This is a genomic window from Streptomyces sp. RK62, from assembly GCF_018070255.1.
Taxonomy (GTDB): Bacteria; Actinomycetota; Actinomycetes; order Streptomycetales; family Streptomycetaceae; genus Streptomyces; species Streptomyces nigra.
This window is the reverse complement of record NZ_JAGPYD010000006.1, coordinates 229,452-286,110: the sequence shown is the minus strand read 5'-3', so window position 1 is coordinate 286,110 and position 56,659 is coordinate 229,452. Positions and strand designations below refer to the sequence as shown.

The 56,659-nt window shown below is 70.8% G+C and carries 54 protein-coding genes (2 of these 54 only partly in view); 31 read left to right on the top strand and 23 right to left on the bottom strand.

What is annotated here, in order from left to right; genetic code table 11:
- The 5 genes from KBY32_RS13975 to KBY32_RS13955 form a co-directional block, all read left to right on the top strand.
- Positions 1–75, top strand: the 3' portion of a protein-coding gene (locus KBY32_RS13975) for a cysteine hydrolase (RefSeq protein ID WP_115506939.1). 555 nt of this gene lie to the left of the window's left edge; only the last 75 of its 630 coding nucleotides appear in the window; its start codon lies off the left edge, out of view; its stop codon occupies positions 73–75.
- Positions 76–89: 14 nt separating this feature from the next.
- Positions 90–1,664, top strand: a complete 1,575-nt coding sequence (locus KBY32_RS13970; RefSeq protein ID WP_210980238.1) for an aldehyde dehydrogenase (NADP(+)) — start codon at positions 90–92, stop codon at positions 1,662–1,664.
- Between the two features lie 68 nt (positions 1,665–1,732).
- Entirely contained in the window at positions 1,733–2,218 is a 486-nt protein-coding gene (locus KBY32_RS13965) for a lipocalin-like domain-containing protein (protein WP_210980237.1), read from the top strand.
- Between the two features lie 260 nt (positions 2,219–2,478).
- Positions 2,479–3,756, top strand: coding sequence for an MFS transporter (locus tag KBY32_RS13960; protein WP_210980236.1), 1,278 nt, complete (start codon positions 2,479–2,481; stop codon positions 3,754–3,756).
- A gap of 378 nt (positions 3,757–4,134) precedes the next feature.
- Positions 4,135–7,851, top strand: coding sequence for a S8 family serine peptidase (locus KBY32_RS13955; protein ID WP_247689428.1), 3,717 nt, complete (start codon positions 4,135–4,137; stop codon positions 7,849–7,851).
- A gap of 149 nt (positions 7,852–8,000) precedes the next feature.
- Here KBY32_RS13955 and KBY32_RS13950 read toward each other — a convergent pair whose 3' ends face one another.
- Positions 8,001–8,486, bottom strand: coding sequence for a helix-turn-helix domain-containing protein (locus tag KBY32_RS13950; protein WP_210980235.1), 486 nt, complete (start codon positions 8,484–8,486; stop codon positions 8,001–8,003).
- A 270-nt stretch (positions 8,487–8,756) separates the two neighbouring features.
- On the opposite strand from KBY32_RS13950, the gene KBY32_RS13945 reads away from it, so the two are divergent.
- Together KBY32_RS13945 and KBY32_RS13940 are read left to right on the top strand one after the other, a co-directional pair.
- A complete protein-coding gene (locus KBY32_RS13945) occupies positions 8,757–9,575 on the top strand; it encodes an enoyl-CoA hydratase/isomerase family protein (protein ID WP_210980234.1) in 819 nt (272 codons plus the stop codon).
- Between the two features lie 800 nt (positions 9,576–10,375).
- Positions 10,376–11,020: a DsbA family oxidoreductase gene (locus KBY32_RS13940; protein WP_210980352.1), complete on the top strand. Its 645-nt coding sequence runs from the start codon at positions 10,376–10,378 to the stop codon at positions 11,018–11,020.
- Positions 11,021–11,130: 110 nt separating this feature from the next.
- Here the strand turns inward: KBY32_RS13940 and KBY32_RS13935 are convergent, their stop codons facing one another.
- A complete protein-coding gene (locus KBY32_RS13935) occupies positions 11,131–11,979 on the bottom strand; it encodes an alpha/beta fold hydrolase (RefSeq protein ID WP_210980233.1) in 849 nt (282 codons plus the stop codon).
- 210 nt (positions 11,980–12,189) lie between these two features.
- Between KBY32_RS13935 and KBY32_RS13930 the strand changes: the two genes are divergently transcribed.
- Complete coding sequence (locus tag KBY32_RS13930; RefSeq protein ID WP_210980232.1) at positions 12,190–12,681, top strand: MarR family winged helix-turn-helix transcriptional regulator; 492 nt, start codon at positions 12,190–12,192, stop codon at positions 12,679–12,681.
- 89 nt (positions 12,682–12,770) lie between these two features.
- Here KBY32_RS13930 and KBY32_RS13925 read toward each other — a convergent pair whose 3' ends face one another.
- The gene (locus tag KBY32_RS13925) at positions 12,771–13,619 is read right to left on the bottom strand and encodes a prephenate dehydratase (RefSeq protein WP_210980231.1); all 849 of its coding nucleotides are present in this window, start codon (positions 13,617–13,619) and stop codon (positions 12,771–12,773) included.
- 214 nt (positions 13,620–13,833) lie between these two features.
- Positions 13,834–14,409: an SDR family NAD(P)-dependent oxidoreductase gene (locus KBY32_RS13920; protein ID WP_210980230.1), complete on the bottom strand. Its 576-nt coding sequence runs from the start codon at positions 14,407–14,409 to the stop codon at positions 13,834–13,836.
- 77 nt (positions 14,410–14,486) lie between these two features.
- Here KBY32_RS13920 and KBY32_RS13915 point away from each other — a divergent pair, with 77 nt between their 5' ends.
- The 4 genes from KBY32_RS13915 (at position 14,487) to KBY32_RS13900 (ending at position 19,593) form a co-directional block, all read left to right on the top strand.
- Positions 14,487–15,281: a hypothetical protein gene (locus KBY32_RS13915; protein ID WP_210980229.1), complete on the top strand. Its 795-nt coding sequence runs from the start codon at positions 14,487–14,489 to the stop codon at positions 15,279–15,281.
- 5 nt (positions 15,282–15,286) lie between these two features.
- A complete protein-coding gene (locus KBY32_RS13910; protein ID WP_210980228.1) occupies positions 15,287–15,934 on the top strand; it encodes a DedA family protein in 648 nt (215 codons plus the stop codon).
- A 47-nt stretch (positions 15,935–15,981) separates the two neighbouring features.
- Positions 15,982–17,136: a PEP/pyruvate-binding domain-containing protein gene (locus tag KBY32_RS13905; protein WP_210980227.1), complete on the top strand. Its 1,155-nt coding sequence runs from the start codon at positions 15,982–15,984 to the stop codon at positions 17,134–17,136.
- A 210-nt stretch (positions 17,137–17,346) separates the two neighbouring features.
- A complete protein-coding gene (locus KBY32_RS13900; RefSeq protein ID WP_210980226.1) occupies positions 17,347–19,593 on the top strand; it encodes a SpoIIE family protein phosphatase in 2,247 nt (748 codons plus the stop codon).
- Positions 19,594–19,727: 134 nt separating this feature from the next.
- Here the strand turns inward: KBY32_RS13900 and KBY32_RS13895 are convergent, their stop codons facing one another.
- The 5 genes from KBY32_RS13895 to KBY32_RS13875 form a co-directional block, all read right to left on the bottom strand.
- Complete coding sequence (locus KBY32_RS13895; protein WP_210980225.1) at positions 19,728–20,240, bottom strand: cupin domain-containing protein; 513 nt, start codon at positions 20,238–20,240, stop codon at positions 19,728–19,730.
- Positions 20,241–20,406: 166 nt separating this feature from the next.
- Entirely contained in the window at positions 20,407–21,207 is an 801-nt protein-coding gene (locus KBY32_RS13890) for an enoyl-CoA hydratase/isomerase family protein (RefSeq protein ID WP_210980224.1), read from the bottom strand.
- 116 nt (positions 21,208–21,323) lie between these two features.
- Entirely contained in the window at positions 21,324–22,679 is a 1,356-nt protein-coding gene (locus KBY32_RS13885) for an MFS transporter (protein ID WP_247689427.1), read from the bottom strand.
- A 544-nt stretch (positions 22,680–23,223) separates the two neighbouring features.
- On the bottom strand, positions 23,224–23,460 hold the full coding sequence (locus tag KBY32_RS13880) for a hypothetical protein (RefSeq protein ID WP_210980223.1): 237 nt from the start codon (positions 23,458–23,460) through the stop codon (positions 23,224–23,226).
- Positions 23,461–23,812: 352 nt separating this feature from the next.
- The gene (locus KBY32_RS13875; RefSeq protein ID WP_210980222.1) at positions 23,813–24,367 is read right to left on the bottom strand and encodes an ester cyclase; all 555 of its coding nucleotides are present in this window, start codon (positions 24,365–24,367) and stop codon (positions 23,813–23,815) included.
- Between the two features lie 141 nt (positions 24,368–24,508).
- Here KBY32_RS13875 and KBY32_RS13870 point away from each other — a divergent pair, with 141 nt between their 5' ends.
- A complete protein-coding gene (locus KBY32_RS13870) occupies positions 24,509–25,123 on the top strand; it encodes a TetR/AcrR family transcriptional regulator (protein ID WP_210980221.1) in 615 nt (204 codons plus the stop codon).
- Positions 25,124–25,295: 172 nt separating this feature from the next.
- On the opposite strand, the gene KBY32_RS13865 is transcribed toward KBY32_RS13870, so the two are convergent.
- Entirely contained in the window at positions 25,296–25,664 is a 369-nt protein-coding gene (locus KBY32_RS13865; RefSeq protein WP_210980220.1) for a hypothetical protein, read from the bottom strand.
- Between the two features lie 75 nt (positions 25,665–25,739).
- On the opposite strand from KBY32_RS13865, the gene KBY32_RS13860 reads away from it, so the two are divergent.
- The 5 genes from KBY32_RS13860 (at position 25,740) to KBY32_RS13840 (ending at position 29,236) form a co-directional block, all read left to right on the top strand.
- Positions 25,740–26,051 carry a dihydroxy-acid dehydratase gene (locus KBY32_RS13860; RefSeq protein ID WP_210980219.1) on the top strand — a complete coding sequence of 104 codons (312 nt, stop codon included), beginning with the start codon at positions 25,740–25,742 and terminating at the stop codon, positions 26,049–26,051.
- Between the two features lie 284 nt (positions 26,052–26,335).
- The gene (locus tag KBY32_RS13855; protein ID WP_210980218.1) at positions 26,336–27,049 is read left to right on the top strand and encodes an SDR family NAD(P)-dependent oxidoreductase; all 714 of its coding nucleotides are present in this window, start codon (positions 26,336–26,338) and stop codon (positions 27,047–27,049) included.
- A gap of 325 nt (positions 27,050–27,374) precedes the next feature.
- Positions 27,375–28,217, top strand: coding sequence for a PhzF family phenazine biosynthesis protein (locus tag KBY32_RS13850; RefSeq protein WP_210980217.1), 843 nt, complete (start codon positions 27,375–27,377; stop codon positions 28,215–28,217).
- Positions 28,218–28,360: 143 nt separating this feature from the next.
- On the top strand, positions 28,361–28,684 hold the full coding sequence (locus KBY32_RS13845; protein ID WP_210980216.1) for a DUF2795 domain-containing protein: 324 nt from the start codon (positions 28,361–28,363) through the stop codon (positions 28,682–28,684).
- 42 nt (positions 28,685–28,726) lie between these two features.
- A complete protein-coding gene (locus tag KBY32_RS13840) occupies positions 28,727–29,236 on the top strand; it encodes a hypothetical protein (RefSeq protein ID WP_210980215.1) in 510 nt (169 codons plus the stop codon).
- Between the two features lie 17 nt (positions 29,237–29,253).
- Here KBY32_RS13840 and KBY32_RS13835 read toward each other — a convergent pair whose 3' ends face one another.
- Positions 29,254–29,664: a RidA family protein gene (locus KBY32_RS13835; RefSeq protein ID WP_210980214.1), complete on the bottom strand. Its 411-nt coding sequence runs from the start codon at positions 29,662–29,664 to the stop codon at positions 29,254–29,256.
- Positions 29,665–29,740: 76 nt separating this feature from the next.
- On the opposite strand from KBY32_RS13835, the gene KBY32_RS13830 reads away from it, so the two are divergent.
- Complete coding sequence (locus tag KBY32_RS13830; protein ID WP_210980213.1) at positions 29,741–30,124, top strand: helix-turn-helix domain-containing protein; 384 nt, start codon at positions 29,741–29,743, stop codon at positions 30,122–30,124.
- Positions 30,125–30,130: 6 nt separating this feature from the next.
- Here KBY32_RS13830 and KBY32_RS13825 read toward each other — a convergent pair whose 3' ends face one another.
- The 10 genes from KBY32_RS13825 to KBY32_RS13780 form a co-directional block, all read right to left on the bottom strand.
- Positions 30,131–31,741, bottom strand: coding sequence for an ATP-binding cassette domain-containing protein (locus KBY32_RS13825; protein WP_308293726.1), 1,611 nt, complete (start codon positions 31,739–31,741; stop codon positions 30,131–30,133).
- Positions 31,738–32,547, bottom strand: coding sequence for an ABC transporter permease (locus KBY32_RS13820; protein WP_210980350.1), 810 nt, complete (start codon positions 32,545–32,547; stop codon positions 31,738–31,740). The genes KBY32_RS13825 and KBY32_RS13820 overlap by 4 nt, the downstream gene beginning before the upstream one ends.
- 5 nt (positions 32,548–32,552) lie before the next feature.
- Positions 32,553–33,506 (bottom strand): ABC transporter permease, encoded by a 954-nt coding sequence (locus KBY32_RS13815; RefSeq protein WP_210980211.1) that lies wholly within the window; start codon positions 33,504–33,506, stop codon positions 32,553–32,555.
- Positions 33,503–35,086 carry an ABC transporter substrate-binding protein gene (locus KBY32_RS13810; RefSeq protein ID WP_210980210.1) on the bottom strand — a complete coding sequence of 528 codons (1,584 nt, stop codon included), beginning with the start codon at positions 35,084–35,086 and terminating at the stop codon, positions 33,503–33,505. The genes KBY32_RS13815 and KBY32_RS13810 overlap by 4 nt, the downstream gene beginning before the upstream one ends.
- Before the next feature lie 8 nt (positions 35,087–35,094).
- Positions 35,095–35,910: a bifunctional 2-polyprenyl-6-hydroxyphenol methylase/3-demethylubiquinol 3-O-methyltransferase UbiG gene (locus KBY32_RS13805; RefSeq protein WP_210980209.1), complete on the bottom strand. Its 816-nt coding sequence runs from the start codon at positions 35,908–35,910 to the stop codon at positions 35,095–35,097.
- Positions 35,907–37,181 carry an MFS transporter gene (locus KBY32_RS13800; RefSeq protein ID WP_210980208.1) on the bottom strand — a complete coding sequence of 425 codons (1,275 nt, stop codon included), beginning with the start codon at positions 37,179–37,181 and terminating at the stop codon, positions 35,907–35,909. The genes KBY32_RS13805 and KBY32_RS13800 overlap by 4 nt, the downstream gene beginning before the upstream one ends.
- On the bottom strand, positions 37,178–38,257 hold the full coding sequence (locus KBY32_RS13795) for a dipeptide epimerase (protein ID WP_210980207.1): 1,080 nt from the start codon (positions 38,255–38,257) through the stop codon (positions 37,178–37,180). Before KBY32_RS13795 ends, KBY32_RS13800 begins: the two co-directional genes overlap by 4 nt.
- Before the next feature lie 78 nt (positions 38,258–38,335).
- On the bottom strand, positions 38,336–39,454 hold the full coding sequence (locus KBY32_RS13790; RefSeq protein WP_210980206.1) for a PLP-dependent cysteine synthase family protein: 1,119 nt from the start codon (positions 39,452–39,454) through the stop codon (positions 38,336–38,338).
- Complete coding sequence (locus KBY32_RS13785; protein ID WP_210980205.1) at positions 39,451–40,347, bottom strand: Rossmann-like domain-containing protein; 897 nt, start codon at positions 40,345–40,347, stop codon at positions 39,451–39,453. The genes KBY32_RS13790 and KBY32_RS13785 overlap by 4 nt, the downstream gene beginning before the upstream one ends.
- On the bottom strand, positions 40,344–41,600 hold the full coding sequence (locus KBY32_RS13780) for an ATP-grasp domain-containing protein (protein WP_210980204.1): 1,257 nt from the start codon (positions 41,598–41,600) through the stop codon (positions 40,344–40,346). Before KBY32_RS13780 ends, KBY32_RS13785 begins: the two co-directional genes overlap by 4 nt.
- A gap of 215 nt (positions 41,601–41,815) precedes the next feature.
- Between KBY32_RS13780 and KBY32_RS13775 the strand changes: the two genes are divergently transcribed.
- The 8 genes from KBY32_RS13775 to KBY32_RS13740 all read left to right on the top strand — a co-directional run bounded on the left by KBY32_RS13775 (position 41,816) and on the right by KBY32_RS13740 (position 52,784).
- On the top strand, positions 41,816–42,361 hold the full coding sequence (locus tag KBY32_RS13775) for a GNAT family N-acetyltransferase (RefSeq protein ID WP_115506772.1): 546 nt from the start codon (positions 41,816–41,818) through the stop codon (positions 42,359–42,361).
- A 149-nt stretch (positions 42,362–42,510) separates the two neighbouring features.
- Positions 42,511–44,661, top strand: coding sequence for a LamG domain-containing protein (locus tag KBY32_RS13770; RefSeq protein WP_247689425.1), 2,151 nt, complete (start codon positions 42,511–42,513; stop codon positions 44,659–44,661).
- 227 nt (positions 44,662–44,888) lie between these two features.
- Positions 44,889–46,184, top strand: a complete 1,296-nt coding sequence (locus KBY32_RS13765) for an extracellular solute-binding protein (RefSeq protein WP_210980203.1) — start codon at positions 44,889–44,891, stop codon at positions 46,182–46,184.
- Complete coding sequence (locus tag KBY32_RS13760; protein ID WP_055620038.1) at positions 46,181–47,083, top strand: carbohydrate ABC transporter permease; 903 nt, start codon at positions 46,181–46,183, stop codon at positions 47,081–47,083. Before KBY32_RS13765 ends, KBY32_RS13760 begins: the two co-directional genes overlap by 4 nt.
- Positions 47,084–47,115: 32 nt before the next feature.
- Positions 47,116–47,901: a carbohydrate ABC transporter permease gene (locus KBY32_RS13755; protein WP_210980348.1), complete on the top strand. Its 786-nt coding sequence runs from the start codon at positions 47,116–47,118 to the stop codon at positions 47,899–47,901.
- Between the two features lie 61 nt (positions 47,902–47,962).
- Positions 47,963–50,245 carry an alpha-xylosidase gene (gene yicI / locus KBY32_RS13750; RefSeq protein ID WP_210980202.1) on the top strand — a complete coding sequence of 761 codons (2,283 nt, stop codon included), beginning with the start codon at positions 47,963–47,965 and terminating at the stop codon, positions 50,243–50,245.
- A 32-nt stretch (positions 50,246–50,277) separates the two neighbouring features.
- Positions 50,278–51,372, top strand: coding sequence for a LacI family DNA-binding transcriptional regulator (locus tag KBY32_RS13745; RefSeq protein ID WP_210980201.1), 1,095 nt, complete (start codon positions 50,278–50,280; stop codon positions 51,370–51,372).
- 425 nt (positions 51,373–51,797) lie between these two features.
- Complete coding sequence (locus KBY32_RS13740) at positions 51,798–52,784, top strand: ABC transporter permease (protein WP_308293725.1); 987 nt, start codon at positions 51,798–51,800, stop codon at positions 52,782–52,784.
- Positions 52,785–52,936: 152 nt separating this feature from the next.
- On the opposite strand, the gene KBY32_RS13735 is transcribed toward KBY32_RS13740, so the two are convergent.
- Entirely contained in the window at positions 52,937–53,665 is a 729-nt protein-coding gene (locus KBY32_RS13735; protein ID WP_210980199.1) for an SDR family oxidoreductase, read from the bottom strand.
- Between the two features lie 76 nt (positions 53,666–53,741).
- On the opposite strand from KBY32_RS13735, the gene KBY32_RS13730 reads away from it, so the two are divergent.
- The 3 genes from KBY32_RS13730 (at position 53,742) to KBY32_RS13720 (ending at position 55,239) form a co-directional block, all read left to right on the top strand.
- Positions 53,742–54,119, top strand: coding sequence for a MerR family transcriptional regulator (locus KBY32_RS13730; RefSeq protein WP_210980198.1), 378 nt, complete (start codon positions 53,742–53,744; stop codon positions 54,117–54,119).
- A 372-nt stretch (positions 54,120–54,491) separates the two neighbouring features.
- On the top strand, positions 54,492–54,971 hold the full coding sequence (locus tag KBY32_RS13725; protein WP_247689424.1) for an FAD-dependent oxidoreductase: 480 nt from the start codon (positions 54,492–54,494) through the stop codon (positions 54,969–54,971).
- A 4-nt stretch (positions 54,972–54,975) separates the two neighbouring features.
- Complete coding sequence (locus tag KBY32_RS13720) at positions 54,976–55,239, top strand: DUF2630 family protein (RefSeq protein WP_210980197.1); 264 nt, start codon at positions 54,976–54,978, stop codon at positions 55,237–55,239.
- Between the two features lie 216 nt (positions 55,240–55,455).
- On the opposite strand, the gene KBY32_RS13715 is transcribed toward KBY32_RS13720, so the two are convergent.
- Positions 55,456–55,815, bottom strand: coding sequence for a hypothetical protein (locus KBY32_RS13715; protein ID WP_055620045.1), 360 nt, complete (start codon positions 55,813–55,815; stop codon positions 55,456–55,458).
- A 466-nt stretch (positions 55,816–56,281) separates the two neighbouring features.
- On the opposite strand from KBY32_RS13715, the gene KBY32_RS13710 reads away from it, so the two are divergent.
- Positions 56,282–56,659: the beginning of a hypothetical protein gene (locus tag KBY32_RS13710; protein ID WP_181890334.1), read on the top strand. It continues 417 nt past the right edge of the window; only the first 378 of its 795 coding nucleotides appear in the window; its start codon is at positions 56,282–56,284; the stop codon falls past the right edge of the window.

The window sequence follows — 56,659 nt, the reverse complement described above, 5'->3', positions numbered from 1 at the left end:
AACGGGCCCACCTACGCCCACGCCATCACCACCACCGACGAGCTCATCGCAGCGTTCGAGGGAGCACACGCATGACTGGGAGCACACCCATGACACTGACCGGAGAACTCCTGATCGGCGGAGGCCAGGTGCCCGCCACCGCGGGCAGCATGAAGGCGTTCAACCCGGCCACCGGCGAGTTCATCGAGCCCGAGTTCGCCTTCGGCGGGCCGGCCGAGGTCGACCGTGCCCTGTCCCTGGCCGACGAGGCGTACGACGGCTACAGCCGCACCGGGCTCGAGGAACGGGCGCTGTTCCTCGAACTCATCGCCGACAAGCTGGAAGCGGCCAAGGACGAACTGGCCGCGCGGACCTCCCTGGAAACCGGACTGCCCACAGCTCAGTTCGAGGGAGAGGCCGTCCGCACCGCCGGCGTGTTCCGCAAGTTCGCCGCCGTCGTACGCCAGGGCCGCTTCCTCCAGGCGGCCATCGACCCCGCGCAGCCGGACCGGCAGCCCACCCCACGTCTGGACCATCGGTTGCAGAAGGTGGCCCTCGGCCCCGTGGCGATCTTCGGCGCCAGCAACTTCCCGATCTCCTACTCCGTGGCCGGCGGTGACACCGCCTCAGCCCTGGCCGCCGGCTGCCCCGTCGTTCTCAAGGCCCACAACGCGCACCCCGGGGCCTCCGAGATCGAGGGCCGCATCATCCAGGAGGCGGTCGCCGAATCGGGTCTGCACCCCGGCGTCTTCTCCCTGGTGCGCGGCCCCGGCAACGAGATCGGCGAAGCCCTGGTGGACCACCCGCTGGTCAAGGCCGTCACCTTCACCGGTTCCGAGGCTGGCGGCATGGCCCTGTACCGCCGCGCCCAGCAGCGCCCCGATCCCATCCCGGTCTTCACCGAGATGACCAGCGTCAACCCGACCTTCGTCCTGCCCGCCGCCCTGGCCGCCCGTGGCGCCGAGATCGGTACCGGCCTCGTGCAGCGCGGCATGTACAACGTCGGGCAGGCCTGCCTCAAGCCCGCCGTCCTGCTCGCCGTGGAAGGGCCCGGCTACGCCGAACTGCGCGAAGCGGCCGTCACCGAGGTGGAGAAGTGGGACACACGGCCCATGCTCACCCCCGGCATCCACGACGCCTACACCCGCAACGCCCGGCGCCACCAGGACAACGGAGCCGTCCGGCTCGGTGAGGGAGGCGCCCCGGACGGCGGGGCGTACGGACAGGCCCTGCTGCTCGAGGTCACCGGTGAGCAGCTGTTGGCCGAACCCACCCTGCGTGAGGAGGTCTTCGGCCCCACACTCCTGCTGGTCAAGGTCTCCAGCACGGAGCAACTGCTGGAAGCGGCACGCGCCTTCCGCGGACAGCTCTCGGCCACCCTGCACGCCGAGACCGCCGACCGCACGACCACCGAACAGCTTCTGCCGGTACTGGAACGCCGTACCGGACGAATCGTCTTCAACGCCTTCTCGATCCCTCAGGAGGTGTCGTACGCGTCCACCCACGGCGGCCCCTTCCCCGCCACCTCCGACAGCCGCTTCACCTCGGTCGGCATGGGCGCGATCGAGCGGTTCGTCCGTCCGGTCACCTACCAGAACTTCCCGGACGAGCTGCTGCCGCAGGTCCTGCGCGAGGCAAACCCCCTCAACGTCTGGCGTCTCGTCGACGGTGAGCTCACCCGGTAGCGAATCCGTGGACCGTCCGTCCACCGGACGGTCCCGCGGACCCTTTTCCCATCCGAAGAGGAGCACTCATGACCCCCACAGACCCGGTCGCAGAACGCGACGACAGCAGGGCCCGCGAGGCGGTCCGCATGAGGCTGCTGGGCGCGTGGCAACTCGTCGCGTACACCGCCGCCACCGCCGACGGGGAGGTCGTCCACCCGCTGGGACGCTCGCCGTACGGCCTGATCCTCTACACCCCCGAGGGATACATGTCCGCTCAGCTGGGCCGCGGCGACCGGGCGCACCTGGCCGCGGCGCGTCCGGAGGACGCGGCAGCCGACGAGCTGGCCCGGGCGGCCACCGGTTACGTCGCCTACGGCGGCCCGTTCGAGGTGGTCGATCCGCACACCGTGGAGCACCACGTCACCACCAGCCTCTTTCCGAACTGGGTCGGGCGTAAGCATGTGCGCAGCGTCGAGTTCGCGGGTTCCTTCCTGCGACTCGGCCTCACCACGCCCACCCGTATGTGGGGTGCTGAACGTACGGCGGAACTCACCTGGCACAGGCTGGTCTGACAAGCGGAGCCCGAGCGTACGACTCCTCCCGGCCCTCCGGCGCGCTCGCGTCGCGCGACGGGTCGGCAGCCCCAGTCGGTCAGGCCCGATGAACCGCTGACGTGCGGGACGCCGCCCCGGTACGGCGCACGGCCGCAGCCACCCTCCGCTCCCGACGGCCGAACGCTGCCGGGAGCGGGCCATGGCGGGGCCTGCCCGCGCACTCCGCCGACGCTCCGGCGTCCCCCTCCCACCCGTGAAACCGTGCACCGGAGGACCCCATGACCAGCGCAGCGACCCGCCCAGGCGTCAGACGAGGGACCATACCCGTCTTCGCAACGGCGACCGCGATCACCGTCTCCAACATCTACTTCACCCAGCCACTCCTCGACGAGATCGCCCACACCTTCCACACCTCGGCCTCCACCGCCGGGCTGGTGGCCACCCTGGGGCAGATCGGCTACGCGCTGGGCATCGTCACCGTCGTGCCGCTCGCCGACGGCGCACGACTTCGCCGGCTGTCCACCCTGCTGCTCGCGATCACCACCGTCGGCCTCCTCGCGGGCGCCTTCGCCCCCTCGGTCGCCCTCCTCGGCGCGGCCGCTCTCGTGCTCTCCGCCAGTACGGTGCTGCCGCAGGTCATCATGCCGACCGTCGTGTCCATGGCCTCGGCCGGCAACGCGGGCCGCGTCCTGGGGGCCGTGGGGACGGGGCTGACCCTGGGTGCCCTGCTCTCCCGGACCGCCGCCGGTCTCATCGCCGAGGCCACCGGGACCTGGCGAGCCGGGTTCGTGGTCGCCGCCGCGGCCACCGGCGCCCTGCTCCTGGTGCTCCCGCGCTACATGCCGGCCGACAGCCCGGCACCGGACCGGGAGAAGGTGAGCTACGGCCGTCTCCTTGCCTCCCTGCCCCGGCTGATCGTCCGGGACGCCTCCCTGCGTGTCTCCGCCGCGCTGGGAGGTACCGTCTTCGCGGCCTTCTCCGCCTTCTGGTCGTCGCTGGCCTTCCACCTGACCGCGCCGCCGATCGCACTGGGGCCCGCGGTGATCGGGCTGTTCGGCCTCTTCAGCGTTCCGGGCGCGCTGGCCGCCCGGTACTCGGGACGGCTGACCGACCGTTTCGGGCCGCTCACGGTCAACGTCATGGCGCTCACGTCGGCGGCGCTCGCCTTCGTGCTGTTCGGGGTCGCCGGCCGGTCGCTGATCGCCCTGGCCGTCGGCTGCAACCTCCTCGGCTACGCCACGACGAGCGGTCAGATCGCCAACCAGGCCCGCATCTTCGCCGCAGGGCCCGCCATCAGGGCGCGTCTGAACACCGTCTACATCTTCTCGGTGTTCGCGGGCGGTGCCACCGGCTCCGCGATCGCCGCACTGTCCTTCTCGGCGTTCGGATGGGCGGGTGTGGTGGGGACCGGTCTGGGCTTCCTGGCGCTCGCGGCGGCCGTACTGGCCTGGCACAGCGCGCGCGCCGGCCGCGGGCCCGCCGGTGGGACCGTCGCGCCGGCGGACGCCCGGCACGCGCCGGCCGGCAACGGCCCGCGTGCCGCCGGCCGACGGTAGCGAGGACCCTGCGCTCGACAGCCGGGGTACAGGCGGCGGCGCGGGGCCCAACGATCCGGCCGGTGACACTCGCGCTCGTCGACGAGGCCGATCCTATTCCCGCTTATTGCCATGTCAAGTAAGTGTTTTTCCTTGCCTCTCGCTGGGTGCTGTGATGTGGCCTTGGTCGTGGCAGGGGGGGGGCGGAGTTGGACGGCTTGGGTCGGCGGGGGGTGCTGGATTCTCATCCCCTTGACTTGGCAATCAGGTTCCTCTTGGATGACGGCGCGTCACTTGATGAAACAGATAGTTTCAGGAGCAAGTAAGTTCTGACGATTATTCACGCGTCAGTCGCACGACTTGCATCGAGTAATCCAATGCGCGTCAGAGGGAGTCGCTTTGCCCAACCTTCCCGTCCCGAGACCAGGCCCGGTCGCGTTCACCGCGGCCATGGTCCTGAGCCTCGGGGTCCTGCCGGTCACCGGAGCGCTTCCCGCGCTCCCGGCCGCCGCTCACCCCGCCGCCCCGCAGGGGACCGGTGAGGCCGGTGGCACGCACACCGTCACACTGATCACCGGCGACGAGGTCTCGGTCGCCTTTTCGCGGGGGCGGACCACCGTCCGGTCCGTCGAGCCCTCGGGCCGGGGGACGGCCGGGACGACCGGCTATCACACGGTGGTCACGCACGGAGAGACATACGTGTTTCCGGCGTCCGCTCTGCCCTACATCTCCTCGGGCCGGCTGGACAAGCAGCTGTTCAACGTGACGCGACTGATCGCGGACGGCTACGACGACGCGCACACCGACAGACTTCCGCTGATCGTGCGCTACACCGGCGACACGGCCAAGGCCCGCGGCACGGTCAAGCTGGCCGGCTCCACCACCGTCCGACGGCTGGACAGCATCAAGAGTGCGGCCGTCACGGAGAAGCGGGCGCAGGCCTCGGCGTTCTGGTCCGCACTCACCACCGGCCCCGGTGCGACGCCCGCCTCCTCGAAACCGGCCTTCTCCGGCGGCGTCGCGAAGGTGTGGCTCGACGGCCGGGTGACCGCGGACCTGGCCGACTCGACCGCCCAGATCGGCGCTCCGCGGGTATGGGAGCGGGGCCATACCGGCAAGGGCGTCAAGGTGGCGGTCCTCGACAGCGGCGCGGACCTGCAACACCCGGATCTCGTCGGGCAGGTGGACGGCACCGCGACCTTCGTCCCCACCGACGAGGACGTGACCGACACGGTCGGCCACGGCACCCACGTCGCCTCGACGGTCGCCGGCACCGGCGCCGCCTCCGGCGGCCGGGAGCGGGGCGTCGCCCCCGGCGCACGCCTGTCGATCGGCAAGGTCCTCAACCCCCGAGGGCAGGGGCAGCAGTCCTGGATCATCGCCGGGATGGAGTGGGCCGCCCGGGAGGAACGCGCCAAGGTCATCAGCATGAGCCTGGGCGGCCAGGGCGACGGCACCGACCCCCTGAGCCAGGCGGTCGACGACCTCAGCGCCGAGACCGGAGCCCTGTTCGTGGTCGCCGCCGGCAACTCCGGGCCGGGGGCGCACTCCATCGGCAGTCCCGGCGCCGCGGACGCCGCACTGACCGTGGGCGCGGTCGACTCCTCGGACCGTCTCGCCGACTTCTCCAGCCGGGGCCCTCGGTCCGGCGACGACGGGCTGAAGCCCGAGGTGACCGCGCCGGGTGTCGGCATCCTGGCCGCCCGCTCCCAGGACAGTTCCGAGGGCACGGGCCCCTACACGACGATGAGCGGCACGTCGATGGCCACCCCCCATGTCGCCGGAGCCGCCGCCCTGCTGGCCGCCGCCCACCCGGACTGGACCGGTGAGCGGTTGAAGCAGGCGCTCGTCAGCAGCGCCAGGGCCACCGGTACCCACACCCCTTATGAGGCGGGCGCGGGGCGCGTCGACGCCGAGACGGCGGTACGCGCGAGCGTCTTCGCCACGGCGAGCGCCTTCGGCGGCTTCCACTCCTGGCCCACGGCACCCGACCGGACCGACGTGCGGACGGTGACGTACACGAACACCGGCGACACCGAGGTCAGCCTGGACCTGACGGTCGACGCCCGTGTCGCAGCCGACGCGTTCACCGTGTCCGAGCGTCGGGTCACCGTGCCCGCGCACGGAACCCGGTCGGTCGAACTCACCACGGCCCTCGCCCGCATACCCGGTGACAGGCCGGTCAGCGGCATGCTCGTCGCGACCGACGGCACCGGTGACGTCAGGGCCCGGACGCTGATCGGTGCCTCACGGGAAGGGGAGCGGCACGATCTGACGATCGTCGCCAAGGACCGGTCCGGTCAGCCGATCACCGGCGCGTCCGTTCTCCTGTCCACTCAGAACCTGTGGTCGTCCGCGACGCTCGACGGCTCCGGCAGAGCCACCCTGCGTGTCCCGCCGGGCGAGTACGGTGGATGGCTCTTCGCCACCGTCACCGGGGCCAACGGCCCGCACGCGCGCGGGCTCGCCCTGCTCAGCTTCCAGAACACAAAGGTGGACCGGGACCGCACCGTCACCCTCGACGGACGTGCGCTGCGGCAGGTGCGGGCGGACGTGCCCCAGGCCGCCACCCGCGTGGTGTCGCGGCTGGACGTGGCGCAGGAGTACGGCGACAGCTCCGTGTCGACCGTGCTGATGCCCGACGAAACCCACGACAGCATCTGGGCGCTGCCCTCCGCCCGCCAGGACGGTGCGGGCTTCACCTTCGGTGCCCGCTTCCGCCTGGAGCAACCGGCATTGACCCTGGCCTCGCGGTCGCGTGTCTTCGACGAGATCATGACCAAGCGGGGCGTCGCACCGCTGGCGGCCGGCACCCACCGACTCAAGGCCGTCTACGGCGGCGGGGGATCGGCCGCCGAACTCGCCGCGGCAGGGGTGCGCGGCAAGGCCGTGGTCGTCCACCGCAGCGACGGCCTCACCCCCCTGGAGCAGGCGTCGGCCGCCGCGGAGGCGGGCGCACGGCTGGTGGTGATCGTCCATGACGGCGTCGGCCGGCTGCTCCCCACGCCCGACGGGATCACGGACCCCGCCCCCGCCCCGCTCTCGATGGCCACGCTCGACGCCGACCAGGGGGCCGGTCTCCTCGCCGCAGTGCGGCGAGGCGGTGAGACCCTCACCGTGACCTCGAACCCCACCACCGACTACCTCTACGACGTGGTGCGGCACTGGACCGGCGGTGTCCCTGCCGATCCGACATGGCGGGAGCAGAGGCACGACCTCGTCCCCGTCGAGGTGTCGTTCCGCAACTACCGCCAGGGCGACGCGTACGAGTTCCGCTCGGACGAGCAGGGTTTCTCGGGCATCTGGGTGCCGCTGCCGGCCCCCGCGCGGGGCAACCGGACGGACTGGCTCAGCGCCGACGTCCCGTGGCAGGACTACGCGGGCATCCTCGGTGAGATGAGCCAGCAGTCGCAGGAGTTCACGACGTACCGCCGCGGCACCACCGGACGGGTGTCCTGGTTCGGACCCGTCCAGCGGCCCCGGATGGGACCGCTCGGCTCCACGCCCGCCCGCTACGGCGACACCATGTGGCTGCCGGTGCCGGGATGGGGCGACTCGGGAGCCGGGCACATCGGTGACGCCCACGGCAACTTCGACGTCAAGAACCTGATGACCCTGTACCAGGGGGACCGCGAACTCGACCAGGGCAACATCGAGAAGCTGCTGCCGTCCGGGCTGGCCCCGCAGCGGCTGCCGTACCGGCTCGTCGTCGACAACGACCGGGGGAGGTGGGCCAGTCCCTACTCGCGGCACACCCTGACCGAGTGGAACTTCACCTCCCAGGAGACCGGCGCCGAGACGACGCTGCCGCTGATCCAGCTGGACTACGGCGTGCGCACCGACCCGGCGGGCCGCGCCGACCGCCACGGACACCTCACCGTGACCGCCTCGCACCTTCGCGGCGTGACCAGCGCCGTCGGAAAGCCGACCGTCGAGCTGTCGTACGACGACGGTGCGACCTGGCGGCGCGCCGATCTCGAACGCCGGGGCGACGGATGGCGGACGACGCTGCGCGCGCCGAAGCGGGCGACGTTCGTCACCGTGCGGGTCGTCGCCGAGGACGACGACGGCAACAGCGTCTCCCAGACCCTCGTCCGCGCCTTCGGACTGCGCTGACGCACGACGGGTGACGGCAGGGGCGGGACCGTGGCATGCGGTCCCGCCCCTGTCTCATGAGCCGCACAGGACGTCACCCCGTCGGGCTCGTGCCCCGCGCAGGCGGCCTTCCCGGTGTGGGAAGTCGCCGGGTCCGCCGCCTCCGCGGGTCAGGTTGTGGGCGGGGCGGTGCCGTCCGAGACCGGGGCGCCCAGGTCGACGTCGTCGATCGGCGCCTCCACTCCGTGCTCGTCCACGAAGGCGACACGCAGGGCCTGTCCGCTCGTACGGCTGCCCCGGCGCACCAAGGGGCCCTCGGGGTGCGGACAGTGCTGGTCACCCCACTGCTGCAGGGCGCCGAAGAGCACGACGAGTTCCCGCCCGGCCGGGGTCAGGTGGTAGGCCATCCGGGAGCGGGCTCCGGCCTCGCGGTAGGGACGCTTCTCCAGCACACCGCCCTCCACCAGGACGCCGAGCCGCTGGGTGAGGACGTCGCTCGCCACGTGCAGCCGCTCCTTGAACTCCGAGAAGCGGGTCTCGCCGTTGAGCGCCTCACGCAGGATCAGCAGGTTCCAGCGGTCTCCGACGATCTCCAGGGCGCGGCTGATCGAGCAGCGTGTCTCTCCTGCGGCCGTCTCACGACTTCTCCTCGGCATGTGACAAGTCTACCTCTGGGACGTCTTTTCAAATCCAGGTGCTAGATTTGAAATCAGGTTCCAGCCGGGCCGGTCGCGAGCGGCTGCCCGGCTCGACGCCGGCCGGCGTCCGCCGGGCTGTCCCACGACCAGTGACCGCTCTCCGTGCGTGGCCCCGTCCGGGCCCTGACAGCGAGCCGCGGGGGAGTCGCCCACGCGGGCCGTTGCGGCCGTCAACCCCTCAAGCACCCACCCGCGTGCCACGGCCCGCGGCCACCACAGGAGATCCTCATGAGCGCCTTCGAACAGTTCGCCGTCGACGAGATCAGCCCCTCCTACTGGCGGGTGACCTTCTCCAACGGCGACATCAACCTGATCGACCCGGACACCATCGAGCAGCTCGCCGAGCTGATCACCCGCATCGAGGAGGCGCCCGACCTGACGGCCGTCGTCTTCCGCAGCGCCAACCCGTTCTTCTTCATGGCGCACTGGGACATGCGGGCCGACCGCTCCCGTGTCGCCGCCATGAAGCCCGCTCCGTCCGGACTGCATCCGTTCGCGGACAACCTGTACCGGCTCGCCAAGGTCCCCGCCGCCACCATCACCGAGATCAACGGCCGTGCCCGCGGCGCGGGGAGCGAGTTCGTCCTGGCGACGGACATCCGTTTCGCCGGACCGGGTGCGATCCTCGGGCAGTTCGAGGTGGGCGTCGGATCGGTGCCGGGCGGCAACCCCACCGGCCGGCTCCCGCGCCTCCTGGGCCGTGGACGCGCCCTGGAGATCCTGCTGGGCGGCGACGACTTCCCCGCCGATCTCGCAGCGGCGTACGGCTACGTGAACCGCGTGCTGGCCGAGGACGAACTGGAGCGGTTCGTCGACCGTTTCGCCAGGCGCCTCGCGGGCTTCGACAAGGTTGCCGTCGCCCGGACCAAGTCCCTGGTCGACGTCGAGTCGCTGCCGACGGCCGAGTCGTACGGGGCCAGCCTCCAGGCCTTCTTCCAGACCTCCGGACGTCCCGAGAACGCCCATCGGGTCCGCTCGCTGTTCGAGCGCGGCCTCCAGCGCCCCGACGGCGTGGAGCTCGATCTCGGCCGGCGCCTGGCCGACTGAACAGCGGCCTCGCGTCCCCTCGGCACCTGTCGGCAGTTCCGATGCAGGGCGCGCGTGACCCTGCCGCCGTGTGTCGCCTCGGCAGGCCGACGGCTCCTCCGGGGACACCCGATCACGGAGCCGCGGCCTGACGCGGTGACGTCGGCGTGCACGTCCTCGCACCGTGAGGGCGTGGAGCGCCCGGCCGCGCTCGGCGTACACCATGCCGGCGAGCCGCCGGGGTCGGCGGATGCGGGCCGTGGGGTCGCAGCGCGGCTCCGGCGGACCGGATCGCGCCGTGCGGCAGGCGTGGTCGGTGTCGGTGCGACCACGGTCCACATCGCACCCGGCGCCACGAGCGAGGTGCCCCTGCACACCGACCCGGCCGGGGCGGCGCGGGGCCGCTATTACGGGTACCTGACCGCCACGTCGGCCGACGGCGCCGTCGCCGTGCACACGACCCTCTCCCTCCAGGTGCACGCCCCCGGCACAAACGACCGTGACCCGCGCCTATCTCCACCGCGGAGCCGAGTGAGCCGCCGACCCGCTGTCGTGGACTGAGGCGATCGAGGGCGAGGGGTGCCGGAAGCGTCGGCTTCCGGCACCCCTCCGCCGTGTCTACAACGGCCTGCAGGAAGACATAGCCTCTGACATGGCCTTTTGTTAGAAGACGGTCGGTCGTCTATTCTTCTTGGGGAGGCGCCGGTGAGTCACTCCGGACCAGGTCGTCACTCGCCATCGTGACGGGTCCGCGCGGGCGCCCTCGTCGTTCGGCGTCGGGCCCTTCACGCCCGCGGCCCCGTACAGAGAGAGACCAGATGATGCGTGTCGAGATGTGGACCGATGTCGCGTGCCCGTGGTGCTACGTCGGCAGGGAGCACTTCAAGAAGGGGCTCGCCGCGTTCGAGCACCGTGACCAGGTGGAGGTCGTCCACCGGTCCTTCGAGCTCAACCCCCGGGCCGAGAACGGCACGGTGCCGATCATCGAAGCGGTCGCCGCGCAGTACGGCCGGACCCGGGAGCAGCAGGTCGCGCGGGAGGAACAGGCCGCGGCCATGGCGAACGCGGTGGGGCTGGAGTTTCGTATCGGCGGACGTGTCTTCGGCAACACCTTCGATGTGCACCGCCTCGCGCACTTCGCGGCCACCCGCGGACTCCAGGGCGCTTTCCTGGACCTCGCCTTCCGCGTCAACTTCGCGCAGGAGGCCTCGATCTACGACCGCGAGACCCTGGTGGGTGCGGCGGTCGAGGCGGGGCTGGCCGACGCGGAGGTGCGGAAGGTGCTCGACGACCCCGACGCCTTCGCCGACGAGGTGCGTGCCGACGAGCGACTCGCCGCGGAGCTGGGCGCCGGCGGCGTGCCCTTCTTCGTGCTGGAGCGGCGCTACGGCGTCAGCGGTGTCCAGTCGCCCGAGATGTTCACGCAGGCACTGGAGCAGGCGTGGGCGGACAGGGCCGCCGCCTGACCGACCGGCCGACGGGGCACGGCCGCTCCCCTCATGAGGGGAGCGGCCGTGCCCCGTCGGCCTGGAGCCAGTTGGTCCGACCCGGGTCCCGGCGACACCCTGCCCAGGGCTCAGCGACCGGCAGTGGAGCGTGCGGCCTGCTCGATGATCCGGGTCACCGCGTCCGGGCGCGAGACCGTCACGGCGTGAGAGGCCTTGATCTCCGTGATGTGGGAGTGTGCCCGCCCGGCCATGAACCGCTGTGCGGCGGCCGGGATGTTGAGGTCCTGGGTGGTGACCAGGGTCCAGGACGGGATGGCCTTCCAGGCGGAGTGGGTGGCCTGCTCCTCCAGGGCGGCGGCGGTCACGGGCCGCTGGGTCGCGGCCATCAGGTCGGTGACCCGGGTGGGGACGTCAGCGGCGAACTGGTCGTGGAACTTGTCCGCCTTGATGTAGAGGTCGTTGCCGGTGCCACCGCCTGGCAGCGTGAAGGGCACGGTGTTCAGGGTCGGGCCGAGCGTGCCGCCCGGGTACTTGTTGGACAGTTCCAGGGCGCTCTCGCCCTGGTCGGGCGCGAACGCGGCGATGTAGACCAGGGCCTTGACGTTCGGCTCGTTCTCGGCGGCCTCGGTGAGCACCGCCCCGCCGTAGGAGTGGCCGGCCAGCACGACGGGGCCCTGCACGCTCTTGAGGAAGCTCTTCAGGTAGTCGGCGTCGCTCTTGAGGCCCCGCAGCGGGTTGGCCGGGGCGACCACGGGATAACCGTCCTGCTTCAGGCGCTTGATGACGCCGTTCCAGCTGGAGGAGTCGGCGAACGCGCCGTGCACCAGGACGACGGTCGGCTTCTTCACCGGCGTGTGGTGCTTGGTCGTCGCGCCCGCGGAGGCGGTGACGGACAGGGCGAGCGCGGCGGCTCCGGTCAGGGCGCCGACGACGGCGGCGCGCTTGCGGGTGGGGCGGAAGACGGACGTGACCTTCATGGGAACTCCTCCAAGAATCAAGGCGGTTGTGCCGGGGTGGCCCCGGCCTGTCCCGCCTCGGTGGCGGCGACAGGAAGAAAGTTAGCGCGCAATTAACTTGTGCGCAAGTTAAGTGGAGGCGAGCGTATAGTGTCCCCTAGAAGGTGGGGCAATGTCCGGATTGCCGCATCCGAGAGGCGGTCTGCCGACCTGAGAGACAAGGACTGACACATGAGCGACGAGGCGAACGCACTCGAGCCGAACGATGTCCCGCCCATGCTGGACAAGCACCTGTGCTTCACCCTGTACGCGGCTTCCCGCGCACTCACGGGCGCTTACCGGCCTCTGCTCGAGCCGCTGGGTCTGACCTATCCGCAGTATTTGGTCCTGGTCGCCCTCGGCGAGCACCGGACGGTGTCCGTCAAGGACCTGGTCGCGATCCTCCAGTTGGACTACGGCACGGTGACCCCGCTGATCAAACGTCTGGAGGTGAACGGCCTCTTGAAGCGGGAGCGCCGGGCCGATGACGAACGGGTGGTCCAGGTAGCGCTCACCGAGGAGGGCGTGGCGGTGCACCGGCGTCTCTCCAGCGTTCCGCCCGCGATCGGGGACGCGGTCGGGCTTGCGCCCGAGGAGATCGCCACCCTTCAGACACTCGTGCGACGGCTGACGGTCAACGTCAACCGCCACAACGCCGGCACGACGCGGCAGCCGACGGCCTGAGCCGACCGTACGGCCGCCAGGACCGGACTCACCACCACCGGCTGAGGGCCGCCCCGCGTGGCGGGGCGGCCCTCAAGGGTGTCCTCGGGTCACCCGGCCGGTTCTCGCAGTCGGTGGGGGTGCGCCGGGTAGACCCCGAGCATGCGTACCTCGGACGTGAAGAAGCGCAGTTCCTGCAGGGCGAGGGCGACGCGTGACTCGTCGGGGTGGCCCTCGATCTCGGTGTAGAAGCAGCTCGGGCTGAGGCCCGCGCCCATCTGGTAGCTCTCGATCTTGGTGAGGTTCACACCGCCGCTGGCGAAACCACCGAGCGCCTTGTAGAGGGCGCTGGGAATGTTGCGTACGGCGAAGAAGAGACTCGTCATCGTCGGCTCGCCCGACAGCGGGGGAATCGCCGCCTCCCGGGACAACACCACGAAACGCGTGGTGTTGTCGGGGTCGTCCTCGACTCCCTCGCGCAGTACTTCCAGGCCGTACTGCCGCGCCGCCGCGGGCGGGGCCAGGGCCGCGTGCCGGGGGTCGCCCAGCTCGGCCACCTCACGGGCGGCCCCCGCGGTGTCGTCGCTGACGAGCGTGCGCCAGCCGCCCTCCCGCAGCAGCTTTCGGCACTGTCCGAGCGCGTGCACATGGCTGCGTACGCACTCCACGTCGTCCAGCGACGTGCCTGGTACCGCCATGAGGTCGAAGTGGATGGCGAGGAAGAACTCCCCGACCACGAACAGCCCCGACTCGGGAAGCAGGTGGTGGACGTCCGCGACGCGTCCGGCGGCGGAGTTGTCCACAGGGATGACCGCCAGGTCGGCGGTCCCGAGCGTCACGGAGTCCAGGGCCTGCTCGAAGTTCGTGTGCGGCAGCTCGGCGGCACCGGGAAACAGACGCTGGACGGCGGTCGCCGAATTCGAGCCGGGTTCACCCTGATAGGCGACGGTCGTTGCCATGAGTCGCTTTCGGCCGAGGTACGGGAATCAGGCGCCGACGAACGGCGCCGGATGAGACGGTAGTCCGCGGAGGCGGTACAAGGCTGCGCTGTCCACAACGAGAGACCGCACTGCCGGTGCCGACGCGGCTCGTCCCGGCGCTGGTCCCCCTTCATGCCCGCGCACGACGCCGACGACGGCGGGTCGCCGAGGCCGTCCGGATGGGTGTCGTTCGTCAGTGGCCGACGTTCTGGCCGCCGTCGACGTGGAGGATCTCGCCGGTGACGAAGTGGGCGTTCTCCAGGTGGACGACCGCGTCGACGATGTCGCTGACCTCACCCATCCGGCCGACCGGGTGGAGCTCGGCGAACGCGGCGTGGTTCTCCTCGCTGTGCATCGGTGTCTTGATGATGTCGAGGGACACCGCGTTGCTGCGGATGCCACGGAGCATCTGCTCGACCGAGGGCTGGGTGAGGCGGAAGAAGCCGTCCAGGTTCACGCCCTTGACCGCGGCGTATTCCTCCGGGGTGTACTCGGTGAACAGCTTGGCGATGAAGATGCCGGCGTTGTTGACCAGCGTGTCGATGCGGCCGAACCGTTTCATGGCGGCGCTCGCCACGCGCTCGGCGGTGGACGGGTCGGCGATGTCACCCTGCACCGTGCCGATGTCCGCGTCCTCGGACGGCGTGATGGTGCGGGACGTGGCGACGACGGCGCGGCGGCTGGGGCGTCGTCCGGCTCCTCGTCGCCGGAGGCCGGGGCGGCCGCCGAAGCCTGAGCGACCGGTTGCCTCCTGTGTGCGCTGCCACACGGCGCCAACTCGCTTGCTTGACGCAGCAAGTAATGATTATGCTTGTTTCGTCAATCAATTTGAGGGGGGTAGTCGACGTGGACACCCACACCACCACGACGCCGGACTCCGCGGCCGAAGGAACGGTCCTTCCGCTCCGCGGAGGTCGCGCCGAGGCTGCACGCGACACGCTTCTGAACGCAATCCTGCGGCAGTTGGCCACGGGAGCGGCGGCGGTCGCGATGCTGCACGCAGCCGTCCTGGGCGTCTTCTCCCACGGCGAGCCGTACCCCGATCTCGCATGGCTGATTACAGGGGAGGTGACGACCTCCCTCTATGTGCTGCTGCCCTGGCCTCTGACCGCGCTGGTCCTGCTGTGGCTCGCGAACCAGCGGCCGGCGCTCTACGCCCGTGCCGCGGTCGCGTTGCTGCTGACCAGCGCGGCCGGGCTTGCGTACGCCGGCTGGACGACCTTCGGAGACCTCCCGGCGCACGAAGGCGGTCTGCTGCGGGAGTACTTGGCACTGCCCGGCGCTCTGAACGGCTGGTATCTGCTGACGGCCGTGGCGACGGCGGTCGCCCTCCCGTCACTCCGTGCTCGGATCGCCGTCGTGACGACGGGTGCGGGTGCCGGCATGACATCCGTCCTCACCTCCGCCGATCCCCTGCGCGCCGCTCTGTTCGCGGCGGGAGTGCCGCTGCTGGCATGGTGGGTCGCGGGTCGCTTGCCGGGGTACCGACCGGAGCCCCGTCGGCCGCAGGCTGACGCCTGGGACCCGCAAGGCCCGGTGACCCCCGCGCGAACTCGGCCCCCCACACGGAGCCACACGCGAACCTTGGTGCCACTCCGGGTTCCCGCCCGGCCCACCGCGCCGACGCGGCATGCGGGCTGAAGGCCATGCACCTCGACGCCGTCGTCGAGGCGGCCGGATGGTGGTCGTACGCCCTGGTGTTCGCCCTGACGGCCGCCGAGACCAGTGCCTTCGTCGGGCTGCTGGTGCCGGGGGAGTCGGCCGTCCTGCTCGCGGCGGCGGTCACCGGCCATGGCGGACTGAACATCGCGCTGCTGGCGGCCGTCGTGGTCGCGGGCGCCGTCACCGGTGACAACCTCGGCTACGCCCTGGGCCGCCGGTGCGCGAAGCACCCCGGCCATCGCTGGACGCAGAGGATCCCGAGACACCACCGCGACGGACGGCTACGGGCCTTCCTCGCCGACCACAGTGGTGCGGCCGTGTTCACCGGCAAGTTCATCGGCTTCGCCCGAACGTTCCTGCCCTACCTCGCCGGCTCGTCGGGCATGCGGTACCGGCGCTTCGCCCTCTTCAGCACCGCCGCGTCACTGGTCTGGGGCACGGGCACGGTCCTGGTCGGCCACTTCGCCGGCTCCGCCGCCATCGAACTGCTCCACAGGGCCGGCGTGATCGGCGTCGCGGCGCTCGCCGTCGTGATCGCCGCCGCCCTTGCCGCCCTGCGCATCCGGGCGCGCCGCGGACGGCACCCCATCAGTTCGGCCGTCGTGGCGTCCGGCGGCCCACGGGATCAGTGACCGCGACCGGACGCCGTCCACCACCCCCATGCACAGGAGAGACAGCAATGCGATTCGAGGCTGCGGAGTGGGCCGTCGTGCCCCTGAGCACCCCCTCGGCCGCGGACCCGGCCATCACCGGGGCCAAGGCCGCCCATCTGGCCCGCGCTGCTGAGGAGGGGCTGCCCGTGCTGCCGGGTTTCGTCCTGGTGCCCGCGACGCGTACGCGCAGCGCCCTCACTGGGGACGAGGCGCTGCGCGGTGCCTGGCGGACGCTGGCCGGCGAGGACGGCCGGGAGCCGCTCGTGGTCCGCTCCTCCTCCCTCCACGAGGACACCGAGAACTCCTCCATGGCGGGACGCTTCGACTCCGTTCTGGACGTCCGGGGCTGGGACGACTTCGTCGCCGCCGTGGGGACGGTCCTGTCCTCCGCCCGGCGCGTCAGGCCCCTGCGTCCGGCATCGCAGGACCTGCCCGACGACGGGATGGCGGTGCTGGTGCAGCCGATGCTCACGTCGGCCGTCGGAGGTGTGATGTTCGGCGCCGACCCGATCGAGGGGCGTACCGACCGCATCCTCGTGAACGTGGTCCGGGGAGGCCCCGACCACCTCGTCGACGGCAGCACGCGGGGCGTGCGGTACCAGCTCACCCGGCGCGCCCGGCTTGTGGGCGGTGCGCCCGCGGCCCGGCTCCTCACGCGGGCACAGCGACAGCGTCTGGTGGGCCTGGCCAAGGTGGCCGAGCGTGTCTTCGGCGCTCCGCAGGACATGGAGTTCGGCTTCGGCCCGGACGGCGCGCTGTGGCTGTTCCAGGCCCGGCCCATCACCGCCATGCCCCCTCGTCCGCCACGCGGCGCCCGACTGCTCGGGCCTGGCCCGGTCGCCGAGACGCTCCCCGGTGTGCTCCAACCGCTGGAGGAGGACCTGTGGATGGCACCCATGTCCCACGGCCTGGCCGTGGCCCTGGACATCGCCGGCGCCGCACCCCGGCGCCGGCTGCGCCGAGTCTCCGTGGTGAGGTCAGTGCACGGCCGGGCGGTGGCGGATCTGCGTCTGCTGGGCACCGTGCCGTCCGCCCACCCAGCGCGGTCGTGCTGCGCTGAGCGGGCGCCGCGCGCTCGATCAAGGTCCCGCCGCCTGCCGAGCGATCCGCCGCCCGGCGGAGGCCGCCCTGTGCCCGACGGGGCGACGCGCCGGCTGTTCGAGAGCGGCGAGGGTCCGTGAAGCGCGGTGCGCGGCGCCGCCCCGGGCAACGCTCCTGGGGCGGATCGAGGAAGGTGTTTACTGGAGCTGTAGCCGTTTCTCCGGCGATCACCGCGTCGGAGCGAGCGGCTGGGAGGCGCCGGGTCCGCCTCGCGGGCAGGCGGTCACGCCGCCGACGGCGGATCTTCCGCCGGTGCCCGGCAGGCCGGCAGTGCTGGAGGGAGCCCTCTCGTGGCGAGCAGTACACCGGGCAGAGGCCGGCGACGCGGCGGCTCCCGCGTCGTCCAGGGCTCCGATCTTGCGGAGGCCCTGAACTGCGCCGCTCGCGAGGCGAGGCGAGGGCTGGACGCAGTGTCGGCGGCGGTCTACCTGCTGGACGAGGCCCAGGGCGCTCTGCGGCTGGCGCTGGCCGGCGGGAGTGCGCCTTCGTTCTTCACCTTCCCCGGCCGCATGGCGCTCGACATGCCGTCCGCCACGGCACGCGCGTGGGCCACGGGCAGGGCGGCCGCGCTGATCGATCCCGATCCCGCCGGCCCGGACCAGGACCACGTGCTCCCCTATCCGTACGTCGCCCTCTCGGCGCCCGTCGCCTCCGGCGACCGGCGCTTCGGAGCCCTCACCGTGCTCCGTGTGGAGACCGCGGGGGTCTTCGGGCACGGCGACATGCTGTTCCTGGAGGACGTCGGGCGCCAACTGGCCGCCGTCCTCGCGCACCTCGTGGACGACGGCGTCGGCGTGGCCGCGGGACCGACGCCGATGCTCGTCCCCGCGGAGCAGGAGGTGGACACCAGCGTGTGCACACCCGGTTGGGGTGTGCGCGACGTTCCGGGGTCCTCCGGTACGAGCATGATGTTCCCGCTGCGGCGGCTGGCGGAGCTGCTCAACCGGGCCACGACCATGGACGACGTCGTGTCGGCGGCCCAGTACTGCGTGATGTCCTCGCTGCGTGCCGACGCGCTGGTGCTCCTCTCGGCACGCGAGGGCCGCCTGTGGGTGCTGGGCCACAGCGGTGACTCCACGGAACTGGCCCGCCGGCTCCACGGTGCCGGGGTGGACGCTCAGACACCTGCGGCCGCGGCGTTCCGCGGACGGCCGCTGTACCTCACCGGGGAGGGGACCTCGCTCCTCGACGCGACGTCCGCGGGCGAGCCTCGCACCGAGGCGTACCTGCCGCTGCGGGGCGACGGGCAGTTCGTCGATCTGCCCTTCGCCGTCCGCAGCACGGTCGTGGCCGTGTGCTGTCTGGCCTTCTCCGGCCCGCGCCGGTTCCCCCCCGAGGAGCGGGTGCTGCTCGGAATGATGGCGGGACTGCTGGGGGCGGCCGTGGAGCGCGTCGAACTGATCGCGGAGCAACACGAGGCGGCCCAGCTGCTGCAGCGCTTCCTGTTGCCGGCGCAACTGCCGGACCTCCCGCGACTGGTCACCACGGCGCGTTACCGACCCGCCGATGTGACCTCCAAGGTGGGCGGCGACTGGTTCGACGTGTTCCGGATCGCGGATGACCGTGCGGTGCTGGTCATCGGCGATGTGGAGGGCCACGCGGTGGAGAGCGCCGCCGTCATGGGACAGGTGCGCACCGCCATGGCGTCCTATGCGACCGAGGGCCATCGCCCGGAGGCGATGATCGACCGGACCGGAAGGGTGCTCGCCGAGCTGGGCACCGCCCTGACCGTGACTTGCTGCGTCGTGGCGCTGGACACGCTCGGCGGTACCGCGGAGGTGGCTCTGGCGGGCCACCCCGCTCCTCTGGTCCGGCACCGCGACGGGACCATCGATGCCCTGGACGCCCCGGCCAACGTGCCCCTGGGGGTGCCCATGAGCCAGCCCTACGAGGCCCGGGAGTACACGATCGAGTCCGGTTCGATCCTGATGCTGTACACCAACGGGCTCGTCTCCTCGAGGTCGGAGAGCCCGGAGACCTGCGCGCGGGATCTGCTCGGTGCGACCGACGCCGTACGCATGCCGCATCTGGAGGATCTGGCCGAAAGGATCGTCTCGGAGGTCGTCACACCGCAGCAGCGCCGGGACGACGCCGCCCTGCTGCTGGCCCGGTACGAGGGAGCGGGGCGCCAGGAGGAGCCGAGGGCCGCGGGGATGCACATCCAGCGACGCGATCTGCGGGGGGTCAGGACGGCCCGCGCGTTCGTGCACGAGCAGCTCGGCTCATGGGGCCTCGAGGACATGGCGGACGTCGTGGAGCTGGCGGCCTCCGAGATCGTCACCAACGCGCTCATCCACGCCGGGAGCGACGTGGATCTGCGTCTGCGGATCTTCGAGGACCATCTGCGACTGGAGGTCCGGGACTCCGACACCAACCCGCCCATCCCCTCGGCGCTGTCGCTGACCGAGGAGGAGGCACCCGAGGCCGAGCACGGTCGCGGCATGCTGATCGTGGAGTCGCTGGCCGACGAGTGGACCAGCTATCCCAACGGTCAGGGCAAGACGGTGGCCCTAGAGCTGGTCATCCCCCAGCTCTAGGCGGTGTCTTGTCGATCAGGCCGGGCTCCCGGCGTCTGGCGCCGCCGATACACCCCCTTGTCAGCCTGCCGTTCGGATCAGGTGTCGACTCCGGCCCACTGCGCCGGCCGGCCGCCGCGACCAAACCGGGTCGGTCAGGGGAGCATGATCGTCCTGGACTTGCGGATGACGTCTCCGGCGCGGGCCGCCATGTCGTCGTCGATGGGTGGTGGAGTCTCGCCGGCCCGGGCGGGGACGCTGTGGTCCAGCATGAGCTGTTCCAGGCCGGGCGGTGTGTAGATGAACAGCAGCCTGGCAGCGTGTATCCGCCTGTTCTTGAAGCCGTGCCTGATCCCCTTCGGCACGTGGATGAAATCGCCGGCGACGGCGGTGAACTCATGGTCGCCGTCCACGAACTCCAGCTCACCGTCCAGCACGTAGAAGGTCTCGTCCTCGTGCGTGTGCGCGTGCGGGATCGGGCCGCCTCCGGCCGGCACGGTGGCTTCGACGAAGCCCAGATGCCCACCTGTCTGCGCGCCTGTCGCCTTGACCGTGTAGACGTCGTTCGCGGCCCAGACAGTCGGACCCTCACCGGACGGCACGTACAGTGCGCCGCGCCGGTTCCACCGCGGATCGTCGGGTGCCACATCCTCCAGGGGAAAACTCATGGGTCTCCGTTGCTCGTTCCCTGCCGACCGCGTCCGCTCCGGTCGGGCCGGCCTGCTCGTGATCCACACCTACATTACTTGACCAGGCAAGTACGTGTGTCGGCGGTGTGTGAATGTTCCGGGAAGGCAACTGTGACCGCGCTCGGCGCGCGCGGCGCCCTGAGCGTCAGGTGTCGGCGATGAGCTCTCCGAGGCGGTACTCGAGGTCGCCCCGCTGCTGCATGCCCCGTTGAAGCAGCAGACGGATCCGCCCCTGCGCCTCCGGCCAGGTCAGTGAGGTGCGGAAGGTGTCCTGGCCGGCCCTCAGGTCGTCCTCCTTCGGGAGGGTGGACCTGTTGATCAGTGCCTTCACCTCGGCCAGCGGCTGCCGGTCGAAGGAGGCGATACGTGTGGCGAGGCGCTCCACGTAGGCGTCCAGTTCGGCATCGGGCAGTGCCCGGTTGATCCAGCCGTACCGTTCGGCCGTCTCGGCGTCGTAGTCGTCGGCGCCCGCGATGATCTCCAGGGCTCGGGCCCGCCCCACCAGGCGCGGGAGTCGTTCAGTGCCTCCACCGCCGGGAGTGATCCCCGCCCCGACCTCCGGTTGGCCGAGGATGGCCTTCTCCTTGCTGGCGAACCGCATGTCGCAGGCCAGGAGGAACTCGTTGCCCACTCCTCGCGCCCGGCCCCGGACGGAGGCGATGGTGAGCACCCGGGAGCGGGTCATGCGCGCGGCGACGTCCAGCCACGTGGGTCCCGAATAGGGCTGCTTCGGCGGCACCAGGTCGAAGTGCGCGAGGAAGAAGTCGGGATCCGCGCTGTCGAAGGCCACCACCTTGACGTCGTCGTCGGCCTCCATCTGGTCGACGAGTTCGCCGAGGGCCGCGAAGGTGTCGAAGGTGACGAGATTGATGGGAGGGGAGTCGAAGGTCACCCGCCAGTACGCGGCGGACCGCTGCACCACTCTGAAGGGGGGAGAAGTATTCATTTTTGCACCTTATGTTCTCCTGTGAGTTCGAGGAGATTCGCGCGAAACGCGATTCGCGTCCCCTTTCCTAGCCAGACAGCTCTGTCTGGTGTGATGTGGTGACTTCGGAAAAGGGGTCACCGTCGCGTCATCGGTGCCGCGGGCACCGGCTCGGAGGCGAGCGCCGGCTGAGCCGGCAAGTCGGTGGACCGCAGCACTGCCGTGTGCTCGGCGCGGCGACCGCTGCGGAGCAGCCCGGTCAGTGCCACCAGGGCCAGCAGGACGACCGCTGCGCCGTACTCGCGGGCGGTCGGCACCAGGCCGCCGCCGTGCACCACCAGGAACCCGCCGATCACGGCCGGTACACCAAGGCCGACGTAGCAGATGACGTACAGCAGGGACAGCACGCCCGCCCTCTCGTGCGGCTCGACCAGCGGGACGACCAGCCGGATGCCTCCTTGGAAGCCGGCTCCGAACCCGAAGCCCGAGATCGCCGCAGCCACGAAGAACGTGGTCACGGCGAGTGATCCGCCGTTGGAGGCCACGGACGCCAGGGTGATCAGCACACCCGCGATCAGCGAGCCGACGCCGATGAACATGACCTTGCGCGTCGCCGTCCCGCGCAGCAGCAGCACCGCCAGGCCGGCGGCGGTTGCGAGCACGAAGAGGGGCAGGCCGCCCCACACCACGGAGTCGGAGTGGACCAGCGTCCGGATGATGGCGGGGCCAAGCGCGGCGTACAGGCCGGTCAGCGCCCATACGGCGAACATCACCGGCGCGGCGATGCCCACCGCCGGGCGGGCCGTCCTGGGGAGCTTGAACTCGGGAACCATGCTGGCCAGCGCACCGCGGGCGCGGGAGACGGTCTCGCCCATCGCGAGCACCGCGAGCGCCTGCAGCACGAACACGCCCAGCAGTATCAGGTAGACCAAACGGGTCGGGGCCGGCAGGTACTGCACGAGCAGAGCGGAGACCATGGCGCCGGCCGCGGTGCCGAGGGTGGGCGTGAGGGAGTTCAGGAAGCCGCCCCGGCGCGCGTCGATGTCGAGCATGCCGGCGTCGAGAGCACCGACCGCGGCGCCGGTGCTGATCCCCTGCAGAATGCGCGCGGCGAGCAGCGAGTTCACCCCGCCGGCCTCGGCGAACACCACCATCGCAAGCGCCTGGCCGAGCAGGGCGACCAGCAGCACGGGCCGCCGGCCCACATGGTCGGAGATCTTCCCGAAGACCAGGAGGGAGAGGAGCACGGCCACCGCGTAGATGCCGAAGACGACGGTGACGGTGATGGGGGAGAAGCTCCAGTGCTGCTGGTAGATCGCGTACAGGGGGGTCGGCGCGCTCGACGCCGCCAGGAGCGTCATGAGGATCGAGGCCAGCACACCGATGGAGGCGGTGGGGCCGAGTCGCCTCCGGCGCGGGGCCGCGTGGGCGGGCGCCCGCTTCTTGAGCGAGCCCTGCGGGACGGACTGACGTACGAGGGATGCGGAGCGCATGCGGTACTTCCCGGTCGGCGGGCTTGGTGGCGCCATACTAGACAGATCTGTCTAGTAATGGAGGAGTGCGGACCGTGAGACATCTCGCAGTGGACTCCGCTGCCGGCCGGGAATAGGGCGTGCTCCCCCGTGGAAGGGCCTCACCGGTGGTGCGGCAGATATTCGAACGGCCCGGCATCGCCGTAGGGGTCCCGGGACTCAGGGGACCGGCGGCGTCGTATCTCACCGGCGAGCCCGCCGCCCGCCCCGTGCGCCGTGCGAAAGGTTCCTGGGAGTCGTCTCGCCCCACTCCTCCGTGCCGGCGAACGCGGCGGTGGGCACCCATCGCACGCAGGTGGGCTAACGTCGGACGCGGGGCGTGTTCCAGGGCCAGGGAATGCCGTCCCGTACTCGGGCTGCGATCAGCGCCGGCTTGCCCACCGGGGCGGTGTCCTCGAGGCTGCCGAAGATCACGGCTGGTGGCAGCGGCTGTGAGGCGCGCGCCGGGGGCTCGCGCAGAGTGTGCCGGGCGGCGGTGGCAGCGGCTCGGGCGGTGATCCGCTCCTCAGCTCCAGACGAGCTGTCGGACCGGATCGTTGTCCGGCTGGTCGGTGGCGGGCGTAGGCCGGGCCCCGACGGCGATCGTCGTCCTGCGGTGCCGGCCGTGGCCGGTGCTGTCGGCGCCGAGGGCCCACAGCTCTCCGTCCGCCTGTCGGCCGCGGTGGCGGCCGGTGCCGGCGATGTAGAGGTCGCTCTCGGTCCGGGAGGGGTCGGGCTGGCTGTCGGGCACGGTGGAGGGCATGTGGCTTTCCTTCCGGGTGTCAGGGGAGGTCGGGGCCGACACGCGAGCTGTCGGCCGTGAGCCACACTAGTTTTAATTGCTATGCGAAGCAAATATCGGCGGCCTTTGGACTGCCTCACGCGTGCTCCCTGGGCTACACGTCGCACATGTGCCCTCGCGCCATGCGGCGGCCCTCGTCGGGCGTGATGCGTGTGTTCCGGCCTCGGGGGCCTCGGCCGCCATGAACGGCAGCAGGGTAGGGCCCTGCCGGGGGGCGGGCCGGGCGAATGGAGGCGGGCCGCTCCGGCCGCTGCCCTCGGGCCTGCTGGATCCATCCGAAAGGACCCGGTGGTGGCGGCCGGAAGGGGACCCGTTACGCCTGTGCGGCCGCGTCGGCCGCCTGCGTCGTCACACGTTGCGCGGCCCGCTTGGCTCGGCCGGTCAGTCGCCATCCGACCATGCGCAGCATGCCGGCTGGCTCCGGCGGAAACACGCCCAACTGTCCGAGCATCGTGACGTCGTCGCGGACCGCCTCGTGCGAGACCACCTTGCCGTCGCGTAGCCCGAGCACATGGATCTGCTCGAAGTCGATCTCGCGCGCGGTGGGAGGTACCGCCTGGTCGAGGGCGCCGTCCCGGAACTTGACGAAGGGCCCGGTGTGCCGGCCCTGCATACGCAGTCGCACCCAGACCCGGTCGCCCGCGTCGGCGACGTCGGTGACGACGAAGCGCAGGTCGCTGAAGGCGGAGCGCATCCACGCCCCCGAGGCCAGCACCCCCGCGGGACCCGGGGTCGAGCAGGCCTCCGGCGACACCGCGGCCTCGCGGTTGCGGAACTCGGGGTGCACCACGTCGGCGGCCAGGGCCGGGTCACCTGTCTCGAGGATGCGGAAGAGGCCGCGGCCCAGCTCCGAAGCGTCCATTCCCATGGTCAAGCCTTTCGTCGGCGACGCGATCCGCGCTGCGGGCGTCGGGAGGGCGCGGGGCCGGCTCCGGTGTCGGGCGTGGGTTCCGCGCACACGTTCGAGGTAACAGCGTACCTAATGAATTACTGGTGCTAGCATCGGATCATGTCGCCGAAACGCCCCTATGTGTCCCCGTTGCGCGCGGAGGGTGCGGCCCGCACCCGCGAACTGATCCTCAGCCGGGCGACGGCGCTGTTCGCCGAGCGCGGCTACGGGCGAGTGGCCGTCGCCGACATCGCCTCGGCCGCCGGCGTTGCTCCGAAGACGGTGTTCGCCAGTGTCGGGAGCAAGAGCGACATCCTGTACCGGATCGTCGACCAGGGAGTGAAGGCGTCGGGCTACCGCGAGGCGATGGAGGAGATACTCGCGCTGCGGACGCCGGAAAAGGTCCTCGCGGCCCTGGCCCGGGGGACACGGGTGGGCAACGAGACACAGTTCTCCGTGCACGAGGCCATCCGCAAAGCCCTCCCCGTCCACGAGGACGGCGAGGCACTCTGGGAACGCGCCACCGCGGCCTACCGTGACGCCCTGCGTGCGGCCGCCGGCCACCTGCACACGCTGGAGACGTCGCCCATCTGCCCGCAGGAGGAGACGGCCGACCTCCTCTGGTACTGGTTCGGTCCTCCTGGCTGGCACGCGCTTGTCGTGGAGAGCGGCTGGACATGGGACCGCGCCGAGCAGGTTCTGCACAGGACCGCCGTACGCGCACTCCTGCCCTGACCTGCCCGGCGGCCCCGGTGCCCGACGTCGACGCGGTGACGGTCCGCCCTCCGCTGTTTCGGCGGCGCCCCACCCGTCGAGCCGTCCGACGCTCGGGGCACCGGCTCGGTGTGCGGTGTCCGGCCATGCGTTCCGGCCGTGCCGGACCGTGCCTCGCCGTCGTGTGCCGCGCCTACTGGACGGCTGACGTCCAGGTGGGGGTGACGTAGTAGCTCTTGGCCGGTGCGGGCAGGTTGCCCTGGTGCAGGCCGGTGACGTTGCCGTAGGGCTGGGTGCAGTCCTCGCCGAAGAACACGGCGACGTTCGCGTACTTGAAATTGGCCACCGAGAGCGCGGGCTCGGCAAGGTTCGTGCATTCGGTGTCGGTAGCCGGAATGGGGAACACCGACCCGGTGAAGTCCCTCCCGGAATAGAAGTTGGCCTGGCCCCACGGGATGGTGGCTGCTGCGGCGGGCTGGACGAGCGCCGCGCCCATGAGCAGCGCGGATCCGGAGAAGGCGACGGCGGCACGGGTGATGCGCTTGCCGGGAGATGTGGTCATGAATAACTCCTTCGATAATCTGCTTGCCTCGTCAAGTATCTGATCAAGGATCAAGTATGGCTGCTCCCTTGGTAGGTGACGTGCGTCACATTCGAATTGCCGCTCGACCGTCAAGATGTTCTTCCGGGGTGGGGGAGTCGTTTTACGCCCCCTCCCGATACGCGACCTTCCGGGGCACACCTGGGCGGGCCGATCGCCCTGGTCGAGAACGGTGACCGCATCGCCGTCGACACGGCTGCCGGGACACTGAACCTGCTCGTCGACCCCGGCCTGGTGACGGCGCGCGGCAACGCGTGGTCGCGACCCGGGCGGCCCCTCGAGCGAGGTGTCTTCGCCAAGTACGTGGCCACCTTCGGATCGGCCTCGGACGGCGCCGTCACCACGTGACCTCGCCCCCGAAGGCCACCAGCGCCACCTTCTGCCCGCCCTCTGCGCGGCTGGTGGGAGCGACCACCGCGGCGCCCTCCCTCGGCCTCGTCGTTACCGTCCTCGCGATCACCTGGCCCTGCCCGGCCTGCCCGCCCTCACCGTCTCATCGCCCGACGTCCCGGTCGCCGCCCGGCGCGGACCATCCACGGCCAGAAGGCGCGGCATCCCGTACGACGCGCGATGCTGGACGAACGCCCCCCGGGCCCGTGGACCATCGCATCCTCACGACCGAAGAGGTCCTCATGAACCCTCCCGGCACCAAGGTCGCCCTCATCACCGGCGCGTCTCAGGGCATCGGCGCCGGCCTGGTCGACGCCTACCGCAAGCTCGGCCACAAAGTTGTCGCCACTTCCCGCACCATCGCCCCGTCCGACGACCCGGACCTGCTGACACTGCGAGGTGACATCGCGGACCCCGCCACGGCCGAGCGTCTGACCGCCGCGGCCATGGAGCGGTTCGGACGCATCGACACCCTGGTCAACAACGCCGGTCTCTTCATCTCCAAGCCGTTCACGGAGTACACCCAGGAGGACTACGCCGCGGTCGTCGGGGTCAACCTGACCGGGTTCTTCCGCATCACCCAGCTCGCCGTCGAGCGGATGCTCCACCAGGACGGCGGCCACGTCGTCCAGATCACCACCAGCCTGGCCGACGTGGCGAGCTCGGCGGAGCTGTCGGTGCTCGCCTCCCTGACCAAGGGGGGACTGCAGTCCGCCACACGATCCCTGGCCGTCGAGTACGCGGCCCGCGGCATCCGCAGCAACGCCGTCTCGCTCGGCATCATCAGGACCTCCCTGCACGAGGGGGAGGACCACGAGGATCTGGCCCGAAGGCACCCGCTGGGACGCATGGGCGAGGTGGCGGACGTCGTGGAAGCGGTCCTCTACCTGGACAACGCACCTTTCGTCACGGGCGCGATTCTCCACGTCGACGGGGGCCGAGGCGCCGGCCGGTGACGTGCGCCCGCTGTCGAGATCTTTGAGAGGCGGAGGCTCCCATCTGGGAGAAACCCGGTCGTGGCGCGGGCACCGTCCGTGGGCGCATGATGACCGGTGGCAGGTCCTCGGCGCGCCGGTCCCACGGCACCCCCTGTGAAAAGCCACCTGCTCCGGCGAGGCCCTGCGCGACCTCAAGCCCACCCGTACGTTCGTCGGCGGCCGCATGGTCGCCTCGGCCGTCCGCGGTGATCAGTCCACTCAGCCGTGACTGGCCCTGTCCCAGTGGCACAAGTGGCCGTTGAGATGGACCCCTTGGCAGCCATTGCGAAAGGTGACCCTACCCATGCCGCGTACCCGTCCCTTCGTGCAGGTCGACGTGTTCTCCACGAGTCCCTACTCCGGCAATCCGGTCGCGGTGATCCTGGACGGGACGGACCTGAGCGACGAGCAGTTGCAGCAAGTGGCCCGCTGGACGAATCTGTCCGAGACCACGTTCGTCCTGCCGCCCACCGTTCCCGAGGCGGACTACCGGCTGCGCATCTTCACACCCGAAGGCGAGTTGCCGTTCGCCGGACACCCCACCCTCGGCTCCGCACGTGCCTGGCTCGACGGCGGCGGCACCCCGCGGCACGCCGGGCACCTCGTGCAGGAGTGCGCCGCCGGCCTGGTCACCGTCCGCCGCACCCACGACACCCTGTCCTTCGCCGCCCCGCCCCGAGTCCGTACCGGCGAACTCGACGGCGATCATCTGAAGCGGATCGTGGCCGCCTTCGGCATCACACGGGAGCGGGTCGTCGCACATCAGTGGGTCGACAACGGGCCAGGCTGGGCCGTGCTCCAGCTGGCCACCGCCGAGGAGGTCCTCGCCCTCGAACCCGACCTGACCCTGATTCCGGACGCCATGGTCGGCGCGATCGGCCCCTGGCCCGAGGGCTCCGAGTACGCCTTCGAGCTGCGTACGTTCGCCCCGGGTATCGGCGTGCCCGAGGACCCCGCGTGCGGCAGCATGAACGCCGCCGTCGGGCAGTGGCTCACCTCCACCGGCGCCGCTCCCTCCGCCTACCGCGTCTCCCAGGGGGCGAGGGTGGGCCGGGCCGCCCGCATCGAGGTCAGCGCCGACCGGGACGGCACGGTCTGGGTGAGCGAAGCCACCGTCGTCTGCATTCGCGGCACGGTCGCCCTCTGACCCCACAAGGTCGTCGCAGGCTCTCTTCGTACCTGCCTCCTTCACCGGCTCGAAAAACGGGACAAAGGTGCGAAACGGTCAGCGGGGTCGGGGTACTCGGCGCCCCTGAGACCCACACACCGCACCGGAACGGAGAGCCAGCCATGGCGCACGGCACGAGTGCTCGGGAGGTCGTGGAGGCACTGAAGGACGTCGACTTCCCGGCGACCAAGGACGAACTGGTGGAAGCGGCCCGCAGGACGGGCGGCGGATCGAAGGAGGTCGTCGCGGCCCTGCGCGCCATTCCGCCGGACGAGTACGCGAACAAGGACGAGGTGGCACGGTCGGTACGGGTGGACCCCGCCTCCGACCTCGACCTGAGTCCCGCACAGCGCGCTGAGCAGGCACGCAAGGGCGGCAGGCCGGGCCAGTCCCAGCATCTGCGGGACGCACCCAAGCCGCCGATCCGGGAGGAACTCGACAGCTGACACGAACGGGAGGCCAGGCACAGTACGAGGACGGAGAGCACCATGGCCGGCAAGAAGATGGAAGGCAACGAGGAGCAGCGCAGGGCGGCGGCCCGTGACGCGGCGGCCGTCGGCGAGGCCCCCAGCGCCCGCAACGAGACCCTGGGCGCCTCCAAGCAGCGGACGCACATGCGCCACGGCGGTTCGGTGACGCATGAGAACCGTATCGCGGCGAAGCACCGCGGCAAGCAGCAGTGGCGCCCCGGCGATCTGGCCGAGCAGCCGATCAAGGACCCTGCGGCCGCGGGCCCGGAACGGACGTTCGTCGACGGCGAGCGCCACGACTACACCCCGGAACACGAGCGGGTGTTCCAGGCGGTGTCGGAGGCGCAGGCGGCGCACGACGGCGATGCCGTCCTCCTGGACGAGATCGCCCGGCGTGCGGAGATGCCGCCGGACGAGACGCGTGCGCTGCTGCACGATCTGACGCGGGTGCACCGCCTGGTGACGGAACTCGCGGGAGTCGACACCCCGGACATGGGTCCCCGCTGGGAGGCCAAGCCCCGGCTGTGACCGTGCCCCGGCCGCAGTCAGTCCAGCAGCGCCGTCGCTTCCACCTCGACAAGGACGTCCGGCTCGAAGAGGGACTCCACGCCGATGAGTGAGGCGGGTGGCAGGGGAAGCGCGAGCCCGATCTCGTCGGCGACGGCCTCCACGCCGGCCATGAAGTCGCCGATCTTCTCCGGGCTCCACCGGGTCACGTAGAACGTCAGGCGCACCACGTCCGCGAAGGACGCTCCCGCGCCGGCCAGCCCGACGGACGTGTTGCGCAGCGCTTGGGTGACCTGCCCGGCCAGATCGCCGGGCGCGACGGCGGTCCCGTCGGCCAGGCGCGCGATCTGTCCGCTGACGTGGACGTGCTTCGTCCCGGTGCCCACGGCGACGTGGTGGTACGGAACGGGCCGCAGCATGCCCTCGGGGGTGACGTACTGAACAGTCATGGTCTCTTCTCCCTCATCGAAGTATCCATAAGCTACTTAGTGGCCGAAGGACACTTCAACGAGACCAGGTTTCGCCTTGGATACCGACCAGCAACTCGATCAGGAACTCCGCGTCGACGCCCCGCACCGCGAACTGCTGGACCAGGTCCTCGACAAGTGGTCCCTCAGTGTCCTCAACGAACTGTGCGAGCGCCCGTGCCGCTTCAACGAACTGCGCCGGGCCATCCCTCAGGTCACGCAGAAGTCCCTGACCGCGACACTCCGGCGCCTGGAGCGCAACGGCGTGGTGGAGCGCGAGGTCGTCTCCACCCGCCCCGTCGCGGTCGTGTACCGGATCACGCCCCTCGGCAAGACACTTCGGCACCCCGTCGACGTGCTGCTGGCCTGGGCCGCGCAGAGCATGCCGGCCATCGAGCGCGCACGAGAGGTCTTCGACGGGCGAGAAGAAGCGCACCCCTGAGACGCATCAGGGGCGGGGGACGGGGGTGGCGCGGCGACGCCCGGCAGCCGCCCCCGTGAGGGCGATGGTGAACGGATGGGCCGGGGTCGCCAGTACCGTCCGCGTCGGACCCTCTTCGACGACCTCCCCGCCGTCCAGGACGGCGACCCGGTGGGCCAGCGCCGCCGTGCTCAGGTCGTGGGTGATCAGGACCAACGACAGGTCGCCGCGGTCCTCGACCAGCCCGGTGAGGACGTCGAGGATGCCCCGACGGGTGACCATGTCCAGGCCCGACGTGATCTCGTCGCAGACGAGGACCCGGGGACGGGCGAGGAGGGCGCGGGCCAGGGCGGCACGCTGCAACTCGCCGCCTGACAGCCCGCCCGGACGCCGGTGGGCCGTCTCCTCCGGTAGACCGAGGTCGGCCAGGGTGGCCAGTGCCTCCCGCATCGCCGTGTCCTCGTCGGCGCCCCGCAGGCGTACGGCGGTCCGGGCGACCTGCCGTACGACGGGGCGGTACTCGTCGAAGGCGGCGCGCGGGTCCTGGAAGACGTACTGCACGGATGCCAACTGCGCGCGGCTCCGGTTCCGCAGACTGCGCGGCAGCGGATCGGCACCAAGGAGGATCTCACCGTCGTGGTCCCGGTGGAGGCCGGCGATGCAGCGAGCCAGGGTGGTCTTGCCGCTGCCCGACCGGCCGGCCACGGCGAGCGACTGCCCCGCGTACAGAGTGAGTTCAGGGACGCGCAACACCACCGCGGCGCCGCGTGCGTTGTCGCGGTGCCGGGCTGTCAGGCCGCGTACTCGGAGCACAGGTGCCTTGCCGCTGTCACCGGACAGCGACGCACGCGCCCCCGGTGGCGCATGCCTGGCGTCCGTCGACTCCCTGCGTCCATGCAACAGTTCACGGGTCCATGCGTGCTGCGGCGAGGTCCTGACCTGCCCGGCCGCTCCGTGTTCGACGACCCGGCCGGCCCGCAGCACCACCACCTCGTCGGCGAGGGATTCCACCACGTCCAGGTCGTGGCTGAGCAGCAGCACCGCGATGCCGCGAGCCGCGACGGCCCGGAACTGTTCGACGATGCGGCTCTTGGTCAGGGCGTCCTGGCCCGTGGTCGGCTCGTCGGCCACGACGGCCCGCGCCCCGAGCAGCAACGCCTGGGCGAGGACGACGCGTTGCTGCTGGCCGCCGGAGAGCTGGTGAGGATAGCGCCGCAACAGGGTTCCGTCGTCGGGGAGTTGGGCCTCGATCAGGGCGCTCAGAACGCGGTCGCGGGCCGCCGCCCGGCGCTGGCGGATCGGAAGGTGACTTACCCGCGTCCGGGCGATGTCGGTCAGTAGTGCCGAGACGCGGCGGGCCGGGTTGAGGACGGCCGCCGGATGCTGGGGGATGTAGCCGACCGGGCCGCCGTCCGCGACCTGTACCTCACCCGTGACCCGCGCACCCTCCGGGTACTCGCCGAGCAGGGCGAGCCCGGTGGTGGTCTTGCCGCTGCCCGACGCGCCGATCAACGCGGTGACCCGGCCGGGCCGGAGCCGCAGGCTCACCCCGTCGACGATCGCCCGTCCCTCCACGACGATGCGCAGTTCGCGAATCTCGGCGGCGACGGGATTCTTCGCCGTGGTCTCGTCGTTCACGGACGTCCTTCCTTCCCTGATGGCTGACCGCCCTTGTCCAGCGCGGCGTCGAAGAGGAGGTTCGTCCCCGTCGTCAGCGTGACGATCAGCACGGCGGGCACGACCACGGCCCATGGCTGCACGAACAGTCCCGTCCGGTTGCGGTCCACCATGACCGCCCAGTCGGCGGCGTCGGGCGCCACGCCGACTCCGAGGAACGCGGCCGTGGCGACCAGGTAGAGCACACCGGTGAGCCGGGTGCCGGCGTCGGCGGCCAGGGGGCGCAGCATGGCGCGGCCGACATAGCCGACAGCCGTCCGCCACCACGTCTCGCCCTGCATCCGCAGCGCCTCGACCGCGGGCCGGGCGGCGGCCTCCGCGGCGGCGGCGCGCACCAGCCGCGCCGCGTCGGGCACGTTGGCCAGCGTGACCAGCAGGGTCAGACCCACGGCGCCCGGCGCGAACACGGTGGCCGCCAGCAGGATCAGCAGCAGCGACGGCACCGCGAGCAGGACGTCCAGGGGGCGCATCAGCAGCTCCTCCAGCCAGCGGTGCCGGGTGAGCGCGCTGAACAGACCGACTGGGAGGGCGAGCAGGTAGGTCAGGGCGGTCGCGGCGAGCGCGGTCAGCAGTACCGGGCGCCCACCGTGCAGCACCTGCCGCCAGACGTCCCGGCCCACGAAGTCGGTGCCGAGCCAGTGGCCTTCGCCCAGCGTGAAGGACGCGGCCCGCGGGCCCGGTGCACCCGCGAACACCGGGCCGAGCAGTGCGAGGACGAGTGGTACTGCGACCACAGTGAGACCGAGCGTGAAGCGGCCCGTACGCATGGCCCTCACGCAGCCACCCCCGCCCGTGGCGTGAGCCGGTGGGCGACCAGGTCGGCGCCGAGATTCAGGACGACGGTCAGCACGCCGAACACCACCGCCAGCCCCTGCACCACGGGCACATCGCGTTCGGCCACCGCGCCCAGCAGTACGGTGCCGAGCCCGGGGATCACATACAGGGCCTCCACCACGACGACACCGCACAGCAGCCAGTCGACGGTGCGGGCCAACTGCTGCGCGGCGGGCGCCAAGGCGTTCGGCAGGGCGTGCGCGTACCGGATCCGGAGGCCCGACACGCCGTAGCGGCGGGCATGCGCCACATACGGGGAGGCGAGCGCGTCGATCATGCCCGCGCGGACCAGCCGCGCCAATGAGCACACCGGCCGCGACAACAGGACCAGGACGGGCAGGACCAGCGCCGCCGGATGGGCGAGCAGGTCCGTGCCGTAGCCGAGGGCGGTCGGCGGCAGCCAGCCGAGCCGCAGCGCGAACACCGTCACCAGCAGCACCCCGAGGGCGAACTCGGGGACCGCGTACACGGCCAGTGTCACCGAGCTGATCAGCCGGTCCACCGGCCGGCCCGCGTGCCGGGCGGCCAGCACCCCGAGCCCGAACCCCACCGGCACCAGCAGCGCCACGGTCAGGGAGGCCAGCATCAGGGTCGGGCCGAGGCCGTCGGCGAGGTACTGCCGCACCGGACGGCCGGAGACCAGCGAGGTGCCGAGGTCGCCGTGGAACAGCCCCGCCGCCCAGTCGGCCAGCCGTTCCCAGGCCGGCCGGTCCAGCTCCATCGCCTCCCGGATGGCCGCGACGCGGGCCGGGTCGGGCTGGTCCCCGGCGAGGGCGACCGCGGCGTCGCCCGGCAGCGCCTCGGTGAGCGCGAAGACCAGCAGCACCACGGCCACGGTCTGCACGCCGCCGAGGAGCAGTCGCCGGGCGACGAAGGAACGCAGTCCGCTCACGTGAGCCACACCGTGTCGAAACGGGCCCAGTCCAGGGTGTTGGCGGGCGCCTTCGCGTCGACTCCCTTGACTTTGCGGGCCGTTCCGATGATCCAGTCCGCGAACCCCCACACCAGGAAGCCGCCCTCGGCGTACAGACGGCGCTGCATGCGCTCGTAGACGGCGGCGCGTTCGGCCTTGTCACGGGTGGACTGGGCCTGCTGGTAGAGCGCGTCGAAGTCCTTGTGCCGCCACTTGGTGGCGTTGGTGGTGGAGTCGGTGAGCAGCCGCTGGGAGATGTGCGCCTCGATGGGCATGGCGCCGGAGCGGTAGCAGCACAGGGTGCCGTTGTCGAGGATGTCGCTCCAGTAGGAGTCCTTGCTGCCCATCCTCACGTGCACGGTGACCCCGGCCTTCTTCGCCTGGTCGCGGAAGATGCCGGCGGCCTCGGTGAACCCGGCGGCGACGGCGGAGGTGTCCAGGGTGACCTTCAGATCCTCGGCGCCGGCCCGCTTCAGCAGGGAGCGGGCCCGGTCGAGGTCCTGTTCCCGCTGGGGCAGACCGTCGGCGTAGTACTCGTACCCCTTGCCGAACAGGTCGTTGCCGACCTCGCCCGCGCCGGACAGCGCGCCGTCGACGAGTTCCCGGCGGTCGGCGATGAGGAAGAACGCCTGGCGCACCCTCGGGTCGTCGAAGGGCGGCCGGTCGGTCTTCATGCAGAACGCCTGCATGGCGCTGCCCCGCAGCCGCACGATCTCGATCCGCCCCTTGTCCTCGTGGGCGCAGGCGGTGGTGGGGTTGAGTTCGTGGGCGTACTCGACCTGCCCGCCGAGCAGCGCGTTGACCCGGGCCGACTCCTCGTTCGCCACGACGAACTCGATCTCGTCGAGGTGCGGGGCGCCCTCCCAGTAGGCGTCGTGGCGGCGGAAGACCGCCGAGCGGCCGGGCGTGAAGGACACGAACCGGAACGGACCGGAGCCGACCGGCTTCTCGTCGAAGTCGGTGGCGCCCTCGGGCACGATGTAGGCGCCGAACGCGGCCAGCACGTTGGGGAATTCGGCCGTGGGCCGCTTGAGCACGAACTCGAGGGAGCGTGCGCCGGTGGCTCGGCTGGCGTCGAGGTCGATGGGTTCCAGGGACGCCTTGGCGCGGAACGCCTGCTTCGGGTCGGCGATCCGGCGGTAGCTGTAGAGGACGTCCTTCGCGGTGACGGGGCTGCCGTCGTGGAAGACGGCTTCGCGCAGGGTCACTTGCCAGCGGTCCAGCGCCTTGTTGGGCTCCCATCTCTCCGCGAGGCGGGGGACGGCGGACAGGTCGGCGCCGTAGTCGGCGAGCTTGTCGAACAGGGCCTTGGCGCGGGCGACATCGGCGAACAGGTTGGCGAGGTGCGGGTCGAGGGTCTCGCTCGCACCTCCGCCGGCGAACGCGGCGCGCAGCCGCCCGCCCTTCGTGGGCGAGCCGCCGTCCCGGCCCGCCCCGTCGTCGGTGCCGGGGCCGCCGCACCCGGCCAGGGCGAGCGCGCCGACGCCGGTCGCGGCGAGGAAACCGCGGCGGCGCAGCTCGGGGAAGGAGGAGGGACGGTCGGTCGAAACGTCGTGCATGGGAATCCTCAAGGGGTGGTGATGTCGGTGGACGGGTGGGTGAGACGGGCCACCACGTGCAGCCGGTCGGCGTCGGTGGTGTGCCCGGGGAGCAGGCCCTCGCGCCAGAGCGGTTCGGTGCGCGGCCCCGGCCCGTCGTGGAGCTCCAGGACGTCGAAGCCGTGAGCGGCCAGCAGGTGCCGCAGCTCCTGCGGGAACAGCAGCCGCCACGCGGACCGCTGCTCGACGGGCTCGGAGCCGTCGTCGGAGGTCCACACGCGTCTGCGGCGCAGCAGTTGGTCCGTACGGTCCACCGTGAGGGTGGTGACGGACCGGTGGACGGTGCCGTGCCAGGTGAACGCGTCGGACCTGGGCGTGTCGAGGAGGTCGGTGCGGCCGAGGAAGTACGAGCCGTTGCGCATCTCCGCGACGAGCAGGCCGCCCGGTGCGAGGGCGTGGCGGCAGGAGGACAGGAAACCGTCCAGCTGGTCGTTGGTGTGGCAGTACAGCAAGGCGCTGTCCAGGCACACCACGGCGTCGCACACACCCCGCCCGAGGCCGAATCCGTGCAGGTCGGCGCGGACGTACTCGGGTCCCGGGTGATGCTCGCGGGCGTACGCCAGTATCGCCTCGGAGAGGTCCGCGCCGATCACCGCGTGCCCGGCGCCGTGCAGCCACGCCGCGTCGCGGCCGGTTCCGCAGCCCATGTCCAGGACGCGGTTGCCGGCGCCGTGCCGTCGCAGGCAGTCCTGCGTCCAGCGTGCGGCCAGGCGGTCGGGGTCGGGGAACCGGGCCTCGTACAGGGCGGGGTGGTCGGTGAGCAGGTTGTGCCCCGCGGAGGTCATGCCGGGGTCCTTCCTCGTACGGCGGCGGTGGGGAGAGGGAGATGCGGCGGCGCGGGCAGCGATCCCAGGCGGCGCAGCCGCAGGACGCCGAGCGCCGAGGCGAGGCCGGCCAGTACGCAGCACGCCCAGGGCAGCCACGCGGCGTCGCCGTCCCGCCCGGTGTCCATGGCCCAGCCGACAACCGCGTTGCCGATCGCGGCGACGACACCGGAGACGACGTAGAAGAGGCCGAAGTGGGTGCCGGTCAGTGCGGGCCGGCCGAAGGCGGGGATCAGGTCCATCACGAACGGCTGGGCGACCATCACCCCGAGGTACAGCAGCAGGGCGCCCGCCAGCACGGGCAGCAATCGCAGCGTCGGGTCGTCCGGCCCGCTGGACGCGGTGGCGACCAGGAGCGGCGGCAGAAACGCCGCCCCCATCAGGAACAGCCCCGTCCCCACCCAACGGGCCCGGTCCCCGCGCCGATTGAGCGCACGGGTCAGGCGCAGTTGCAGCAGGAGGCCCGCGAGGGCGCCGACGACGAAGACCAGTCCGGCGGCGCCGTCCCAGCCGGTGGCCCGCCGCGCCGCGTCGGGGAGCAGCAGATACAGCTGGCTCTCCAGGGTGAACAGGCCGGACACGGCGAGCGCGAAGGCCAGGAAGGCGCGGTTGCCCAGCACCTCCCGCCAGTCGGCGAGCACCCCGTCCCCGGTCGGCTCGACCGGCCGGGCGGGCAGCATCAGGGCCTGTGCAACCGTCAGGACCGCGAATATTCCGGCGGCGGTCAGCGCCGAGGTGCGGAAGTCGACCAGCAGCAGCGCGCTGCCCAGCAGCGGACCGATCAGCGCGCCGGTGGTGGCGAACACGTTGAACAGGGCGAACGCCTCGGCCCTGCGCCCCTCGGCCTCCTGCGCGACGTACGCGCGGACGGCGGGGTTGAACAGTGCGCCCGCGAACCCGCTGAGGACGGACGCCGCGAGCAGGACGGCCAGGTGGTCGCCGAGCGCGAACAACGCGAAGCCAGCGGTGCGCAGCGCGCAGCCGGCGATGATGACGCCTCGCGCGCCCAACCGGTCGGAGGCGGAGCCGCCTATGACGAACAAGCCCTGCTGGCTGAGGTTCCTGACCCCCAGGACGACGCCGACGACGGCGGCCGACAGGCCCAGATTTTCGGTGAGGTGGGTGGCGAGGTAGGGGATGAGCAGGTAGAAGCCGGTGTTGACGCCGAGCTGATTGACCAGCAGAAGACGGACGGCGGGCGGCAGGCTGCGTATCTCGTGCCAGGTCTTCATGGCGCTCCGTCCCGTGGCGCTCCGTCCCGCGGCGCCCCGTCCCACGGCGCGACGCCCAGCCCCGGCGATCCGCTCGCCCGCACCAGGCCGTCCGCACCGCCGATGCCGGTCCACGGGTCGTGCGCGAGCAGCAGATGCCCGTCCAGATCGGCCCAGCGGGCCCGGTCGGCGAGGTGCACGGCGGGTGCGATCCCCAGCGTGCTGGCGACCAGGCAACCCAGCATCAGCCGCGTACCGCTGCCGTCGATCGCCTCGGCGATGCGCAGGGCCGCGTACACCCCGCCGCACTTGGCGAGCTTGACGTTGACGCCGTGGACGCGCCCGGCGAGGCGGCGCACGTCCTCCAGGTCGACGGCGTCCTCGTCGGCGATGACGGGCAGCGGGGACCGCTCGGCCAGCGCGGCCAGCCCTTCCGGGTCGCCGGGGGCGAGAGGCTGCTCGACGGCCTCGACGCCGAGCGCGGCGAAACGGGGCAGCAAGTCCCGGGCTTGTACGGCGGTCCAGGCGCCGTTCGGGTCGAGGAGCAGCCGCGCGCGGGGCGCGGCGTCCCGGACGACCCGGACGCGCTCGACGTCCTCCTCCGGATCGGTCGCCCCCGCCTTCACCTTGAGCACCTGGAAGCCGCTCGCCGCGAGGGCGCGGGCCTGTGCCGCCGCACGCGAAGGCGAGGTGATGCCGATGGTGCGGGCGGTGGCCGCGACGGGGGTGTTCTCGGTGCCCAGGAGGCGGTGCACGGGCTGGCCCGCGCGCTTGCCGACCAGGTCCAGCAGGGCCGCCTCGAAGGCGGCGGTCACGGCCGGGGGAGTGCCGTCGCCGGCCAACTCACCGGCACGGAGAGCTTCCAGGGCGGTCTCGGGGTCGGGGTAGCGGTCCAGGCCCGCGCCGATGGCGGTGAAGTGTCGCGCGAGTGCCGCGGCGTCGAGCCGGTAGTAGACGCTGCTGACGGCCTCGCCATGACCGGTCAGACCCTCATGCTCGAGGCTCAGCCGGACGGCGTCACGGGCGGACATCGTCGAACGGGAGATGCGCAGCGGTTCGGCGAGGTCCAGGCGGACGGTGTGCAGACTGGTTTTCATCGGTCCTCCGCGCGGGGCGTGAGCGGATGGGTGGTCCTCATCGGTCCTCCGCGCGAGGCGTGAGCGGATGGGTGGTCCTCATCGGTCCTCCGCGCGAGGCGTGAGCGAATCGGCGGCCCTCACCGGTCCGTCCGCGCGGGGCGCGAGCGGGTCGGTGACGCGGGTGCACCGCACCCAGCCGGTGGCCTCCGCCGCGTACGGGTGCGGGATCTCCACGGGCCGGGTGGCCGCGGTGGCGGGATCGACGCCGTGGGCTGTGGTGAAGTCGTCGTCGTAGACGGTGGAGAGATAGCGGTGCGGCCCGTCGGGAAAGACGGTGCCGACGACCGCACCCGGGTGGACCCGGGCCGCCCAGGCGGCGACGCGGGCGACGGCACCGGTGCTCCAGCCACCGCTGACGAAACTGCCCCGGGCGAGCCGCCGACAACTGTCCACGGCCTCGGCCGGCCCCACCCAGTGCACCTCGTCGAAGGCGTCGTAGGCGACGTTACGCGGATGGATGCTGCTGCCCAGGCCGCGCATCAGGCGGGGCCGGGCGGGCTGGCCGAAGATGGTGGAGCCGGTGGAGTCCACGCCGATCAGCCGCAGTGCCGGCCAGTGCCGTCGCAGAGGGCCGATCACACCGCCGCTGTGCCCACCGGTGCCGACACTGCACACGAGTACGTCCAAGTGGTCCAGCTGGGCAGCGAGTTCGGCGGCGAGCGAGGCGTAACCGGTCGTGTTGTCGGGGTTGTTGTACTGGTCGGGCCAGTAGGCGTCGGGCAGCACGGCGAGCAGAGCGCGCAGCCGGTCGATGCGTGCGGCCTGCCAGCCACCCCGGGCCGCGGGCCGGTCCACGATCTCCAGCCGCACCCCGTACGAGCGCAGCAACTGCCGCATTGAAGGCTCGAGTTCGCTGTCGCCGACCAGGACGACGGGATGGCCGAGGGCCTGTCCGGCGAAGGCGAGCCCGATGCCGAGGGTGCCGGAGGTGGACTCCACCACCGGAGCGCCGGGGAGCAGTTCACCGCGCTCCCGGGCACCCATCAGCATCGACACGGCGGCCCGCGCCTTCATACCGCCCGCGGCGAGCCCTTCCAGCTTGGCCCAGAAACCGGGGTGGGGACCGGGCAGGTCGGCGGTGACGCGGAGGACAGGGGTGCGGCCGAGCAGGGTGAGCAGTTCCGGGCGGGCGGTGGTGCGCAGGGCGGTGGTCACGGGGTGCCTCCCGGACAGCCGGCGCGGTAGCGGTGGACGGTGCCGGGTCCGCCGTCCAGCCAGAAGAAGGGGTACGGCTCCGCACACACCGCGCTCACCCCGTGCCCCAGCAGCCGGGGGAGTACGGCGCTGCCGGTCTGGGCGAACATCACCAACTGCTTGTCGTGCCGCAGCGCGTGCTTCCGCAGCGCCTCGAAGGTCCCGTTGCCCAGGGTCATCCCGGACACGAGCAGAGCGTCGCAGCGGCCGGCCGCGGCGAGTGCGTCGGTCGCGATCGGCTCGCCCCACTCCGTGACACCGCCCTTGAGGTCGCAGGGGACGTAGCGCAGCCCTCGTGAACGCAACGCCTCCAGAAGGGAGTTGACGACCCCGACCACGAGCACCGTCGACCCGGGCGGCAGGGTGAGCAGCCCGGCGACGGCGTCGGCCCGGACGCGCGACTTCTCCAGCGACGTCCCGGCCGGCAGGGCGACGGGCCGCGCTCCGTTCTCCGGGGTGTGCGGGAAGACGTGCATCAGATAGGCGTCGAGCGCGGCGACCCGCACCGGCAGCATCGGATGTTCGAGCAGCCGGGCCACAAGCGCGCCGGCACAGTCGTCCACCGCGCCGTCGGGCAGCGCACCGGGCTCGACCGCACAACTTCCGACGGCTTCGGCCACCCGCAGGCTGAGCACCTCGTTGCGGTACCCGGTGCCACGCCCCTCGTGCCGTACGGCCTGCCGGGTGGTGAAGGCCACGGAGATCCGCAACCCGGCTGGATCTGCGCCGAGTTCTCCGGCACGGGCGAGGGAGAGCAGCTCCTCAACTGTCGTCGCGGTGCCGGCGGAGATCGGAGAGACAGGAGCCGGTGTTGCAGGGGCCGTGCCGGCGGAGAAGGGGCTGGCGGACCTCATCGGATCACCATCCCGGCCCGCACGTCGCCGAGCAGCGCCTCGACCCGGGCGCGGGCCCCGACGCCCGACGAATCGCCCGCCATGACATGCCCCAGGTACTCGTTGTTGCTGCCCGCCGCCTTCACCTGTCGCCCCGGCTCGGCGAGTTCCACTTCCAACACGTCCGGCGCCGTCCGCACACGACCGCCGTCCAGCGCCTCGAGCGTGCCCGTCGCCTCCGGTACGAGGAAGCCGATGGCGGCACTGCGCAGACCGGTGTCCGTGCGCCGCAGGTCGGGGGAGTGGCCGAGGCTGACCTCCACGAAGGCGGCGGCGAGGTCGATGCCGGTGACATGCCGTATCAACTCGGTGATCCGGTTCCCGGCAGGCCGCGGATTGACCTCGACCACGCGCGGCCCGGCCGACGTCAGCTTGATCTCGGTGTGCGCCACCACACCGTCCATGAGCCCGAGCGCCTCGAGCGCGTGGACCGCGGTCCGCGAGACCGCCTCGGTGTCCGCGGCGGACAGGGCGGCGGGGAACATATGGCCGGTCTCGATGAACGCCGGCTCCCCACCGACGCTCTTGTCGGTCACGCCGACGACGTGCACAGCGCCCGCGTGCGAGACCGACTCGACGCTCACCTCCGGCCCGTCCAGCAGCTCTTCGAGCAGTACGACGGGGGCCCGCCGCTGTCCGCGCGCGTTGACCGGGAAGTCGGCCATCGCCTTGACGGCGGCGGCGAGCTGCGCCTCGTCGTCCACCCGCCGCACCAGCATGCCGGCACACAGGTCCACGGGTTTGACCACCAGCGGGTAGCCGATGTCCCGTGCGGCGTGGGCGAGTTCGGCCCACTCCTCATGCACCGCGAACCGCGGCCCGGGCACGCCCGCCTCCGCCAGCACCCGCCGGGTGGCGTCCTTGCGGCAGGCGTTTTCGACGGCCTCGGGAGCCGGTCCGGGCAGCCCGAGCCGGGCGGCCGTACGCGCCACCACCGGCAGGTAGTAGTCGCACGAGGTGAGCACCCCGTCGAACCGCAACACGTCGTGCAGGCGCTCCACTTCAGGCAGCAGGGACTCCGTGTCATTGGTGTCCGTGGTGATCACGTTGCGTGCCCCGAGCAGCGGGTGCGCGGCGCCCTCGGGCGCGGCACGCAGGTAGTGGTGCAGGTCGCGGGTGAGGAAGGTGAACTCGTGGCCACCCTCCCGGATCGCCCGTGGAAACAGCCTGCTCATCGATCCGACCCAGCTTTCGACCACCAGCAGATGGGCCACGGCTCCCCTTTTCGTGTCGTCGCGAAGGACGCGGCCTTGGAACCAGGGCCGCGACGTCGTCGACACGATATCGGTAATCATTTTCATTGTCAGGTAGCGTGGTGCTCCGATGAGGCCGATGAGCCCCCTCGGCAGGGCCGGGACCAGTCCTGACAAAACCTGACAGGGCCCGTCAGGGCCTCATATGGCTGCCACCGATGACGAAGGATCCACCGATGCCCCGCACCACACCCACCGGCTACACCGTGCGTCCCGCGACCCGCGAGGACGTCGACGGAGCCCGAGCCGTCATGCTCGACACCTTCTACGAGGAGTTCGGATACGGCTACGTACCCCGATGGCACCGCGACGTCATGGACATCGAGGGCACGTACCTCGACAACCCCCGCCACGTCCTGCTCGTGGCCACCCACGGCGACGAGGTGGTCGCCACCACCGGCGTCCACTCCACCGGCCCGGCCCACCCGCCGCATCCCCGCCGGCTGGCCGAACGCTATCCGTCCGGTACCACCGCCCAGTTGGTCCGCGTCTACGTCCGTCCGGAGCACCGGCGCCGAGGCCTGGCACGCACACTGGTCGAGGAGGCCCGCGACTTCGTGGCCGGCACTCCGGGCTACGACCGCCTCTACCTCCACACCAACACACGGGTGCCGGGCGCGGAGGCCTTCTGGCGCGGCCTCGCCAAGGAGATCTTCGACGCCCGCACCACGGGCGAGCACGGCCCGGGCGTCGCCACCGTCCACTTCGAGATCCCGCTCTGAGGCCGTCGTGCGGAGGCTCCGGCCGGGACGGTGATCGCATCCGGCTCCGCGCGCACCCACGTTATTCGTTCGGTCGTGTCAGTGGTCCCTGTTAGCTTCTGGGGGCTCGTGTGATCCACGAGCCTCGAACACTCCCAGGGGAGGGCCAGTTGGAGCGATTCAGATGGACCGGCGGACGCGGAACGGCGGTGACGGCGGCGTGCACCACGGCGCTGCTCGTAGGCCTGATCGGCACGGCGCAAGCGGTGGAGAATCTGCCGCCGAACCAGCCTCTCGTCAAGGATCTGAAGTCCGGCGAGAAGCCCTGCGCGACGGGCGACGACATCGTGTACGTCCCGACCTCGCCCAGACTGAGCGCCGTGCTGTACGACCCGGAGGAGGACAACCAGCCCAGTGAGTCCAGCCCCCTCTCCGGGGAGTTCGAGGCATGGTGGACGGACGCCGACGGGACGGCGCAACGACGCTCGTACTCCACCATCACGCTGTCGTCGGGGTCTCGCCAGTACTGGACGATGCCGGACGACCTTCCCGTCGACACAGCCATCTCCTGGCATGTCCGGGCGAACGACGGCAAGGCTGTCTCCCCCTGGAGCGACGAGGGAGACGGTGCGGTGTGCTCCTTCGTCATCGATGACACCAACCCCGAGAAGCCGACGATCAGTTCGCCGGAATACCCCACCCCGGATCAGGAGTTCTGGGTGGACGGCGTCGGCGTCTACGGCCACTTCACCGTGGACTCACCCTCCGACGACGTGGTGTCGTACGCCTACGACTTCCTCGGCGGCCCCCATGGCACAGCCACCGCCGAACGGCTCGGCGCGGCCGTGACGTTGCCCTTCCTGCCGCTCACCTCCGGCCCCAAGTACCTGACCGTACGGGCGATCGACCGGTCCGGCCGTAGCAGCGCCACAGCGCGGTACGAGTTCAACGTGAAGTCCGGACGAGCCCCCGTCGCCCGCTGGAAGCTGGACGATCCCGCCGGCTCGCGCAAGGCGGCCGCGGAGACGGGCACCCCCGCCCGCGCCGGCAGCGGCGCCACGTTCGGTGGCGCCGCCCCCTCCGGCACCGCGACCGGCACCACCGTCGCCCTCGACGGCAGCGGTCACGGCTTCCTCACCCCGGACGTCCCGGCCACGGACCTGCGGCGGACGTTCGCGGTGAGCGCCTGGACCCGGCCCGCAGGGACGGACCGCACCATGACCGTGGCCAGCCAGGACGCGGAAGGGCGACCCGGGTTCACTCTCGGGCTGCGCGTCAACGACTCCGGCCCGCTCTGGTCGTTCGCCATCGGAGGAGCACGGGTGTCCGGCGGCGTACCCGAGACCGGCGAATGGGCCCACCTGCTGGGGCTGTACGACGCCGAGACCGGTGAGGCCCACCTGTACGTCAACGGCCACGAGGTGGGTGACGCGGTGGCCGTCACTCCCACCGACGCCGCCGGCGCCTTCCAGATCGGTCGTGCCCGAGGAGCCACCGGCTACCGTGACCGCTGGCACGGAGACGTCGGCGACGTCCGGGTCCATGACCGCGTCGTGGTGCCCGGCGAGGTGACGGAGGCGGCATGGCGCAAGCCTGCCCTGCGCGGTCACTGGTCGCTGTCGAGCGCCACCGACGGCTCCAGCCCCGAGCAGTCGGACGGATCACCGCTGCGGCTCCACGACGGCGCAACGATCTACCGGGCCTCGAACGACTCGTGCATACCGGAGATCGACCCGGACTGCACCTACGTCCCGCCACCGCTCGTCGGCGACGGGCATCTCACCCTCGACGGGGTGAACGGATACGCCTCCGCCGACGGACCGGTCGTGGACACCCGCGACAGCTTCACCATCGGCGTCGTCGTGCGCCTCGCCGATAGCGAACCCGCACGTCCGATGACCGTGCTCTCCCAGGCCGGAGAGAACACCGACGTCTTCAAGGTCCGCTACGACCCGCCCACGCACAAGTGGCAGCTGGTCATGCCCGAACGGGACGAAGCGGGGGCACCGGAGAAGGTCGTCTCCCAGATCACCGGCGCTGACGGCGGCGAGGGTCAGGGCCACCGGCTGACCGTGGTCTACGACGACGCGACCGACACCATCAAGCTGTACGCGGATGGCTACACCAACGCCGACGCGACCACCACCCTGCCCGACGGCCTGCGCAGTACCGGTGCTCTCCAGATCGGCCGCGGCAAGGTCGGCGACGGATGGGGCGAGTACCTGCACGGTGACGTGGACGAGGTGCAGGCCTACGCGGGTGCCCTGCGCGACAAGGACGTCCTGGGCCTCGGCTGGGAAACGAACCCCTGCGTGTGCTGACGCCGGTGGGCTAGCCCACACCCTCTCCTAAGGTCGGCCGGAACCCCCTTCCGGCCGACCTTTCGGATCTCCCGGCTCATAAGGGGCATACGCGAGAGAGGTTTGTAAACGCCATTGACGTATGAGGTCGGCGTACATACGGTCCTCCGTCGAAGCGCTTCGACGCGCCTCGTCGAAACGATTCGACGGGGCGACGCATCCGTTCGGCCCAGGTAGGAGTCACTTCAATGGTGAAGGTGCGCAGACCGCTGGCTCTCACAGCAGCAGCCCTGGCGGGCGTCATGCTCATGGCGTCGTGCGGGAGCTCCGACGGAGGTGCGGAGGGCGACGGCAAGACGCTGAAGCTCTGGCACTACGAAGCCCCCAACAGCGCCATGGGCGTCGCCTGGAACCAGGCGATAGAGGAGTTCAAGAAGTCCCACCCGGGCGTCAAGGTCGAGTTCGAGGCCAAGGGCTTCGAGCAGATCCAGAAGACCGCCTCGATGGTGCTCAACTCCAGCAACGCCCCCGACCTCATGGAATACAACAAGGGCAACGCCACCGCCGGCCTGCTGGCCAAGCAGGGCCTGCTCACCGACCTCACCCCGCAGGTCACCAAGAACGGCTGGGACAAGCTGCTCAGCCCGAGCGTCACAACCACCAGCCGGTACGACGCCAGGGGCGTCATGGGCTCCGGCAACTGGTACGGCGTCCCGAACTTCGGCGAGTACACGATGGTGTACTACAACAAGGACCTCTTCGCTAAGAACGATGTGAAGGTCCCGACCACGTTCGACGAGTTCGAGCAGGCCCTCGCCGCCTTCAAGGCCAAGGGCATCACCCCGCTCGCCAACGGCGGCGCCGAGTACCCCGCCCACCAGTACCTGTACCAGCTCGCCCTCACCAAGGCCGACCGCGCCTGGGTCGACTCCTTCGAGCTCTACAAGGGCAAGGCCGACTTCCACGACACCGCCTGGACGTACGCCGCCAACACCCTGTCGGACTGGGTGAAGAAGGGCTACATCGCCAAGACCAGCAGCGGCGCCAAGGCCGAGGACGCCGGCGTGTCCTTCATCAGCGGCAAGTCCCCGATCTTCTTCTCAGGAAGCTGGTGGTACGGCCGCTTCCGCGACGAGAACAAGTTCAAGTGGGGCTCGTTCCTCTTCCCGGGCAGCAAGCTCACCCTCGGCTCCGGCGGCAATCTGTGGGTCGTCCCGAAGAACGCCAAGAACAAGCAACTGGCCTACGACTTCATCGACATCACGATGAAGAAGGGCATTCAGAACACCCTCGGCAACAACGGCGGCGTGCCCGTCGCCGCCGAGCCCTCGGCGATCACCGACCCCAGCTCCAAGGAGCTCATCGAGAACTTCAACAAGGTCTCGTCCGACGACGGCCTCGCCTTCTACCCGGACTGGCCCGTCCCCGGCTTCTACGACGTCCTGGTGTCGGCCACCCAGAAGCTGATCACCGGCAGCGCGAGCCCGGACGCGGTCCTCGACGAGCTGCAGAAGGCCTATGACGCGGGTGCGCCCACGTCATGAGCGCCCGACCCCTCCGGCTGCGCAACCCGTACGCGCTGTACCTGATCCCCGGTGTCATCGCCTTCCTGGCCGTCGTGATCGTGCCGTTCGCGATGAACATCTACTTCAGCCTCACCCACTGGCAGGGCGTCGGCTCGCCCACCTGGGCCGGGCTGGAGAACTACCAGGAGCTGATGAAGGACTCGCGGTTCTGGGAGTCCTTCCGGCACAGCGTCGCCATGGTCCTGGCGATGGCGGTGATCCCCACCGCCGTCGGCCTCGTGGTGGCGGCGGCGCTGTTCGACTTCATCGGCAAGCACTTCGGTTCGAAGCTGGCCAGCGTGCTGCGCGCCTGCTTCTACCTCCCGCAGGTCCTGCCCATCACGGTCGCGGGCATCGTCTGGAGCTGGATCCTGGCCCCCGAGAACGGCTCGCTCAACGAGCTGTTGAAGGCGGTCGGCCTGGGCTCGCTCCAGCAGGACTGGCTGGGCGACCCGAAGTTCGCGCTCTACAGCGTGATGGCCGTGATGGTCTGGGTGCAGCTGGGCTTCCCTGTCGTGATCTTCATGGCGGGACTCCAGCGGGTCGACCCCTCGCTCTACGAGGCGGCCGAGCTGGACGGGACGAACTGGTGGCAGCGTTTCTGGCATGTGACGCTGCCCCAGATCCGCCCCGAGATCTACGTGGTGATGCTGTGGTGCACCATCGCCGCGCTGAAGGTCTTCGGCGCGGTCTACGTCCTCACCAAGGGCGGCCCCGCCGACGCGACCATCGTGCCGTCCTACTTCTCCTTCTCGACCTTCTTCGAGAAGACGGACGTCGGCTACGGCTCGGCGATCGCGACGGTCCTCACCCTCATCATCCTGGCGCTGACCACGGTCGGACTGCGCTTCCAAGCCCGATCGGAGGACGCACAGTGAACGCGGTCAAGCGCTACCCGGTGCTGGTGGCGATGTTCCTCGGCGCGGTCTTCATGGTGCTGCCGCTGCTCATCGTCCTCGTCAACGCGCTGAAGTCACCGGCCGAATACTCCGCGAACGGCCCGCTGTCCCTGCCCGACGGCCTCTACCTGGACGGCCTGAAGGACTTCTGGACCCGGGTCGACTTCGGGAACACCCTGCTGAACTCGGTCCTGATCTCGGGTTCGGTCGCCGTCTTCGGCGTCATCCTGTCGGTGCTCAACGCGTACGCGATCGGCATCGGCCGGATCAAGGGCAAGGCGTACTTCCTCGCCTTCTTCGTGCTGGCCAACGTGCTGCCGCAGGAGGCCCTCGTCTACCCGCTGTACTACCTGTCCAAGGAAGTGGGGCTGTACGACACCAGGCTGAGCCTGATCATCGTCTTCAGCGTCGTACAGGCGGCCTTCGGCACGTACCTGCTGTCCTCCGTGCTCGGGGCCTTCCCGAGGGAGATCATCGAGGCGGCCAGGATCGACGGCGCCAACAGCTGGCAGATCCTGTGGCGCATGGTGGTCCCGGTCAGCCGGCCCACCCTCGGCGTCCTGCTGGTGTTCTTCTTCATCTGGACCTGGAACGAGTTCCTGCTGCCGCTGGTCATGCTGCCGTCGAACGACAATCAGACCGTCTCGGTGGCGCTCGGCGTACTCCAGGGCCAGCGTCTGATGGACGCGACGATGACCAACGCCGCCGGCCTGCTCGGCGCACTGCCCGCGATCGTCTTCTTCCTGTTCTTCCAGCGGACCCTGACGCGAGGCATCGCCGTCGGCGCCGTGAAGTGACCCGATTTCCTCCGTACGTACCGAGAACGCCGGTGGCCGCCCACCGGGAAAGGCATCGACGATGAAGTTCACCAACGGGTACTGGCTGCTGCGCGAAGGCATCACGGCGGCGTATCCGGCCCAGGTCCTCGATGCCGTCCCGGGCCCCGGAACACTGCGGGTCCACGCGCCCACCCAGCACATCCGGCACCGCGGTGACCTGCTCAAGGGCCCGCTCATCACCGTCGACTGCACCGCGCCGATGCCCGGTGTCATCGGCGTACGCATCACCCACTTCGAGGGCGCCGTCGAGACCGGCCCTCACTTCGAACTGCACCACGAGCCCCACGACCCCGTCGTGGCCGTCGACGACAAAGAAGCCACCCTCACGTCCGGTGACCTGAGCGTCCGCTTCCGCCTCGACGGCGACTGGCGGATGGAGTTCCAGGCCGACGGACGCACCCTGACCAGCAGCGACGTCAAGGCCATGGCGCTGATGGAGACCGCCGAGGGCGAGCACTACATCCGCGAGCAACTCCGCCTCAACGTCGGCACATCCGTCTACGGTCTCGGTGAGCGCTTCGGCCCGCTCGTCAAGAACGGCCAGAGCGTCGACATCTGGAACGCCGACGGCGGCACCAGCAGCGAACAGTCGTACAAGAACGTCCCGTTCTACCTGACCGACGCCGGTTACGGCGTCTTCGTCGACGATCCCGGCAAGGTCTCCTTCGAGGTCGCCTCCGAGCAGGTCTCACGCGTCCAATTCAGCGCCGAGCGACAGCAGTTGCAGTACTACGTCATCCACGGCCCCACGCCGAAGGAGATCCTGCGCAAGTACACGGCCTTGACCGGCCGGCCGGCGCTCCCGCCCGCCTGGTCATTCGGGCTGTGGCTGACCACCTCCTTCACCACCTCCTACGACGAGCAGACCGTCACCGGCTTCGTCGAAGGGATGGCCGAACGCGATCTCCCGCTGTCGGCCTTCCACTTCGACTGCTTCTGGATGCGCGAGTTCAACTGGTGCGACTTCGAGTGGGACCCGCGCGTCTTCCCCGACCCCGAGGGGATGCTGCGCCGCCTCAAGGACCGGGACCTGCACATCTGTGTATGGATCAACCCCTACATCGCCCAGCGCTCCCCCCTCTTCGCCGAGGGCAAGGCCGCCGGATACCTCCTCAAGCGCCCCGACGGCGGCGTCTGGCAGTGGGACCTGTGGCAGCCCGGCATGGCCCTGGTGGACTTCACCAACCCCGACGCCTGCGCCTGGTACGCGTCCAAGCTCGAAGCCCTTCTCGACATGGGTGTCGACTGCTTCAAGACCGACTTCGGCGAGCGCGTCCCCACCGAAGTCACGTGGTTCGACGGCTCCGACCCGGAGCGGATGCACAACTACTACACCCAGCTCTTCAACAAGACCGTCTTCGACGTGCTGCGCAAGCACCGCGGCGAAGGAGAGGCGGTCCTCTTCGCCCGCTCCGCCACGGCCGGCGGCCAGCAGTTCCCCGTGCACTGGGGTGGCGACTGCGAGTCCACCTACGAGTCGATGGCCGAGTCCCTTCGCGGCGGCCTCTCCCTCGGACTGTCCGGCTTCGGCTACTGGAGCCACGACATCGGCGGTTTCGAGGGCCTGCCCGACGCCGGCCTCTTCAAGCGCTGGACCGCCTTCGGCATGCTCTCCTCGCACAGCCGCCTCCACGGCTCCTCCTCCTACCGCGTGCCGTGGCTGTTCGACGAGGAGGCCGTGGACGTCCTGCGCCACTTCACGAAGCTCAAGCTCAGCCTCATGCCGTACCTCTACGGCGCCGCCCACCAGGCGCACAGTGAAGGCATCCCCATGATGCGGGCCATGATGCTGGAGTTCCCCGACGACCCGGCCTGCGCCTCCCTGGAACGCCAGTACATGCTCGGCGGGGACCTGCTCGTCGCGCCGGTGTTCTCGGAGGACGGCGAGGTGTCGTACTACGTGCCCGAGGGCACGTGGACGCACTTCACGACCGGCGAGAAGGTCACCGGCCCACGCTGGGTGCGCGAGACCTACGACTACCTCAGCCTGCCGCTGCTGGCCCGACCCGGTGCCGCGGTACCGGTCGGCTCCGTCGACGACCGTCCCGACTACACCTGGGCCGACGAGGTGACCGTCCGGGTCTTCGAACCGGCCGACGGCTCCCGCACCACCGTGCGCATCCCCCGCGAGGACAGCACGGCCCCGGTCGAGATCACCGTCGTACACGAAGGCTCGACGCTCCGGGCCGAGATCTCCGACGCCTCCCTGCCCTGGGGCATCGAGGTCGCCGGCGGCCCCTCCGCCCGCGCCGCAGCCGGTACGGCCGTACTCGCCCTGACACTCTCCGATGCCCGAGGATGACGGAGTACAGCGGGACTCGAGAAGGTACACCCATGGTCAAGATCACTGACGTGGCGCGGCACGCCAACGTGTCGGCCAGCACGGTCAGTTACGCCCTCAGCGGCAAGAGACCGATCTCCGAGGAGACGCGTCGGCGCATAGAGGACAGCATCCGGGAACTGGGCTACCGGCCGCACGCCGGAGCCCGGTCCCTGGCGAGCAGCAGGTCACAGGTGATCGGCCTCGTCCTGCCCCTTCGCAAGGGCATGCACATGCCTGTGGTGATGCAGTTCGCCACCTCCGTGGCCACCGCCGCCCGGGAGCACGACCACGACGTCCTCCTCCTCACCCACAACGAGGGGGAGGAGGGCATCAACCGGGTCGCCCGGAGCCGCCTGGCGGACGCGTTCATCATCATGGACGTCGAGATGGACGACCGGCGGCTTCCTCTGCTGCGCGGCCTGGACCAGCCGTCCGTCCTGATCGGCTTCCCCTCCGACCCGGCCGGACTCACCTGCATCGACCTGGACTTCGCGGGTGCGGGCGAAGCATGCGTGGAACACCTCGCCTCGCTCGGCCATCGCACGGTGGCCCTGGTCGGCTCGCCCCCGGAGGTGTACGTCCGCGGCACGGGCTTCGCCCGCCGTGTAGCCGCCGGTTTCACGGCCGCCGCCGACCGCCTCGGCCTGCGCTCCTCCGTCCATCCGTGCCCGGAGACCCCGGCGGCCGCGCAGGCGATGGCCGAGCAACTGCTGCACGAGCAGCCGGAGCTGTCCGGGGTGGTCATCCACAACGAGCCGGTCACCCAGCCCTTGATCACGGCCTTCCAGACGATGGGCCTACGCGTCCCCCAGGACCTCTCGGTCGTCGCGATCTGCCCCGACGAGACAGCCGAACAGGCGCCGTTGCCCATCTCCTCCGTGTCGATCCCGTCGGCCGAGATCGGCACCGGCGCGGTGGACCTGCTGATGGCCAAGCTCGCCGAGCACGACGGCGTCCCGGAGACGACGACGCTCCCCGCCGCACTGACCGAGCGGGCGACGTCGGCGGCGGTCTCTTCAGTGACGGCCCGACGTCCGGAGGATCGGCTGGAGCACACCCACACGCCGGGCTCGCCTGGGCAGATACCTCGCTCGCCCAGCGGGTGAGCGACACCGCATCCACCCGCCTTCCCCTGTCCGACCCCTGAGCCGAGCGGCCCACTGGGGCACCCATCGTGCCTTTCACCCGGTCACGGAGGGTGTTGGTGGCTGGATCGCCGTGTGGGACGCGTGAGGATGTAGCCGGTCTTCAGAGCCCGCGCGGAGCTGATGGCCGGACGGAACGGAAACGGAACGGAGCGACGCGGCTGAGGCAGGCCATCGTGGCGTGGCGTCCTCTCCAGCCGACTCGCTCGATTCGGCCGGCCCGGGCGACGGGCGGATACGGCTTCCGAGGCCTGGATCCGCTGAGTGTGAGTCGGCCACGCGAGTGCGAGTGCGAGGGATGAGGGACGGGCGGCGTGCAGGACGATCGGGAAGGGCCCGAGGGCCGCTGGGCCCGTCTTCGCGGGAGCCCACAGTGGCCGGCGATTGTGCTGGTGCTCATCGTGTCCGTGGCGGCCGGGCTGTTCGCCTGGTCGTACACGTATGCGATGGCGAACCCGACCCCGCACCGACTTCCGACGGCCGTCATCGGGTCGTTCGAGGCTGAGCGGGGCGAGGAGTATCTGGCGGGGCTGGGCAAGGCGCTCAACTCCTCGGTGACCACACACGTGTACGACTCGCGGGAGGCGGCGCTGGAGGCCGTCGAGGATCAGCGTGATTTCGCCATCTTCGAGCTGCGCGACGGCGGGCGGCACGTGGTGCTGGACGTGACGTCGGCTTCGGGCGCCTCGGTCGCGGAACTGTTGAGGCAGGCGGCTCCGGCGGTGGGGCGGGAGACCGGCGTGTCGGTGACCGTCCGGGACGTCAATCCGCTGCAGAAGGGGGACCCCCGAGGCCTCGCGATCTTCTACATCTCGCTCGCCGCGGTGATCATCGGCTTCATCGGCGCGATCCAACTCAGCGTCCATGCTCCGGCGCTCACGCCTGCGGAACGGATCGCCTTCACCGCCACCTATGCGCTGCTGGGCGGTTTCGCGATCGCGGCGGCCGTGGACTGGCTGCTCGGGGCGCTCGAGCTGCCGTTCGCCGAGTCGTGGTCGATCCTGGCGCTCACCATGTTCACCAGCGGCATGACCTTCACCATGTTCAACACCTTGATGGGGCGTTGGGCGATGATCCCGACCTGGGGTGTGATGGTCGTGCTGGGCAACCCGTCGTCGGGCGGTGCGGTCTCGTGGCCGCTGTTGCCGTCCGTGCTGGGCGCGGTCGGACGGTGGCTGCCGCCCGGTGCCTCGGTCAACGCCCAGCACACGGCGGTGTACTTCGCCGGGCACCAGCACGCCTTCCCGTTCCTGGTGCTGACCGGCTGGGCGGTGGTGTCCTGTGCGGTCTTCTTGATCTGGCGGCAGCGCCACCCGGGCGGGAGAGAGCGTCAGCCGGCCGACGAACGAGCACCCGAGGGCGGCGCAACCTGAGCCGGACAAGGCGTCGACGTCTTCCGCCCTGCCCATGAGTACCACCGTGGCCGTGACCGCGGTCGTCGGCCGACCTCCTGGAACCGCAGAGGGGTCCGACAGCCCGCGGAGGAGCAGCCGACTGCCCTCCGCGCTGCCCGAGGGATGGCCTGTCAGCCCGCCAGCAGTGCCGCCAGAGCGTGGTCCATGGCGGCGTTGAACTCCTCCGGCGCCAGAGGCAGACGAGACTTCACATCGCGGCTCCACTGGTCGGCGAGGACCTCCGCGGACCCGGCTTCGACACCGTCGAGAGCGGCGTCGGCCAGGGCGGACGGAGCGATCTTGGCCACGGGCCAGCCGGCGGCCATATCGGTGTCGGCAAGGCCCAGGTGCACGGCGGTGACGAGCGTGCCCTGATCGGCGAGCTCCAGGCGCACACCGTTGGTCATGGCCCACGCGGCGGCCTTGGTCAGGTGGTAGGAGTTGGCCCCCTTGCCGCCGAACCACGACATGGCGGAGAGGACGTTGACGACGGCGCCCCCGCCGTTCCCGGCCAGTGTCGGCGCGAAGTGCCGGATCATCTCGAGGTGGCCGAACATGTTGGTCTCCAGTTCCTGGCGCAACGTGTCCAGCGAACCGGTCACGAGGTCCGCCCCCGTACTGATGCCGGCGTTGTTGATGAGGAGCGAGACGTCCGGGGCGGCCTCGGCGGCGGCCCTGACGGACGTGGGGTCGGTGATGTCGAGGGGCAGCACCTCGACGCCGGGCAGGTCCACGGTCTCCGGGCGGCGGGCTGTCGCGTAGACCTTGTGGGCGCCCCGCTCCAGCAGACGCTGGGCGAAAGCGCGGCCCAAGCCACGGTTTGCTCCGGTGACAAGAGCGACGGAGTTCTTGATGTCCATGTCCCGTACGCTAAAACCTGACGTTGACGTCAGAGGCAAGTGCTGATCGTCGGCGCCAGGGTGAAAGGAGTCACCGTTGTCTGTCACAACGGACACGACCGAGCGCTTGATCCGCATCGGTGAGGTGGCACGGGGCGCCGGCGTCTCGGTGCGCGCCGTGCGCTACTACGAGGAGCAGGGACTGCTCACCCCGGAGCGCAGCCCGTCCGGCCAGCGTCTGTACCGGCAGGACGCCATCGCCATGGTCCGGTTCTTCCAGCAGATGTACGCCGCCGGCCTGACCAGCCGGAGAATCACCGAACTGCTTCCGTGTTGGGAAGCCGGCCACACCGACGCCGACCAGCGAGCCATGCTGCGCATCGAGCGCGAACGCATCCAGGCCAAGATCGACGAACTGGAGGCTGCCAGGGATCGCCTCGACCAGGTCATCGCGATCACGGACACACATCCGTAGGCGTGCTCGGCCGGCTCCGGGAGGCTGATGTGCCACGGCCTGGCCGACGGTGGGCAGTGCGAAATCGGTGGCCAGGGCGAGGTACCGGCGTGGGCGAGTGAGTCGAGCAGGGTCCGGCGGCGGGAGGCGGTCGACTGCCCGGCCCGGTGTCGCCCCATGAGTCGGACACGAGGCACGCGAACCCGACAGGGAGGGTCGACGCAGGCGCGGCTCCGGTCAGAGTCGACAGACCTGGGTCGGCGCAGCAGAGATGGTCAACGGCCGTCGCAAGCCGTGAGGCTGCGCTGATCACCATGCAGACGCACTGACGGCGAGCACACTCAGTACGAAGCCGACACGCACGGTGCCAACACCGGTTCCGGACGGCCGGCGATGCCGATACCGGATGCGACCGACGGATACGCGGATGAGGATGGGGGGACGGCATTCGCGGTGAAGGAGCGGGGCATGGCCGGCGTGGATCTGCGTACGGGCGTCAAGCCCATCGGCGTCTCACGTGGCCCGTCGGGTGTCACGGGGGACCTCGGTGATCGAGGTGAGGTCACCGGCACGGATGTGCTGGTGGCCGTCGGCCGGGAACTGGTGACGCGGGACCTCGACCTGGACGCCGCCGGCGTGCGGACGGACGCGCCGGGTTTCGTGGAGGTGGACGACCGGTTGGCGGCCACGGCCTCGCGTACCTGGGCGGTCGGCGACGCGGCGGGCAGGCCACAGTTCACACACGTCTCCTTGGACGATTACCGGATCCGGTCGCGGCCATTCCGCGAGCCCGCATGCTTCGGGACACGCGCGGCGTCTGGAAGGCAGTCCTGGACCGCGGATGCAGCCGTGCACCCCATCCTGAGGGAGTGATCCCATGCCGAACTCCGAAGCAGATGCCGAGAAGCGGATCCTCGGCCGTATCCAAGAGATGATCGGCCAGGAGAAGGACCTGCGCGACCGCCTTGTCGAGAACACCGTCGACCAGCCGACCGAACACGAACGACTGGCCCAGCTGGAGACGGAACTCGACCAGTGCTGGGACCTGTTGCGCCAGCGCCGCGCCCGAGTCGCGGCAGGGCAGGACCCCGCGGACGCGCACGTGCGCCCGGCCTCGCAGGTGGAGGACTACCTCTCCTGATGCCGGCCTCCACTTACCGGCTCCCCGACGATGTCGAGGATGATCGGACCGGGCATGCCTGTCGCCGGGATGGTCCGGAACACGCGCCGGTCTCTCGCGGTGCACGCGAAGTGGCCGTGGTGGGTCGGATGAGGACGACTGGTGGGAGCAGAACCGAAGGGTGGGGCCGCGCTGGCGTGTACCGGCGGGGCCCCACCGTCTGCAGCGGGTCGTACGTCAGTGGTCGGAGTAGCTGAAGTCGCCCACGGTCCAGGCACTCACGTCCTCGATCGCGACGCGGTACATCCCGCCCGTCTCCGGGATCCCCACCGTTCCCTGCAGGATCCGGGCGACATGGAAGTGCAGATGCGTGGGCGGCCCGTCCTTCGGCGAGGGGGTGTCGAAGACCGCGGAGAACGCGCCCAGGTCGGCGGAGTCCGTCAGCACCTCGGACACCCTCTGCCTCCACATGGTTTCCGGGGCCAGCCGACCGGTGATGACGGCACCACTGGTGATCGCGGTCAGGGACATCTGATTGCTCTGGCCGGACTCCACAAGGGCGGCTATGGCAACGAGCAGCTCGTCAGGCTTCGGCATGGCACCGGATTCTATGCACCGGCCTGCCTGCGGGGTGCAGCGGTGCCGCGACCGGGTGAGCCGGGCGCAGACGGCTCCACGTGGTGGCGCACGACGGGCCAGGGGTGCGCAGCGAGGCGTGCGCTCGGCGGAGCGACTGGGTCGCTGGACTGTCCCGGTGAGGTTGGCTTTCCCCCGTGAGCGGGTCTTGTGCGGGGGACGGCTGGCACGCGCGTCCCTTCGCTGGTGCGTTGGCGCGGCGGGCCTGTAGTGGATCACCGCGTCGGCCAGGATCGCCGCGTTCGCGCCCGCCTAGCCGCCGGTCCGCGGCACGTCGAAGACAGTGAGGTGGTAGCTCATGCCGTCTGGACAGGCACACGGAGCGACTCTGGGCGGCTCAGTTCTTGTGTCGATGGTTTGACACAACTTTCCGGGCAGGGCATCTTGTGTCCATCGTTTGGTACAAGGTGCCTTGGGGGATCCTCACGTGCTCGACACCGTCCCGCTCCAGTCCCGGTTCCTCGACCACGCCGACCACTACGCCCGATGGTCCGGCCTGGCGATCGGTATCGAGATCGCACGGCAGTTGCTCACGATCGAGAGCGGCGACATCACGACGCCCCTCGTGTTCGCCGTCACCGCGTTCGGTCTGTGCGCGGTGGGAGGTGTCCTGATCGGTGACGCCCTGACTTTGCGCCCTCAAGAAGCGGTCCGGACCGCCAGTCTCGCCCCACGCCTGGTGCGCGACCACGTGCCGCCCCGCATGACCCCCCTGCTTCTGCTGGAGGCGGGCTCTCTTCTCGCACTGCTGTTCATGGGTGCTGTTACGGCCTCCTCCGGCCGCGAAGGGATAGGTGGGGCGGGG

Coding starts and splice junctions, on each gene's coding strand:
- KBY32_RS13775 (WP_115506772.1), top strand. CDS start 41,816: ATGCCCCGCACCACACCCACCGGCTACACCGTGCGTCCCGCGACCCGC.
- KBY32_RS13840 (WP_210980215.1), top strand. CDS start 28,727: ATGGCCGGCAAGAAGATGGAAGGCAACGAGGAGCAGCGCAGGGCGGCG.
- KBY32_RS13895 (WP_210980225.1), bottom strand. CDS start 20,240: ATGAGTTTTCCCCTGGAGGATGTGGCACCCGACGATCCGCGGTGGAAC.
- KBY32_RS13935 (WP_210980233.1), bottom strand. CDS start 11,979: ATGAAGGTCACGTCCGTCTTCCGCCCCACCCGCAAGCGCGCCGCCGTC.
- KBY32_RS13850 (WP_210980217.1), top strand. CDS start 27,375: ATGCCGCGTACCCGTCCCTTCGTGCAGGTCGACGTGTTCTCCACGAGT.
- KBY32_RS13810 (WP_210980210.1), bottom strand. CDS start 35,086: ATGCACGACGTTTCGACCGACCGTCCCTCCTCCTTCCCCGAGCTGCGC.
- KBY32_RS13760 (WP_055620038.1), top strand. CDS start 46,181: ATGAGCGCCCGACCCCTCCGGCTGCGCAACCCGTACGCGCTGTACCTG.
- KBY32_RS13940 (WP_210980352.1), top strand. CDS start 10,376: ATGCGTGTCGAGATGTGGACCGATGTCGCGTGCCCGTGGTGCTACGTC.
- KBY32_RS13865 (WP_210980220.1), bottom strand. CDS start 25,664: ATGACCACATCTCCCGGCAAGCGCATCACCCGTGCCGCCGTCGCCTTC.
- KBY32_RS13970 (WP_210980238.1), top strand. CDS start 90: ATGACACTGACCGGAGAACTCCTGATCGGCGGAGGCCAGGTGCCCGCC.
- KBY32_RS13890 (WP_210980224.1), bottom strand. CDS start 21,207: ATGAATACTTCTCCCCCCTTCAGAGTGGTGCAGCGGTCCGCCGCGTAC.
- KBY32_RS13945 (WP_210980234.1), top strand. CDS start 8,757: ATGAGCGCCTTCGAACAGTTCGCCGTCGACGAGATCAGCCCCTCCTAC.
- yicI (WP_210980202.1), top strand. CDS start 47,963: ATGAAGTTCACCAACGGGTACTGGCTGCTGCGCGAAGGCATCACGGCG.
- KBY32_RS13965 (WP_210980237.1), top strand. CDS start 1,733: ATGACCCCCACAGACCCGGTCGCAGAACGCGACGACAGCAGGGCCCGC.
- KBY32_RS13820 (WP_210980350.1), bottom strand. CDS start 32,547: ATGCGTACGGGCCGCTTCACGCTCGGTCTCACTGTGGTCGCAGTACCA.
- KBY32_RS13845 (WP_210980216.1), top strand. CDS start 28,361: ATGGCGCACGGCACGAGTGCTCGGGAGGTCGTGGAGGCACTGAAGGAC.
- KBY32_RS13785 (WP_210980205.1), bottom strand. CDS start 40,347: ATGAGGTCCGCCAGCCCCTTCTCCGCCGGCACGGCCCCTGCAACACCG.
- KBY32_RS13910 (WP_210980228.1), top strand. CDS start 15,287: ATGCACCTCGACGCCGTCGTCGAGGCGGCCGGATGGTGGTCGTACGCC.
- KBY32_RS13905 (WP_210980227.1), top strand. CDS start 15,982: ATGCGATTCGAGGCTGCGGAGTGGGCCGTCGTGCCCCTGAGCACCCCC.
- KBY32_RS13715 (WP_055620045.1), bottom strand. CDS start 55,815: ATGCCGAAGCCTGACGAGCTGCTCGTTGCCATAGCCGCCCTTGTGGAG.
- KBY32_RS13720 (WP_210980197.1), top strand. CDS start 54,976: ATGCCGAACTCCGAAGCAGATGCCGAGAAGCGGATCCTCGGCCGTATC.
- KBY32_RS13795 (WP_210980207.1), bottom strand. CDS start 38,257: ATGAAAACCAGTCTGCACACCGTCCGCCTGGACCTCGCCGAACCGCTG.
- KBY32_RS13855 (WP_210980218.1), top strand. CDS start 26,336: ATGAACCCTCCCGGCACCAAGGTCGCCCTCATCACCGGCGCGTCTCAG.
- KBY32_RS13960 (WP_210980236.1), top strand. CDS start 2,479: ATGACCAGCGCAGCGACCCGCCCAGGCGTCAGACGAGGGACCATACCC.
- KBY32_RS13835 (WP_210980214.1), bottom strand. CDS start 29,664: ATGACTGTTCAGTACGTCACCCCCGAGGGCATGCTGCGGCCCGTTCCG.
- KBY32_RS13745 (WP_210980201.1), top strand. CDS start 50,278: ATGGTCAAGATCACTGACGTGGCGCGGCACGCCAACGTGTCGGCCAGC.
- KBY32_RS13870 (WP_210980221.1), top strand. CDS start 24,509: ATGTCGCCGAAACGCCCCTATGTGTCCCCGTTGCGCGCGGAGGGTGCG.
- KBY32_RS13930 (WP_210980232.1), top strand. CDS start 12,190: ATGAGCGACGAGGCGAACGCACTCGAGCCGAACGATGTCCCGCCCATG.
- KBY32_RS13875 (WP_210980222.1), bottom strand. CDS start 24,367: ATGGGAATGGACGCTTCGGAGCTGGGCCGCGGCCTCTTCCGCATCCTC.
- KBY32_RS13735 (WP_210980199.1), bottom strand. CDS start 53,665: ATGGACATCAAGAACTCCGTCGCTCTTGTCACCGGAGCAAACCGTGGC.
- KBY32_RS13950 (WP_210980235.1), bottom strand. CDS start 8,486: ATGCCGAGGAGAAGTCGTGAGACGGCCGCAGGAGAGACACGCTGCTCG.
- KBY32_RS13765 (WP_210980203.1), top strand. CDS start 44,889: ATGGTGAAGGTGCGCAGACCGCTGGCTCTCACAGCAGCAGCCCTGGCG.
- KBY32_RS13880 (WP_210980223.1), bottom strand. CDS start 23,460: ATGCCCTCCACCGTGCCCGACAGCCAGCCCGACCCCTCCCGGACCGAG.
- KBY32_RS13885 (WP_247689427.1), bottom strand. CDS start 22,679: ATGCGCTCCGCATCCCTCGTACGTCAGTCCGTCCCGCAGGGCTCGCTC.
- KBY32_RS13725 (WP_247689424.1), top strand. CDS start 54,492: ATGCCGATACCGGATGCGACCGACGGATACGCGGATGAGGATGGGGGG.
- KBY32_RS13805 (WP_210980209.1), bottom strand. CDS start 35,910: ATGACCTCCGCGGGGCACAACCTGCTCACCGACCACCCCGCCCTGTAC.
- KBY32_RS13925 (WP_210980231.1), bottom strand. CDS start 13,619: ATGGCAACGACCGTCGCCTATCAGGGTGAACCCGGCTCGAATTCGGCG.
- KBY32_RS13755 (WP_210980348.1), top strand. CDS start 47,116: ATGTTCCTCGGCGCGGTCTTCATGGTGCTGCCGCTGCTCATCGTCCTC.
- KBY32_RS13800 (WP_210980208.1), bottom strand. CDS start 37,181: ATGAAGACCTGGCACGAGATACGCAGCCTGCCGCCCGCCGTCCGTCTT.